Below are 55,512 nucleotides of genomic sequence, written 5' to 3'. Positions count from 1 at the left end.
GTGACGGCGGAAGACAGTGACAACGGAACCGGCGACGGCTTGAATGAAACGGAAGACGGTTTCAGCGAGACGACGACGTACTGATACCAAAAAACGACCGGGGACGCGTGTCCCGGTCGTTTTCATATGGTCACATCAGGCCTTCGGCCGGCCGAGCAGGCGTCGTGATGTCTGGATGATCGGCTTATAGTTCGGATGGATCAACTCGGTCGATTCGACGATCAGCTCGATGACGATGAGCACGATGACGAACGTGATGACCGCCCCGAGCATCGTCGTCTTGGCGAACAGAATCGAGGCGATACCGAAGAAGAATGTCATCCCGTACATGAGCAGAACGGCCTGCCGTGTCGTGAAGCCCATAGCAATTAGTTGGTGATGCATGTGGGATTTATCTGGTGACATTGGCGGACGTCCTTGAATTACACGACGCATGATAGCAAATATAGTATCAGAAATAGGTAAGCCTAATAATATTACCGGTACTATTAAAGAAAAAAGAGTAACATTTTTGAAGCCAAGTAATGAAAAAACAGCTAACATATATCCAAGAAATAACGATCCAGTATCTCCCATGAAGATTTTAGCCGGATAAAAATTATATATAAGAAAACCTAATACACTTGAAAGTAACAATAAAGTAGTGATCGTTAAATACACATTCCCTTGAATTATGGCTAATATTGCAATTGTTCCAAGCGCGATACTCGAAACACCGGCAGCTAACCCATCAAGACCGTCAATTAAGTTAATTGAATTCATAATACCTATCAACCATAAGCACGTTAACGGCACGCTCCACCAGCCTAAATATAATTGCTGATCAAAAGGCAAATTAATCAATTCAATCCGCATACCTGAATTTAAAATAATAACTGTTGCAATCATCTGGCCCATCAATTTAACGCGTGCTGTCATTTGAAAGCGGTCATCGATAAAACCGGTCAAGATGATGACAACCGCCCCAATCAGGATGGCATCATTATATCGACTCGTCGGCAGCAAAAGAGCATAACCAATGAAAAAAGCAATGAAAATAGCAAGGCCACCGATCCGTGGCATAGTTTTTAAATGTACTTTTCGGGCGTTCGGGTGATCGACCGCTCCGATCAGAAAAGCAAACCGGCGAATGAGCGGCGTGATCAAGATGGCCATCACAAAACTGACCAACATGGCAATCCATAACATGGGCCAACGTTCCTCTCTCGTAAAAATAGACTCTGGCGAATTATAGCATATTTCTCTTGAGGCGAAACGTATCAGAAATGTTACAACGAAAAAATCCCGACGACTTTATGCATCATCAGGAGTATCACTGGACAGTAGAATTCGTTGTCGTTTCTTCTATGACTTCGTATGTATATAACCCTCGTCCTATTTTTTTTATTGACGGATTAACTGTCTCTATTTTCACCATCAACTGGTAAATATTACTGATTTGGTGACGGTAGCGTAACTCTAGTTCCATTTGTATATCTCGAACGTTCATTGTTTTACGCTCTGCTAACAAATCAGTCACTTGGTGTACATAAACTTCAATAGGATAACGCTGATTAACACGTCTAGGTCGTAACCTTCTAAGTGACTCTGTGAGTGTTTCTTGTTTTTGACTACGATTAAGTTCTGAAATCAAATACTCAGCACGTCTTTGAAGTTGACGATACGATTCTTCAATTTCCATTAGTTCACGATAAATACTATCATTGACTTCTTTAAATTCCATTAATATCCCTCCTCAATTTAAAGTGTAACGTTACTGTAATATGTTTGTCATCCAAATTCAACTTCTGATAATCTAATTTTTGACCCAACACAAAAAGATGACGACTGTTCGGGGCAGTCGTCATCTCACGGAAGATGATCGTAGTCTTTACGCGCCGACGCGTTCGAGGATGCGTGCGAGCGAGAGTTCGTCGGTCGAAGCGACGATGAGGTCTGCATGACCAAGCATCGATTCTTCCCCGACGGCGACAGCAAACATGTTTGCCGCTTTGATTGCAGTCACGCCTGCGGCTGCGTCTTCAACACCGATGGCATGTTCGGGTTTCACGCCAAGGGCAGAGGCAGCCTTCAAAAACACTTCGGGATGTGGTTTCGATTCGGCGACAGTTGCTGCATCGACAATGTGATCGAAGTAATGACGGACACCAAGTGCGTCAACGACCGCAAATGCGTTTTTAGAAGCCGAGGCCATTCCGATTTTGAGACCAGCCTCTTTGACTTCATCGAGGAATGAAATGATGCCCGGCAACAAGTCGGCTGAAGAGATGTGTTGAATGAGTTCAACGTAATGTTCGTTCTTCTTCTGTGCGAGTTCCGCTTTTTCATCCGGTGTGAAATCGTCCTGTCTTCCACCGAGCGCGAGGATGCGCTCGAGCGAGTCCGTCCGACTCACGCCTTTTAGCGTCTCATTGAACTCGCGGTCAAACGGAATATCGAGCTCTTCTCCGAGTTGTTTCCAAGCGAGGTAATGGTACTCCGCGGTGTCAGTGATGACACCGTCCAAATCAAAAATGACTGCTTCAATCGTCGACATACATGCTTTCCGCCTTTCCTTCTAATGTTTCTGTCGTCAGACTACATTAAGGGAACTTGACAAGTACCCGTTGCACGATTGGTCATTGATGCAAACGGTTGCACTTGTTCGATTTCTATTATAAATGAAAAAGCCATCATCATGCAACCGCTTTCGCAAAAAAAAAAAGCAGGAGAAGCATTCGCCTCTCCCACTGCTTACAACTGGATGCCGACGACTTTCACGTTGACCGATAGCGGTGTCATCGCGAGCATCGTATCCATGTCTTGCGTGATGCGTTCTTGTACGGCTGTCACCGTCTTGACGATCGATTGACCGTAAGCGATGTAGAGCGACAAGTTGATCGTGACGCCTTCTGACGATTCGTCGACTTTGACGTGCTTCATGAGCGCACGCTCCGACAGTTTCGTATCTTCTTGCGTGAACGACACGTGTTTCGTCTCTTTGACCGCGACTGCGGCGATCATTTCGACGACGTGACGTGAGACGTTGACGTCTCCTTCTGTGCTATGCATTCCATTTTCGTATGGCATGGTGTCACTTCCTTAACTCTAGTTTCGCTTCCCTTTATAAAGTGTAGCGGAAAACGTCCGTTTAGAAAAGGGTTTACGGTTTTGCATCTTTCACATCTTGGGCACGGCGGACGTCGATCTCGACGAGCGGCTTCAATAGCTTGACGACCGGCGGGCTGATGATCAATAGGACGATCAAGAAGGCGACACCGAACAAGACGAGAAATTGGAGCCATGACGTCGGCATGAACCCGGCCGGTACGAACGCCTTCCAGGCGACGACGAGGAAGACGTGCACCAAATAAATGTAGAGACTGTACTTTCCGGCCCGAGTGATGACCGGTAGCTCGCGCCCCGGGATGATGAGTGCGAAACTGATCGCCATGAGGATCGATACCGTATAGACGATCAAGAAGGCGAACGGGCCGCTCCAGATCGCCTCCGGCACCGCCGTCTCATAGGCGAACCGGAACTTGAACAAGTTGCCGATATGATAGAACGCGCTCTCGTTCTGAAGACTCATCGAGGCGAGCAGCCCGAGCGTGAGCGTCGTGAAAACGGCAAACCCGCCGATCCGATACCGGTTCCGTTGCTCGGCCCGCTTCGGCAGTTCGAAGAAGTTCATCGTGTTCCGCGCGCTCATCCAGTTCCCGATCAAGAAGAACGGATAGAACATGATGACTTTCCGCAGGGCGAAGAAGCCGGTCGATTCAGCTTGGAAGCCGAACAAGAGCGCAAATAGGAGCGCGTACAGCAAGTATCCTTTCAACTGGGTCACATACGGGGTGATGACGTACCAGATGATGATCGCCATCAAGTACCAGAGCGCCCAATACGGCTTCAATAGAATTAGTCCCGGGTTCTCGAGCGACAAGAGCGGGATGCCCTCGGTGAAGGCAAACCATGAGCCGAGGATCACTTGCCAGATGACGTAGACGACGAACAGCTGGATGACGCGCAAATAGCGGTTCTCCCGGAAGAAGTAACCGCTCAGCATAATGAATAACGGCATGTGGAACGTGTATAAGAATAAATAGACCCATTTCGGCAAGATGTCGTCGTAAGCACCGCGCACGTCCGTCAACAAGTGACCGAACACGACGAGCAAGACGAGCACGCCTTTAATATTATCGTACCAATGATTTCGCATAATTCTTCCTCATATCTTACATATTTTTTCTAGTCGATCACATCTGATTGAGTGACCGTTTTTTCTGTTCCCACCACTTGAGCAAGCCAGCCTTGTCTTCAGCCGGAACATGCTCCATCAAGAAATCGACTTCTTCTGTCAAGCCGAAGACGACGAGTTCTGGTTCGGATTGAATCGTCTTCATCAGTCGTTCGAACTCAGTAAAGAACGCATTCAATTCGCCAGGTGCGACTGAATGGATGACATCGGCTTGTTTTTCCACGTATTCAACGAAATAGTACAGGTAGAAGACACGGACGTAATTCCGCAAGACAGGGTCTGCGAAGGCGTTCGCTTGTTTGACGAGTTTCGCCCCCTCACGTAATTGATCAAATCGGAACATGTTCCTTGCGTTGGGGGAATCAAGCTTCTTGATGGATTCAATCAAGCGTTCCACTTCTTCCTGCTCGAATCCTTCCATGAAATAACGGTTCAACGTCGTCTTCACTTCTGCATGCTGTTTATACAGACCAACGATGAGCTCAATCAACTCGTTTTGGTCGAATTGCTTGAGCTCGGTCCGCAACTCGCCCACCTTCATCTTCTTCATCCAATTCCCTCGCTTCATTTTTTGCCTCATTCATCATAGCCGATTTTTTGAACTGGTGAAATTACGTTTCCACAAAAAAATGATGACGTCACTGTCATCATTCCCCGGATTTGCCCTTCGCAAGCCGAAACGTCAAGAAATCTTCATCCGACAGCATGTTTCAAGCGTATTCAAATAGACGAGAGTGGGTACAATATAGTATAGTAGCCTTACCAAATAATCAGAATATTCTAATAAAAGGAGGTGTGGAGAATGGCTTCCGTCATTCGTAACCGTCACCACATGGTACATGACCCGAAACGTTCATTCTCTAACTTCGGATTTTGGTGGTTCACCGGCGCCTTTTCCGTCGGACTGCTCATCGTCGCCTTCGAACCGATCCGGGAACGATTCACCGCCATCCATCCGATTCTGTCCGTGCTGTCCTTTGTGTTCCTTTCGTTCTTCATCGGTGTCGCCATGAAACTCGCGCGTGACGTCTGGTGGCTCAACTACCTGCTCGAACGCACATCGAACCGATACATGTACATCGGGGCCGACACGCTCCGTAGCTGGCAGTACACGCTTGACTCCATCTGGTTATTGACCCGCACGTCACAAAAAAAGCTCGGCCGATTGTATATCCAAATCGACCGAACTGTCCGTTCTGAAGAGGCGAAGCGTCTGTTCGCCGCCTATTTGATTGATCGTGGTGTGCTCGTCGTCTACTCGAGACCATCGAAACCGAAGAAGATGGCTTAACCGAGATACGGCGCCAGCCAGGTCTGCGCTGCCTCGACTTCTTCCATACGTAGCTCGTGCCCGCCTTCGTGATAGAAGAGTTCAACGTCCGCTCCGGCACTTCGGAGCGTCGATGTGAGCTCTTCTGTTTCTGTTTTCGGGCAAATCGGGTCACGTTCTCCGGCCGAGATGAACACGTTCGTACCAGCGAGGTCCGGTAACGTGAGCGAGCGGTCCGGGACCATCGGGTGGAATAAGAGCGACACGTGGAATGCGTTTTGTCGGTACAGCGCCGAGCCGATCAAGTTGGCGCCGTTCGAATAACCGAGCGGAATCATCTTGTCCCGGTCGATGCCGTACTCTGTCGTGGCGTCATCCAAGAACGTCAAGAACCGTTCCGTCTGTTTCTTCAAGTCCTCGAGGTCGAGGACGCCTTCCGCGTGACGGCGGAAGAAGCGGGACATGCCGTTCTCGAGGACGTCCCCGCGCAGCGTCAAAATGTTCGCCTCCGGGGCGAGGATTCGAGCGAGCGGAATCAAGTCCTGTTCCGTCCCTCCTGTACCGTGCAATAAAACGAGTGTCGTCTCGGTCGTGCCTTTGATGAATTGATGAATCATGTCATGTCTCCTCTCGGGATTGTAATCGTCGGTAACGTGCGAGTGATCGCCTCGCGGTCTTGTTCGAACCAAGCCGGGAGTTTGAGTGTCGAGCCGAGGCCCTCCAAGCTCTCATCAATCAAAAAGCCAGGGGCATCGGTCGCCAGTTCGTGAAGAATCCGGCCGCCATCATGGAAGTAGACCGAACGGAAATAGTGACGCTCTTTCACTTCGGTCGGGCGTAGCCCGAGCTCGAAGATGGCATCTTGCCATGAGGCATAGTCTTCCCCATCATTGATGCGCCAGGCGATATGATGGACCGTCCCCGAACCAGGAACCCCGTTCGGTAGGATGGTCTTTTTCACATCGATGACGTTGCCGTAGTCGGCCGTCGCCTCGAGGCGAATCCATTCTGAATCTTCCCATACCGTCTCAAAGCCAAACAGCCCCGTCAACAGGCGAACCGTCGCCTCCGGGTCTTTCGACAATAACGTCGCCCCGGCAAAACCAACAATCGCCTCGCGTGACGTCACGCCCGGCACGACCCAACTTGTCTGTTTCGTACTGGTCCGGGCGACAAGCTCGACGACAAGTCCGTCCGGGTCTTCAAACAAGAGCGACGGCTCGCCGAAGCGCTCGGTCGCGACCGTACCGACGCCATGGTCGTTCAATCGTTTCTCCCAGAACAACAGACTGCCTTCCGGGACGAGATAAGCCGTGACACCGACCTGTCCGCTGCCGACGCTACCTTTGCCGATTCCAGGGATCGGGAAGAACGTGATGACCGTCCCCGGTGACCCTTGCTCGTCCCCGAAGTAGAGGTGATACGTGCCCGGGTCGTCGAAGTTGACCGTCTGTTTGACGAATCGAAGTCCGAGGACATTCCCATAAAAATCTAATGTACGTTGTGGGTCTTTCACCATCGCCGAGATGTGATGGATACCCGCTGATTGCTTCGTCATGTCATGTCCTCCTTTTTATTATCTTGATTTCAAGATAAATCATTTTTGAAGAAATGTGAAACTTTTTGCTCAACATGGCGTACGCTACTAGTAGACACCTATAAGGAGGTACATTCTATGACGTTACAAATTGATCGTGTCTCGAAGCAGTTCGGCGACTTCACGGCCGTCGACGACTTGAGCTTTCATGTCCCAAAAGGCGAGATGTTTGGCCTGCTCGGGGCGAACGGGGCTGGGAAGACGACGACGTTCCGCATGATTCTCGACATCCTAAAACCGAGTGACGGGATGATCCTCTGGGACGGCCGAAAAGTCGACCACCGCATCGTCGGCTATCTGCCGGAAGAACGGGGCCTCTATCCGAAGTCACCCGTCCGGGACCAGCTCGTCTTTCTAGCAAGCTTGAAAGGAATGCGCCAAGCCGAGGCGAAACGGGCGGTCAAGTCATGGCTCGAACGGCTCGAAATCCCGCAGTATGAGACGATGCGCGTCGAACAACTGTCCAAAGGGAACCAGCAGAAGATTCAACTCGTGGCCGCCCTGCTCCACAACCCGGAGCTGCTCATCCTCGATGAACCGTTCAGCGGGCTCGACCCGGTCAACGTCGAGATCTTGAAACGTGAAGTGCTCGCCCTCCGCGACGCCGGGACGACGATTGTCTTCTCGAGCCACCGGATGGAGCACGTCGAGGAGCTGTGCCAACACATCGGCATCTTGAAAGGCGGCCGCGCGGTCGTCAGCGGCGACGTTCCAACGATCAAGGAACGTTACGCTGAACCGGTGCTCTTTATCGAGACGGACCGACCTGACGTGCTCCAAGCCCTCCCAGTCGTCCGGGCGATCGAGCCGCATAAAGACGGCCATTTCGTTCGACTCGACTCATTTGAAGACAGTGATGTGGTGCTCGGGGCCCTCGTCTCGAACGGTGCCGCCGTCAAGACGTTCATGCGCCAACCCGTCTCATTAAACGACATCTTCATCAAGGAGGTCGGTCAACATGTTTCATAACTTCGGACCACTTTACTCGTTCACGTTACGCTCGAAGCTGCGCTCAAAGGCGTTCCTCATCTCGACGATTTTAACGATCTTGTTCATCCTCGGCTTCACGAACATCGACCGTCTGCTCGCGAACTTCGAGGATACCGACCAGGCCCAAGCCATCCTCGTCACTGAAAACAGCGAACTGACGACGCTCATGCAGTCGCTCGGTTATGAAGACATCGAATCGGCCGCGATCTCCGAGTCCGAGGCGCGTACTGGTCTCGACAACGGGGATTATGAGATTGTCGCCTTCATCGAGGGGGATTCGGCCCGCGTTCTATCGGAACGGCCAGAACCGGACTTCACGACAGTCCTCCAGACGGCGCTCCGCGAAATCCGGAACGCCGAACTGATCGAGACGTCGAACATCGATCCGGCCGTCCTCGCGGCGTTGAATGAACCTGTCACGGTCGAAGAGTCGTATCTCGGCCGCGGCGGAGAGAACTCGGACGAACTGTTCTCGTCTTTCGCGTTCGTCTACGTCATGCTCATGTTGCTCTACGTCTCAATCATCACGTACGGCTCGATGATTTCGACCGAGGTCACGACCGAGAAATCGTCACGCGTCATGGAGCTGATCATCTCGACGACGCATCCTGTGACGCACATGCTCGCCAAAATCTCGGCCATCGGGACGCTCGCGTTGCTTCAAATCGCGATTTTCCTCGGCTTCGGGTACTTCAGCGCCCGCAGCAACGAGATGGCCCAGTCGGTCATCGATAACGCCGGCAACGTCCGGGCCGTCGTTTACCTGTTGACGTTCTTCACGCTCGGCTACTTGCTCTATGCGGCCATGTTCGCCGTACTCGGCTCACTCGTCAGCCGGGTCGAAGAATCGCAACAGATGACGATGCCGGTCATCATGCTGCTTGTCGCCGGGTTCCTCGCCGCCATGTTCGGCTTGAACAACCCGGAAGCATCGATCGTCACGATTTTGTCGTACGTACCGTTCTTCACGCCGATGCTCATGTTCCTTCGTGTCATGCTCGTCGATGTGCCGGTATGGGAAGTCGCGTTGTCGATTGGCATCATGATTGCCACGATCGGTGTGATTTTGTGGGTCGGCTCGAAATTTTATCACGGCGGCGTCCTATTCTACGGCAACAACGCGATTAAACAATGGCGACAAATATTACAGAATCGACAATAACGTTTACAGCATTTTCGTTTTCGTATACTCTAAAGAATGTGCAAAATGAGGAGGAAACGAACAATGCGATCACGATTACTCGCAGCTTTAATCTTTACTTTCATGACGACGCTCACGACGTTCATCTGTTATACCGTCTTCTTGGACGCCGATGCGCTGTGGCAAATCTTGCTCGCATACGCGGGAAGCACGTTCCTCGGGACGCTCGCTTTTTGGTATCCGGTCAGCCGGCGTCCAGAGACGTCGCGGTTCGGCGGCGCGTGGATCGGCATCTTGATCACGACGACGACGCTCATCGGATTCACCGCGATCCGCTTCACCGTTCGTGGTGACGCCGCGTCCTTACTCGACTGGCAGACGATGCTCGCGAGCCTCGCCTACACGTTCGGTTACGTCGGTTGGGTGCTCACGATTCTCAACATCGTGCTCGGCTTCCTACTTGCCGGGACACGACCGAAAGTAAGATATGACTCGCGCATGGCGCGTTAATATCGACAAAAGGAGCCAAGACAATGCGTCTTGGCTCCTTTTGTATTTATCCTTTGCTCTGTCCCTTTCCAATTTGCTGATGGTATAACATCGACGCATCAAGTAGTTCATCAAGTTTAAGGGTTAGCATCATTTTTTCTCGTTTGCTTAATTTCTGTCCATAAAACATCAAATCTCTAAATTCACTATCCGCACTTCGATAACTTTTACCTAATTGCTCCCTAGAGCTTTTCATTGTTTCCACCATCTCCATATCTGTACTTCCTCCCTAACTAAATTAAAAAAACACGAACTTTTAGTCCGTGTTGTTCACTGCAATTTATACGATTTATCGACGACCCCGAACTCCGTGTATTGGAACGAGTTGTCGACGAACTGGTCCGGTACGAGCTGCTCGATATAGCGGGCGAACGGCACGATTCGATGCGTCGGTTCGTGCGAGCGTCCCAGGTCGAGCACGGCATCGACGAGCGCCTCGAGCGCATGATGTGTAGTCGGTTCCTCGTCCTCGGCGAAGATGCGATGGAGTTCTTCCTCATGCATGAGGTCGAAGATGCGCATGCGTGCCTCGAGCTGCCGCTGCATGTCCTCGGTCGACTTGCCGTGCATCGCCTCATCGTAGGCGAGCTTCATTTGCTCAAGTTCTGGGACCGTCCCTTTCATGAGCACTTTGAGCGACTCGCCCGTCCAAATATGGCGGGCCAAATAGTTCGCGTCAATCTTGAGCGCCTCGGCGAGCGCCTCTATGTAAGGCATCGTCGGGTAGACTTCACTCAGTTCGGTCCGGCGAATAAAGTACGGGGCGACGCCAATGCGGTCGGCGAGTGCCTCGACCGAGATGCCGGCCCGCTCACGTAATATTCGAATCCGATCCCCATAACCCCGGTACGGTGCGTTTTTTCCATCCATGTCTCTCTCCCCCTCTCTTTTTAGTATAGTTCCCGAATCCATAAAAAAATACTCGGAAGCATACGCCTCCGAGTAAAATGTTCAACTTATTTTTTCGTCAATTCGACGACTTCTGTAGAACCGGCTGTGACCGTGTCGCCTTCAGCAACGAGTTTGTTCACGCCGAAGCTGTCGTGGTTCGTGATGATCACCGGTGTGATCGTCGACGGCGCGTTCGCTTTGATGAAGTCGAGGTCGAACGTGACGAGCGTGTCGCCAGCTTTGACGGCTTGACCTTCTGTCACGTGCGTTTCGAAGCCTTCACCTTTAAGATTGACCGTGTCAAGACCGATGTGAATCAAGTACTCCGCACCGTTGTCAGCGTTGATCCCAATCGCGTGTTTTGTCGGGAAGACAGTCGCGATTGTACCGTTGACCGGCGAGACGACTTTGCCGTCTGTCGGTTCGACGGCAATGCCGTCACCCATCATTTTTTGCGAGAACACTTGGTCAGGAACGTTCGTGATGTCAATGACCTTCCCTGTAAGCGGTGAAACCGCGTTAAGTTGTTCTTCTTTACCACCAAATAGTTTTTTAAAGAATCCCATAGCTTAATCCCTCCAACATGTTCTGTTAATCAAAGTCTTAGTTTTTATACCCGAAAAGCTTCCTCTTCAATCCCTACCCTATAAACGGTATAGTTGTAATAAGGTAGTGCGAATTCGTTTACACATCGTAAGAATACGAGTGTGCAATCGCTTTTGCAAGCCCTTTTTACACTTTATAAAAATTTCACATGATGGAGGCGCTTACAATGACGACTTTCACAAAATTGTCATATGAACGGCCCGACTTGGACGCTTTGAACAGCCGATTGTCGGACTATTCAGTCGAATTGCAACAAGCGAGCACACTCGAAGAAGCGAACGAATTGATTCGCCAAATCAACCAGGAACGGAACGCGTTCGAGACGCAAAGTCAACTCGTCGCAATCCGCCACTCGATCGATACGCGTGATGCGTTCTACGAGGCCGAGCAGACATTTTTTGACGATGCGTTACCGGTTTACGAGAAAGAGGTCCAAGCGTATTATCGCGTCTTGACCGAGCACGACCTGCGCAGCCAACTTGAACAGGAATGGGGCAGCCAATTGTTCGAACTCGCCGAGCGTGCACTCAAAACGTTCGAGGAGTCGCTCATCCCGAAACTGCAGGAAGAAAACCGATTGGCGACCGCCTATCAGAAAGTCATGTCAGCGGCCCAAATCGAATTCGACGGCAAGACGCTCAACTTGTCCCAGTTCGGCCCGTATCTTCAGTCCCCTGACCGTTCGGTACGAAAAGCGGCATCCGAGGCCCGTTATACATATCTCGCCGACAACGGGGACGAACTCGACCGCATCTACGGCGAACTCGTCCGCGTCCGGACCGACATCGCGCACGCGCTCGGCTTCCCGTCGTTCGTCGAGCTCGGTTACGCCCGTATGCAACGCGTCGGCTATGACGAGTCGAACGTCGACAACTTCCGCAAACAAGTGCGCGACGTCATCGTCCCGCTCGCGACGACGTTAAAAGAGAAGCAAGCGAAGCGGATCGATGTCGATTCGCTCACGTACTACGACGAGTCGTTCGTCTTCCCAGACGGCAACGCGACGCCACAGGGCGACGAGGCGTTCATCATCGAAGGCGGCAACACGATGTATCGTGAACTCTCAAAAGAGACGGACGAGTTCTTCCAGTTCATGCAACAGCGTGGTGCCCTCGACTTGACGGCGAAACCGGGCAAGGCCGGCGGCGGTTACTGCACGTATCTCCCGTCAGAAGGTCTCCCGTTCATCTTCTCGAACTTCAACGGGACGGCCGGCGATATCGACGTGCTCACGCACGAGGTCGGTCACGCCTTCCAAGTGTATGAGAGCCGTCATTTGACGACGCCGGAATACGCGTTCCCGACATACGAGGCGTGTGAGATCCACTCGATGTCGATGGAGTTCTTCTGCTGGCCATGGATGGAACTGTTCTTCGGCGACCAAGTCGACAAATACAAGTTCAATCACTTGGCAGGAAGCATCACGTTCCTCCCGTACGGCGTCCTCGTCGACGAGTTCCAGCACGTCGTCTACCGCAACCCTGACATGACGGTCGCTGAGCGTCGCCAGGCATGGCGTGACCTTGAGAAGGTGTACTTGCCGCACCGTGACTATGAGACGAACGACTACCTCGAGACAGGCGCTTGGTGGCACCAACAAGGACACATCTTCCAGAGCCCGTTCTACTATATCGACTACACGCTCGCGCAAGTGTGCGCCTTCCAGTTCTGGGTGCGCATGCATGAGGACCGTGAGGCGGCGTGGAGCGATTACCTCACGCTCTGCCAAGCCGGCGGCAGCCGCTCGTTCCTCGAGCTCGTCGAATTGGCCGGTCTCAAGTCGCCGTTCGAGGACGGCGTGTTGAAACAGACGGTCGGACAGATTGAAGACTATCTATTGAAACACCCGCTCGCGCACTAAAACGAACCCACTCACGTCAGCGTGAGTGGGTTTTCTCGTTCCAGCCCGAGCATGGCGCCGACGTATTGCGAGGCCGTCATGAAGGCGATAAAAGCGCAAAGTTCACTGATCTCGGCATCCGTGAAGACGTCTTGGAGCACACGAATCGACGAGGCCGGCGTGTCGCCTTTCAGTTGTAAAAACACATCGGCGAACCCGACGGCGAGTGCCGTCCGTTCGTCGAACATATGCGGTTCAGGCTTTCCTTTCGCCTGGCAGTAGTCACAGCCGTTTTGTTGGGCGAGCGTCCGTCGTACCTGTTCTTTCAACTCGGCGGACAGTCTCCCCTCGCCCGTTAACATGTCTCCGAGCGCTGACCACTGTCGCATCACGCCCTCGTCATGCGCGAGCAATCGTTCGAACGGTGTCTTTCCGATGACAGCTGGTTGGATTCGACTCATCTCAACACCTCCTGTATATAAGTATAGAAGGTGCCCATGACGTTTCCCATTTCATTCATAACGGAATCCAGGTACAATACATGCCATATAATACGAAAAAAAGGAGAATTCATTTCATGCTAAAAATCGACGATATCGACCGTCTCCTCTTACATGAACTAACAAACGACAGCCGCCTCTCGATGAGCGAACTCGGGCGCCGCATCAATTTATCGGCTCCGTCCGTCGGCGAACGCGTCCGCCGGCTCGAGTCATTTGGCGTCATCAAAGGTTACACGATTGATATCGATCATGAATTGCTTGGTCGACCGATTCAATGTCTCATCGAGGCGACCGTGAAGAACGGGAACTATGAGGCGTTCACTCAGTTTTTGGGTCAGCAGTCGAACGTGTCGTTCTGTTATCGCATCTCCGGGAGCGCCTGCTATATGCTGAAGATGCAATTCGCGACGTTCGCCGAGGCCGAGCAGTTCATCGATGCGGCCATCCCTTACGCCCAGACCGTTACACATTTCATCTTCTCCGAGGTCAAGACGCAACAACAGGTGAGCCCGTGAGCCCACCTGTGTCTTCAAATCACATCTAATGGTTCTTTTTGGCTCGGTGGCGGGAACGCCTCGTCGAGCGCATTGAAGTCGTCCTCGGTCAAGTTGAGGAGCAACGCCGCGCCGTTCTCTTCGACGTGCGCTTTCTGACCCGCTTTCGGGATGGCGATGACGTTTCCGCTCCGCACCGTCCACGCAAGCAAGATTTGGGCCGGCGTCGCACTGTACGCCTCGGCAATCCGGTTCACCGTCTCGTCGTTGAAGACTTTCTCTTTCACGTCGCTGCCTTCCGCGAGCGGGGCGTAAGCCATCATCGGGATTCCTTGCTCCTGTAAAAATGGCAACAAATCGTATTCGACGCCGCGGCTGCCGAGATGATAGAGCACTTGGTTGACGGCGCAATGTTTCCCCTTCGGCAAGGCGAGCAGTTCTTTCATGTCGTCGACATCAAAGTTCGAGACACCCCACGCTCGGATCTTACCGTCCGCCTTCAACTGTTCGAGCCCGTCGACCGTCTCCTCGAGCGGGATGTTCCCGCGCCAATGCAGGAGATATAAGTCGAGGTAGTCCGTACCGAGCCGTTCGAGCGTCGCGTCACAAGCTTGGACGAGTTTGTCGCCCCCGGCGTTATGCGGATACACTTTCGAGACGAGGAACACGTCTTCCCGCCGGTCTTGAATCGCTTCACCGACGAGCGACTCCGATTTCCCTTCCCCGTACATCTCCGCCGTATCGATGACGTGCAACCCGCAGTCGAGTCCCGTCCGGAGTGCCTCGATCTCGGCTTCCCGTTTCGATTCGTCTTCTCCCATGCGCCATGTGCCTTGCCCGAGGGCCCTCATTTCACGCCCGTCTGGCAATTCAGCCACGTGTTGTTTCAGTGCCGCCAAAATTAATGTATGTGGAATGCGGTTCATGCCATCTCCTCCTTCGTCCATTGTTCATGTAACGGCCCAGTCGTCCCAAAGACGGGATCGGTCGCCGGTTTGTCGACTCGTTCGATCCGTTGCACACTGTCCGGCCGTTCTTCCGGTTTCCCTGTTAACGTGTCATAATCGCGCCCTTCCGGATAGGCACCGACGATGGCGAAGTCTTCACTCGCCTCGAGACGACGATGTCCCGTCCCGGCCGGCAAAATCAAGACGTCTCCTGCTTGAAGCGAGACGAGGTCTCCGGTCGCACCGCCAAGTTGGACGGTCGCCCGGCCCGACTTCACGCCGAGCACTTCATGCGTGTTGCTATGGTAATGGTGATAATCGAACACCCCGTTGACCCAACTGTTGCCCCAACCGTTATGTTCGAACGTCGCTTGCATCCCGTCCGTCTCATCGAACACGCCGCGATACAACAACACCGGGAAATCCGGATTGTTTGGGATCGAGCCGTCGTCTTCAAATCGATATGTCAACACATCCATATTGTTCCCTCCTTGTCTCTGTCTTTGTACCCGACATGAGGCAACAAAAAACGGCTGCTCGGCATGAGCAACCATTTCGTCAAGAGATGACATCTTCCCCCGTCTGTTCAATATGCCCTTCTCCCCAGTCACACATCGCATCCAAAATCGGTTGGAGCGACCAACCGTAGTCGGACAGGGAATAGACGACTTTCGGTGGGACTTGTTCATACACCGTGCGGATGATGACACCGTTCTCGATGCCGATGCATCTCGATTTGACGCATGACCAGGACGAGCTTCCGACGCCAATCCGGCTCGGTTTCCGTGTCGGTCGCAATCAGCTGATTAAACTACTCGAAGTGTATCGTGGAATCGGTGTCAACCACTTGTTCTTCGCCTTGTTCGACGGGCACGTCCGGCCGATGAGGTCATCACGGAGCTAGGAGAATATGTGCTTCCCCATTTCCCACCGCTCTCGTAACTGAAGCACATCAAAAAGACGACTTTCCATTGTGGAAGTCGTCTTTTTGAGTTACAGCCAATGGCTCGACCGCGTGTAACGCATCTTCATAAATCTACAAAAAAAACCAGACTCAGTTAAAATCCCCTTCATCCTTTTCCCCATAAAGCAGTTGCTCCCTCGTTCGCCTTTTCTGTTGTGCCTCGAATATTTCTTTGTAAAGCGCAATCACGGCATCGAACGAGCTTTCGACGTCGATTCGTTGTTCCAACAGTTGATCAACATAGAATCCGTGACGCAAATCTTCAAGGTAGAGCTCCGCTGCTTGATCGAACATCATCTCAAACTGCTCTTTTGCGTCTCGAATCTCATCATGTGGTTCCCTATCCGTCAAAAGCCGCTGGTCGAAAGGGTCTGTCGATTGAATGAGCTCGTCCCACGCTTCAGGCGACAGTCTGGCTTTCCAATAATCATAGCCCGATTCAAAGCGTTGCAACGGTTGACCGGATGGAAACGATTTTTCGGCATATGCTTCGTACAGTTTCTTCCAATGTTCGAAAAACCAATTGATCATCGCCATGTCCCAGTCCATGAATATCTCTGATTTGTCATGTTCGACATATTGGACCCTTCCGCCTTTATACGTCACCTCATAACGAATCGTCCCTTGAATGGACTCGTCGCGATAAAACATGTCATCGCGATACTCCATATCATCTAAATCAAGGTTTGCTGGCTTCTGATACGCTTCGAGTGCACTCGCAAGCGATTGGACAGCTCCTGTCGTCAGATTGGTGAACGTCACTTCAATTCGCTCGATGGTTCGGGGTGTCTCGATGATTCCTTCGTTGTAACAGACGGCCAAGACGAGCGGTCGTAGGCTCTCCGTCGAATCGGGAATCGCCATCCATTCATGCAGTAGCGGGTCATGGTAATACCCCGCTTCGATTAACGCTTCTGTGTTGTGGGCATCATTTTCAATGATTGAATACAACAGAACGTCAAGTGGTTGAACTTCACCGTATGGGATTATTCCATAGAAGTTTTCCTCGATCTCGTCACCCGTCCGGAAGTCCCGACCGCTCCACCACTCCACGACAAAACGCCATCGCTCGACGAGCCACCACACCCACTCACCGCCGTTCATACCGGTTTACCATTCATTCCGTTCATAGGCGACCCACTCGTCTTTATCGTACGAAACGGACTGAGTGGTCCCGTCTTGGTAGCGGACCTGATAGGTGAAGATGCCATGTAACGTGTCTCGGTGAAGCAAAGAACAAGCCGATTCATTCATAAACAGCATGAAATCGATGAAGTTCACCGCTTCCTCAGACCCTGCCTCTTGAAACCATAGCTCAATCGATTCAATGACTCGTGCTTCCATCTATAGTCCGCCTCACCGTTGCTTGTACTAACGCATACAAAAACCAACCCGCTTTCACAGGTTGGTCCGTTCGCTCAGTTCACTTTATTCTCGAGCTGTTGCAACTTCGTCGAATAGTACTCGATGATGTCGCGGCGCCGGATGATACCGATGAAATATTTCCCGTCATCGACGACCGGCACGAAGTTTTGATCGGTGATCGCATCGACGAGCTCCTCGATTTGCGCCGTGATGGCGACCGGCTTATACCGTACGCGTTGCTTGATATCTTTCAGGCGTGTCCGGAGCACTTTTTCGTAGTCTTCTTCCCCGCGAAGCTGTTCGGCGAGTGCCCAGAGCAAATCCCCTTCTGTCATCGTCCCGGCGTAAAAGCCGTTCTCGGATACGAGCGGCACCGAGGTGAAGCGATGATGTTTCATCTTCTCGAGCGCTTGACGCACCGTCGATTCCGGGTCTAAATATTTGACGTCTTCTTTCGGATATAAAAAGAAAGCGATATTCATGTACAATCTCTCCTCAATCTAAAAATCCACCTCTCCATTGTACCATGTATTAAGGTCTAGTCAGCACAAATTGACCATCTAAATGTCATCCGTTCTAGCAAAAGGAGGCTTATTTCTTTTTTCTTGTGAAGTGTTTCCAGACGAGCTGTTCGAATTGTGCTAGAACACAAAAACAGGCACGGTCCCGAGCGGCTTTTCCATAGCCATCCTTGACCGTGTGACGAACACCAACGACTCTATGTCAAAACCTCGACATACAGCAAACTTGTTCAATCTCAACTCGAACAAAGTGCTTCATTTTAGCTATACCCGTGTACAAGTCGTTCTAGCCTCAAAATCCGTAACAAACGTGCTACAGATGAGCATCAAAAAAAGCCTAGGAACGTCCTAGGCTTGTCACACACTCAAATAAATCCGAGCAACGTCTTGTTGAACTTGTCCATCTCGTCGAGGACGGTACCGTGACCGCTCTCCTCGAACCGTTCGATACGAGCGTTCGGGATCCCTTTTTCCATTTCGAGCGCGAACTCGAACGGACAAATCTTGTCATGGACGCCATGGATGATAAGCGTCTCGACATTGACTTTCGGCAAGTCCTCGCGCAAATCCTCATCACGGAGTGCTTTCGCCGAAGCAATCGTCCCGTGACTCGACGCGACGAGCGACAGATGATGGAACCAGTTTTGCATCGGTTTCGAATGTTCTTTCTCGAAGAAAATCTCACCGAACCCTTCGAGCATCTTCGGACGGTCTTTCAGCGTATCCTCAATCAACGCGTCGACCTCGGCTTGCGTCATCCCGTACGGATAGTCCGGACGTTGCGTGAACACTGGTGCCGCTGCGCCTGAGAGGACGAGTTTCTTCAACCCATCATCCGGGAAATCGACGGCGTAACGGATGGCGATGGCCCCGCCCATCGAGAAGCCGACGAGCGTGAAATCTTTGATGCCAAGCCCGTCAACGACCATGTGCACGTCCGACGCCATCGTTGCATAGTCATAACCTGTCGCCGGTGCATCGGACTTGCCGTAGCCACGATAGTCGATCCCGACGTAGCGATAGCCTGCTTCGAGCAATGCATTCTTTTGATACTCGAACATGTTGTTGTTTGCCGGCCAGCCGTGCAAGAAGACGACGGCATCGCCTGTCCCGACGTCTTCCACGTAAATACTCGTTCCGTCATGTGCGGTAATATAATTCCCCATTGGTCAAAACCCCCAGTTGAATTGTTGAGCGGCGTGCGTGTTTGCCCACAACCCACTTTTTCCCGTTTGACCGAAGTGGAAACCTGTCAACTGTCGCGCCAGAGCGATTCGGCTTTCAAGACATGCTCAATCGCCGCCGCCCCCTCGAGTAATACGGACGTCCGCCACGACTCATCTTCCGGATAAAACATGGCCATGAATTCTTTTCGAATGCCGTTGCGGGCTTCCGGGTCTTTCGTTCCTTCAAAGTAGAGCCGGTTCTCGAGAATAATTGTCAAGAACTCGCGAATCGTCGCTTTCGTCGACGTCCCGAATGTCCCGAACTCGAACAACGCCGAGACGAGTTGTTTGTCCGGATAGTGCGTGTCCCGTACGTAATAGAAGTGGTTCGTCGAGTCCCCGAGGACATCGGTCGGGTCATACGTCTGGATGTTCTTCAACCCGTAAGTCCGCTTCAACGCGTCGACGTCACGCCCGTCGCGCTCACTGATGACCATCGTCACTTCGTTCGTCGGACCGAGCGCCGTATGCCAATCCATGTGGACGACGCGGTCATAGCGATCGAGCAGGTCATGTTGAATCTCCTTCAAAAAGATGGCGGACGGCTCATCCGACTCACCGCCATAATAGACGCCTTTCGGGAACTGATATTGTCCCATCCCTTTCGCCTCGGTCATCGCCTCGAAGCCGTCGAGCTTGATACCAGAACCGAGGAACGAGTAGATATGTTCGCGCGATTCATGGTAGTCATCGATGACGCCATCCGGGACGAACAAGTGCCGCATGACTTCATACTCTTTATTGACGTTACGCGGGAGTGATTCTCGGTCGATGACGTAGTTCCGGTTCAAGTCGACGTTATGTTCATTGACGCGGCGGAAGTGCTTCATCCCCCACGGATTGACCGCATGAATGAGACAAATTCCCGTCGACTCATGCCGAAGGTTTTCGAGCTGCGTCTCGACGAACTGATGCGTCACGGCGGCACCGGCATACCCTTCGATGCCGTGCTCGCCGATTGTCATGAGGAGCACCGCCTCGCGTGACCCCGCCGGCTCACCGATGATCAAGTCGATCGTGTCCTCGCCGATCGAGTGGGACATCACGCGGGCCGTCGGATAATAGGTTTTAACGTTGTCGAGTAAGGCGAGAAACTTCTCGCGCGACTCTTCGTATGATGATGAAAAATAATGACTCATGGTGATTCCCTCCATTCTTGTCTTCTGTACCCCATTCCCATTCCAGACCAGACTAAAAACGCCTCCATGGCGGAGACGTTTTCTAAATTTAGTGGGCCCCGGCTTTCGTCCCACGGTTTTGACGCCGGAACTCGAACAAGTAGACGAGCGGAGCGAGCAGAAGGGCGCCGAACACCCAATACGCGCCCGGACTCTCGAACAACACATTGAACGCCCGGAAGAACCAGGCGACGAGCGAGAAGCCGACGACGAGTTCGGCCGTCCAAATGACACTACGACGAACAGCGAGCGTGAGCGTGTTCGTTTTTTGGAAGAGGGCCGCGAGAAAGGCGATCAAAAAGGCCGGGAAGCTACTGAGCCAAAGCATCCTGTTCATCGTGGACTCGGCAAAATACGTGTTGCCGAGTGATACCGTGATCACATAATGCGCAACGAGCACCAATAAGACGACAATCCAACCCATGAGGACGTCACGTTCCCATTTTTTCATCATTCTCCCTCCGTTCCACACAAAAGAGCTACCCTTATATTTACCCGTTTTGCGAACACTTCGGACAATTCTGCGTCAAAAAAGACGCGTCCCATAAGGAACACGCCAGATTATTTGTCCATCAAGTGACGGGCCCATTCGGTCGCCCGCTCGAGCTCTCCGTCTTTAAGTGGTCCTTCTTTATCAAGGACGATGAACGATTCTTTCAGCACCGGCTCCGCTCCTTTTTCGAGCAGTAACTGCTCCATGCGGGTCGAGGCGTGACCGAACCATTTGACGATTTTCCCGACGAAAAAGCCTTGATCTTCTTCGGCCATACTCGTATCGAAGGCTGCAGCTCGTGTACCACGCAGCGCATGGTCCGATAAGCCATCGAGAAACGTCTTCACGTCCTCGGTCTCGCGCCCTCCGTGAGTCGGCGAACCAACGATGAACAAATCAAGGTTGGCGAGGTCGCCGTATCCGACGTGGCTGATCTGCATGATGTCGACGCGGTGTAAGTCGCCGAACCCGTCCTTGATGGCATATGCGACTTTTTCGGTACACCCCGTACATCGAGTCAAAGATGATGAGGATTTTCATGTTTGTCCCTTCTCTCTCCAAGACTGGGTAACCCCTACATGAATCTGTTCCCTATTTCCATACTTGATTATCAACTTACCAACTTTCTTCTGTTAACACTTTCGTGAACTCGTCCAGGTGCTCCAAATCACTAGCCTCGGCGTGCGTGCTTCTAAACCGATTGATTTGGTCGATGAGAAACGTCTTATCTCCTCCATAGATGGGGACAATCACTTTCAACAATTGAACATGAACGTCATTGTAAACGGCTAGATGCAGTTCATGCCACATCAAAATGAAACGTTGAAAAACCATGTCTCGTTCCGCCTCTGGGATTTCCTCAATGGCTGACACCATCAAATCAGTGACTTCGTCCCGCACAGCGAACAACAAGTGAAGAAATATATCACATCTCATGATTGTCGGAGTGACTGTATCAAGAAATGAAATACTATTGAATAAGCGTGATACAGGATTTTCATTTGACTGAATCACATCTATTTTACGAAACAGATAACGTTTCAAGGTCTTCATTTCTTGTTGATTAATCGTGCCGTTTGAAAACTTTTCGGAAATTTCTCGCTCACAGACTTGAACGAATGTTTCTGGGTTGCTTGATGGCGGTCCGAGGTCGTGTGCCAAACGATGGTGAATATCCGGGTCATGCGCTAGCTTTATCATCACATCGATGAGGTCGGCTTTCTTCAGCTTGCCGAGTTCTTTTGCTAAATCAAATGGTGCCCCCGGTGTAAGCCGATTGCGTAACCAATAATAAACTGCGACTTCATGTTTACACGTTCCTTGATCATAAGGGCAATCGCATGACGATTGAATCATCCACTCGTTCGCACATGTAACCTCCACTCGATAAACGCTACTGCCATATATATCAAACCAGTACGTATTTCGAGTCTGTGACACTAATTTGAGGTTCCCACTCATATAATAACCGTAGCCACGGTCCTCGATTCGCCGTGATACATATCTTTTAAACTCAAATAAATTCATCTTGTCCCCCTAAATCGATACATAACAAAAAATACGAGGCCGAGTCCGACGAATCCATATGCCACCTTATCCAAATGGTCACGCATGCTGAACGGGGCGTCATGCCGATACTCGGCCCGCTTCCACCCAAACCCATCCTCAACCGCGAGCACGTCTTCCTTCACTTCCCCTTTCACTTTCCGATACGTTGTCCCAATCGGATACATGTTCGAGGCGTCACCGTAGAAGCTGCCATCCATATCGTCGGCCAACGTCTTCACCTCGCCGACGACGTCACCCAAGTCAGCATCCAATACCGCGACGTCCATCACTTCATACACCCGTCCGTCCAACACGACGAACGCATACGCCCAAGATAAGGCTTGGGCTGACATTGAAACCGATAGGAACAGCAGCAACAATCCGATGACGCGTCTCATCGAATCGCCCACACGAACGTCGCCGAGTCACTCAAGTCGATCTCATCCGGCTCAAGTTCCGGCATCGCCGCCTCCGAGAAGAGCACCTCGTCATGGAGCGTGAGACGTGTCGGGGAGTAAAGATGCAGCTCGCCCCATGTGTAATCGATTTGAAGCAAATCGCCGAGCGTCGCCCCGGCACCTTTCGCCAACAGTTCGGCTCGATGGCGCGCGTTCGCCGCCGCACTCGCGAGCAGTTCGTCTTGAATCGTATCCGCATCTTTAATTGTGAACGAAATGGACAGTTTCGGTTCGGCTAGCGAGTTGCTGACATGTTCGATGACCGCTGACAGTTGTTTCGTATCGAGCGGAAACTCGAGCTTCGTCTTCTGCTGACAGACATAGCCTCGGAACCGCGATTTATAATTGCCTTGTTTGTCCCGATAGCTCTCATAGTCGGTGTCAATCGAGAAGTCGGTCGTCTTTAAATCCGTTTTCGCAAAGCCGGCCTGTTCAATCGCTTTTTGCAGCCGCGTGACGGCGAGTGCCGCCCCGTTCATCGTCTCCTCATAGCGGACGGCTCTTGACGTCAAATCCATTCTCACGACAATCAAATCAGGCTTGGCCGATACTTTCCCTGTGCCTTTGACAGTGATGGTGCGGTCCATATGATTTCCTCCTTCATTGTTGGCGATTCAAAAACGGCACACTGCTTTTAGTTCACGAAAATGCGCAATAACGCATAATTTCGATATTTACGATTTCTCCGCTCTGTGTTCGAAGCGTATAAAAGTTCTTTTTCCACAAGTTGATGAAGTGCTTTTCGAACCGTGTTCGGTGAATAGCCTGTCATTTCGACACCTTTCGCCACCGTCAAGATTGGTTGTTCAAAGCTCGTAATCCATAGTTTACGTTCCGCTTCGTTTTCAATTAGCTGTTCACCTTCTGACAGCAAGCGATTGGCTTTATTCAATTGATCCAACAACTTTGTCGCCATTCGTTCTGAAGCATCAACGAAAAACAGTAACCATTTCCCCCAATCCGACTGGTCTCCACGAACACCGTTGAGCAAATCGTAGTAGCGGGCTTTTTCTTTCTCAAGTTCTTCACTCACAAAAAAGATGGGGTGCGTAATCACTTTTTGCTGCAGGAGATAAAGCACAGTTAGAATCCGCCCTAAACGCCCGTTCCCGTCCAAAAATGGATGGATGGATTCAAATTGAGCATGCATAATTCCTGTTTTAAGAAGTGGAGCCGCTTGTTCATTAATGACATATCCGTCTGACTTTAAGTGGTTCTGCGGTAGCAATCGTCCGTAAGAATCAGTATTGATAAATTTTTCTAAGTTCTCCATGTATTCGTTAATCAAATGAGCCTCTACCGGAATATAAGAAGCATCTTCTAATCGATTTGTCGGCCCGATAAAATTTTGAATTTTACGGAACTCACCGGATGAACTGACTTCGCCTCGACTTCCTTTCATCAAAATCTCATGTAACTGCTTGATCAATCGTGTCGTCACCGGATAACCATTTTCGACAGATTCATACCCAAACTGCAAGGCCCTCATATAGTTCTGAATTTCGATAATATCGGAATCGTCACTTTTCTTCAGCGAAGACTCCATCATATCCGTGAACGTCACTTGTGATCCTTCGATTTTCGTTGATTCAACGGATTCTTGAAGCGATAAGAGTTGCATTAATTGCTTACTTGCTTTCGAATGCGTCAATTCAACATCGAGTTTTCCAAGTAGCGTATTCACATGCGCCAGACGTTCAAGTAATTTGATGGCTTGTGTGATTTCTATTTTGACAGGTAATTTGGTTAATCCTTGTATCGCCATGACATTCATCCTTTAAGTCATATTCATTATAATATTGACTTAATAATAATTTATCAGCTTTTAAAAATCAAATAGACATGAAATATGACTTATTTAAATTTAGTCGTCATGAACTCCTCTATGTCATCAAGTGTTTCAGCGCCACGTAGCGACGGATAGGCATCTCGACTGAAGGCGAGACCTTCGTTCGTGTTCAAGAACATGTACCGCTCACCGTCCGGAAATCCGTAATCACTCACATCCATCACTTGAAGCGTGGCCCCGTTTTGTGACCAGATGTGGGAAGCATCATGCCGTCTCGGCATAAAAATCCCTTCCATCCCAAGGCGAAGTTCAGAGATGACGTCCGCATCCGACTGAAGCACTTCAGAACCGACACCGGCAACGGTAAGTACTTTCATCTCACTCCCAGGCTCAACCTCACCCCGATAGACGTCTGTCACGCTAATCGTCACAATCGACTGATATTCCGCTTGTCCGTTGAAGTCGAGCTCGATGTGGTCAATCTGTTGCACGACGCCCCGTACCACCGCAGGTTCCCATTTCGAGAACAGCTCGTCTTCACTCATCTCGGCAAGGTTTGCCGACGACATCCTGACATCGATGTCCCCTTCATCGATATAAGCGACCGACATATTGCTCGAGCTGTCCGACAGCGGAATCAATTCTTTATAACCGTCCCATGTCACGACAAAGAGTGTGACAGCGGCTGCTGCGATGAGACCGCCCATCCAACGCCAATGTCTTCGTTTCTTTACCTCGACTTCCATCGATTCCTCGACAAAACGGTCATCGACGTCCCCCATCAAACGTGTGAGCCGATCTCCGTTCATAGCGCCACCCCTTCCGCTTCGAGCGCTTGCTTCAAGTCATTACGGGTCCGCAGCAGCACCATCTTGACCTTGCTCTCGCTCACCTGGCGCATCGTCGCGATGTCTTTGATTGATTGAAAGTGAAAGTAACGTCCCATGAAAATCTGCCGAGTCTCTTGCGGCAACTGGGCCAAAAAGTCGTTCAACAACTCGATGACTTCTGAATCGGTCGCGACGGAGGATACGAGACAGTGCTCGAGCTCACTGACGATGAACGGGACTTGCCCCGCTCCGCGCTTCTTGGCGTTCGCCTTCTCATACTTATGGAGCGAGACGTTACGAACAAGCTTCGCCAAATAGGCGGCGAGTCGTGCTGGACGTGTCGGCGGAATCGCTTGCCACACTTTCATGTACGTGTCATTGACGCACTCGTCCGCGTCCTCTCGGCTGTTTAAAATGTTATAGGAAATCGTATGACAATAACCGCCGTACTTTTGGGCCGTCTCCTCAATCGCCCGCTCGGAACGTTGCCAGTACAAATCGATAATCGCTTGATCGTCCAATCGAATCCCCCTTTCGATGTACTTACATCTTTATAGACCGGAAATGAAGTCCATCGGTCACAACTTCTGTAAAAGTTTTTTTGAGCGGCTCTTCACGGCCGGACTCCCTGTCTCGAGTCGCGAATCGAGCAATGCTTTCAGCTCGTCACGGAATCGTGGATGCACGGCGCTCAAGTCGAAGATCGCCTGCAGAGCGTTGACGATGACGATGGCGCTCGTCCCCGTGTCAATCCAATCGGTGAGCACGTGAACGATGCCGGACGCCTCTTCCTCTGTCAACGTCATCCGTGGCATGAGTTGGGCCAAGTGCCACCTCACTTCTTGTTGGGTGACAATCTGTAACTGCTCGAACAAGGACGCCTGATGAGCTCGAAGCAGCTTTGGATGACGGCGTGTCACTTTCTCCATCGCGTCCGCACTCCGCATCCGAACGACGGGACGGTCATCGGTCAAGCCGGTCATCAATTCGTTGAATCGGTCCGGGTCGTTCCCGACGTAGGCGACGACCTCATCGACGTGGCCGACCGAGCGCAAATCCCTACCACTCAATACTTCTCGGATGTCCATGCTCCCACCTCTTTTATCATTCTCATTTTACAGAAAAAGGGACTCAGTAGACACTGAATCCCGTTACATCTATTTTTGAGCGACTGTGCGCCAATCATCAATTGTTCTCTTGCTTCAACCGGTCGATGATATTATCCGACTTCACTTTCGAAATCGCGTACAGCATCGAAGAACCAACGATGAGGAAGATTACGACCGTGACGAACAAGATATCTCCCCACGGCAACGTGAACGCTGCTTCGAACGTGTTGATTTGCGCTCGGTAAATGAGGTACATGATGAGAATACTGATCGGCACCCCATACGCCAGTGCTTTCATGCCGTAGAAGATGCTCTCATAGTACACCATCTTGTTGAACCCTTTCGGTGTCATCCCGACCGACCGTAGCATCGCGAATTCACGGCGTCGGAGTGAGACGCTCGTCGAGATTGTGTTGAAGATGTTCGCCACCGAGATGAGCGAGATCAAGACGATGAATCCATAGACGAAAATCGATAACAGTAACAAGACTTGCTCTTGTTGTTCACGCTGCTCCGACACGTTGAAAATGTATTGGTCCATGTTTTGTTCCGCCTCAATCACTTGTTGCGTCGCGTCAGGATTACTCGTGTTCAAGGCAATCGATGGACTTGATTGCTTCATCAATTGACCGATCGCATCCTCTTCAAACGTCCCTTCCCGAACGATTACATCAAGCCATCCAAGTGAACTCGTCATCACACCGGTCGGGGCGACGTCGGTCATGGCTCCGATTTTGATTGTTTTGAGTGGTGCCGTGCCGTCCGTTGCGTTTTCGTTTTGGAGTTCGAGCGTATCACCGACCTCTGTCTCAATCGTTTTCGAGTTCACAAATTTCTTCTTGTCCACGTCTTGATACGAGATTTCATCAATCAAGACGGCACCGGGCATTTCTCCGTCTTCAAAATTGCTGGCGGCTGCGCCGATTTGTTTCAAGTACGCATCGAAACTTTCATCATCTAATTGATAAAGGGAGACATAATACATGAATTTCCCATCACCGAAGTTGAATGCCAAGTCTTCGTTCTCGATGACCGCGCTCGGTAACCGTGCTTCGTCGACCATCGTCTGGACGGTCGTGTTCTCGAAGTACGTCCCGCTCGTCACATGGTCCAACGTCTCATAGCGACGTAAGTCATCTTTACTGAGATTCGACCCGTTCACGAGAATATCGAACTCATACGTGCCTTGTGACATCTCGAGTGACTGTTCGAGTCGATCTGTGAAGTAACTGACGACTAAAAAGAGCACGATACTGATGACGAGCGAGAACACCGTCGCCAAATACCGTTTCCGGTTGCGTTTTGTGTTTTTCAGCCCAATCTCCGCTTCCAATCCGAAGATTCGTCGCACGAGTTTCGACGTCTTCACGTTCTTCGACGTCAGTCGCACGTCCTGGGTCTGACGAATCGCGTCAATCGCAGAAATCTTCGAAGCGCGGCGTGCCGGCAGATAACACGAGATGAAAATCGTCACGCTCGAAATGAGCACCGTCAACAGGAGCGTGATTGGTGTGACGACGACTTCAAACTTCTCCGTCACATTGAGCGCTTTCTCAGCAAAGGCATTGATGAACAAGAACGTGACTCCGATTCCGGTCACCCCGGCGATGATACCGATTGGGATGCTAATCCCTCCGATAATCAATCCTTCAAAGAAGACCGAGTTTCGTTTTTGCCGTTTCGTCGCCCCGACACTCGCGAGCATCCCGAGATAACGGGAGCGCTCAGATACGCTGATGGCGAACGCGTTATAGATGAGCGAAATCGAGCCGATGACGATGACTGTCATGATGATCCCGACGAAACCATACAACGTCTTACGCAATCCGCCGTCGTCTGTCACTCCGTAATAGCGAAGCAACGATGAGTTATAGGCGACCCCTTCAATTTTCTGTTCGTTCATCACTCGTTCCGTATCCGAGTAAATCGAGTTATCGACATCGTTCAAGGCGACGTACGTATCGACGGTCGCACCGTTCAACGTCTTGTCGTCGATATATCCGACGACCGTGTAGCCTGGCGACCACGTCGGCTCCCAGGCCGGTCGTGTCATCGTGCCGACGACGGTCAACGTCACCGTATCTTCGACCTTCAACTGTTCAAGAATTGTCTCCCCTTCGCGGATCAATCCATCGTTTTGGGTCAACACCCGACCGGACGACTCGTCCACGCGCTCACCGACATCAAGCGTCAATTGATCACCGATGTTGTACGTGACTTGCGCATTTTGACGGATGGCCTCGGAAATGACGACTTCGCCTTCTTTGTTCGGCAAACGCCCGTCCGTCAAGTCGATGGGAAAGTTTTTCAGCCCCGACGTGTTATAGTTCCGGACGTATAAGTACGGTTTATACGCATTCTGCGATTCCTTTAATTCCGCATAGCCGTCACTTGATAGGATGACGTCCTTCGTCGATGCATCATTTCGAATCGCCTCGACCTGCTCCTCATTCGTGTTGATGTATTGGACGTGCCATTCCCCATTGTCCGCGATGTCTTGACGGATCATCAAGTCCAGAAACGATGAACCCAGTGTCGTCACGGCCGTGATCATCGCAACCGAGATGATGACCCCGATGATAGTGACGAGCGAGCGCCGCTTGTTCTCGCGCAAGTGGCGAAGCGTCATTTTATTGATGATGTTCATGAGCGGACGACCTCGTTCTTCGCAATCTTCCCATCCTCAATCGAGATGATGCGGTCGGCCTGCAAGGCGATTCGTTCGTCATGCGTGATGATGATCAGCGTCTGATTGAACTTCTTGTTGAACAGTTTCAGGAGGCTCATGATCTCTTCACTGTTTTGACTGTCTAAGTTCCCCGTTGGCTCATCGGCCAAGATGATGGCCGGGTTGCTGATGAGCGCCCGACCGATGGAGACCCGTTGCTGCTGTCCGCCAGACAGTTGGTTCGGCAGATGCGTCAACCGGTTCGAAAGTCCAAGGATGCCGATGATGCGCTCCAAATGGGCGGCGTCGACTTTTTGTTCGTCCAACAACATGGGCAACGTAATGTTCTCCTCGACCGTCAAGATCGGGATCAAGTTGTAAAATTGATAAATCAAACCGATTTGACGACGCCGGAAGATGGCGAGCTGCGTCTCGTCCAATTTATAAATATCCGTGTTGTCGATCAACACCTGTCCACTCGTCGGGACATCGACGCCGCCGAGCAAATGTAACAACGTCGACTTTCCCGAGCCCGACGGTCCGACGATACAGACGAACTCGCCTTTTTTGACCGTGAACGACACGTCATCGAGCGCCCGGACTTCCATCTCGTCTTTCCCGTATACTTTTGATAAATTTTGCACTTCTAATATATTCATGGTTGCACCCTCCAGTACTTGATCTACTTTGAGTGTACCGAGCGAGTGTGACACGTCCGTGACTCGAAAGTGACTGTTTCGTCACTTAGACGATTGCTTTGTAGAATCGAACTTGAAATGCGGTCCCAGCTCCGCGTTCACTACGTACGGTCAGTTCACCTTGTTGGCTTGTGATGATGCTGTGGGCCATGGCGAGCCCGATGCCGACGCTGTCGTCACTCGCATTCATACCCTTATAAAAACGTTGGAAAATATACGGGATGTCTTGCTTGGGGATGCCGCTCCCCGTGTCGCGAATGACGATTTCCGTGTACAGTGTGTTCTCGCTGTAATCGATGAACAGCTCGCCTTGTTCCGGTGAATGTTCGACGCAATTCTTTAAGATGTTGATGAGCGCCTCGGTCGTCCACTTCAAGTCGCCTTCGAACATGACATCATCCTCACCCGCGATCTGAAGCCGTTGCATTTTAATATCAATCGGCACGAGCATCGGTTCCGTCACGGCTTGAACGAGTGCGGGGACGGACACCGGTTCCCGTTTGAACTGAATCGTCCCGGCATCGATTTTAGACAGCTTGAGCAGTGACGAGACGAGCCACTCCATCCGCTCGAGCTGCACCTGTACGTTATGCGTGAACTCTTGCCGCTTGTCATCTGACAGCCGTGGGTCACTGAGCAAATCCGCCATGACGGTCATCGAGGTGAGCGGGGTCTTCAGCTGATGGGAAATGTCGGAGATAGCATCCGTCAGCTTCTGCTTGTCCTCTTCGAGATGCGTCCCTTGCTCGGACAGCATCTTCGTCACTTTATAGATTTGGCTCTTCAATAGACTGAGCTCGCCTTCACGATTGTCGCGGACATCGAGTTTATAGTTACCGTTGCTGATTTCTTGCAGGTAGCTCGACAGCTGATCGATCTCCCGATAGCGCCACGCCGTGAACCGATATGTCACGATCAAGAACGCAACCGACAAAAGGAGGACGAGAATGACGGCCTCCATCGATAGGAACAAAGCTGCGACGATAGAAGCCACTCCAATCAGCAGCAACAGACTGACTAAATAGATACGGATTTCTCGATTGCGCAACATATCAGCGTTCCACCTTATAGCCAATCCCGCGAACCGTCTTAATCAACGTCGGCCGCTGCGGGTCATCTTCGAGCTTCTCGCGTAACCGTTTGATGTAGACGGTCAACGTATTGTCATTCACGAAGTCCCCGCCCATGTCCCAAATCTGGTCGAGCAGCTGGGCGCGGGACAACACTTGGCCCGTATGTTTCCCGAAGATGAGCAGTAAACGATACTCGAGCGCTGTCAACAGGATCTCGCTTCCATCTTTTTTGACTTTCGCGTCTTGCGTGTTGATTTCGACCGACCCGATTGTCAAAACGGGCGAGCTGGCTTGTTTATGGTAGCGGCGCAACACCGAGTGAATCCGCGAGATGAGTTCACGGATCCGGAACGGTTTCGTGATATAGTCGTCCGCTCCCATATCGAGTCCCATGACGACGTTCACTTCATCATCGAACGCCGTCAAAAAAATCACTGGCGTATCCTGTTGTTGCTTCACGAGCCGACATAAGTCATAGCCGCTCCCGTCCGGCAACGACAAGTCGAATAGACACAGGTCGATCGTATGTAACTGTTGTTCAATCAAACGTGTCGCGTCGGTCGCGTTCTGGCACAACGTCGTCGTGAATTGTTCTTGTTCGAGCGAATATTGGAGACCGGAGGCGATTGTCCGGTCGTCTTCAACGATTAAAATGTGCATCTGATTCCCTCCTGACTCTTCTCTTCATAATATATCAGTCTTTTTCAAGTGAGGAGACAAAACAAAAATCCCGAACGAGACATCTCGTTCGGGATGGCCAGACGTCGGTCACGCTCAGATTAGGATGTTGTCACACGAAGGCACTGTGGTCGTTCGAATCCGTCTGCACCTAAAAACCGTAGCGCATCAATCGTTAACGCGTCGAGCTTGATGGATTGAACGCTCGGCTCCGTCTGTTCATCGACCCACACTTTCCAAACCTCGACTTCATCCGCCGTCTTCAAGTGATCGGTTATATACTCGACGAGCTGTTCGGCTCTCGCATCGGAATATCGCCAGCGCAACTCCACGACGTGCGGTTTTGAAGAATAAGCCTCGACGTTCGCCACGTCATAGTATAGGTCTCGCTTAATTTCGATTTCATCAAGCTGCTCTTCTGACTCGACGTTCATCAAAATCTTTTCATCACGGTCAAGGTCTTCGTCGTCTGTAAGCATGTCAGGCAACACGACGCCTTTTTTGATGGCCTCGTTGATCGATAAGAACTCGATATACGGATTTTCGACTTCTTTCAGTGGGTGATTGCTCGTAATAAATTGGAATTCACTCATATTGAAACGCTCCTCCTGTTTTAATAATGGGTCGTTATCGTTTCATCGCACGGATAGAGATGAAGAGCCCAATCCAATAGCCGATAATCGAACCGATGACGATTCCATACATGGACGGAAAATTGAATAATAATGAGATAATTAGCCCGCCAGCCGTTCCAAATACAAGTCCAAGACCGACCGCTGATTCGCGCCACTCGTTCATGTTCATCCCTCCCATCCCTTCTTACGAACCAAGTGGATCAAAAGTTTCGATTCATTATCGCCACATAAAAAAGGGACCCAGTATACACTGAATCCCCGTAAAACATTATTCGACTGTCGACGCCGCCTCGGCAAGCGCCGCTTCTTCTCTATGATAGTTCTCGACGAACGCATCAAGGTGTGCCCGCACTTCGTCTGTCGATTTCGTGTCCATGAGCTTCACACGGAGGTCGCTCGCCCCGCGGAACCCTTTCACGTAAATCTTGAAGAAGCGGTGCAAGTTTGAAATCGAACGTGGCACTTCTTCTTGGAACTTATCTTGCAAATCGAGTTGGAGACGAAGCAAATCGAGGTACTCTTCCATCGAATGCTCACGCGGCTCTTTCTCGAACGCGAACGGGTTCTTGAAAATCCCGCGGCCGATCATGACGCCGTCGACGCCATATTTCTCGACGAGTTCTAACCCCATCTGACGGTCGAGGATATCGCCGTTGATCGTGATGAGCGTATCCGGTGCAATCTCATCGCGCAGTTTGACGATATCCGGAATCATCTCCCAGTGCGCGTCGACTTTACTCATCTCGTTACGTGTGCGCAAGTGAATCGACAAGTTGGCGATGTCTTGCTTCAAGAGATGCGTCAACCAGTCGCGCCACTCATCGAGTTTCGCGAAACCGAGACGCGTCTTGACGCTGACCGGGATGCCGCCGGCTTTCGCCGCTTGGATGAGTTCCGCTGCGACGTCAGGGCGGAGGATGAGTCCGCTCCCTTTCCCACGCTTGGCTACGTTCGGAACCGGGCAACCCATATTGATGTCGAGGCCTTTATAGCCCATCTCGGCCATGCCGATGCTCATCTCGCGGAAGTAGTCCGGATTGTCTCCCCAAATGTGGGCGACCATAGGCTGCTCGTCCTCGGTGAACGTCAAGCGTCCACGCAGGCTGCCTTTCCCTTCCGGATGACAGTAGCTGTCCGAGTTGGCGAACTCGGTAAAGAACACGTCCGGGCGTCCCGCATGGGCGACGACGTGGCGGAAGACGACATCGGTCACGTCTTCCATCGGGGCAAGTATAAAGAATGGACGCGGAAGGTCGCGCCAGAAGTTTTCGTTCATAAAATCATTCCCTTTCGTAGTCAATCCAATAAAATCACTTTATCTATCTTATTATGGACGCGGGAATGTATCAACTGACAATACTTCAAGAATCTATGCGCTATTCATTTTCGATGAGTTTAAAGAAGTGTGAAAACCCGTCCTGCAGCAAATACTCCAGTATACGATTCGTATGAACAGACTCGACGACTTGAACATTCAATAACGTTTGGAGCACCATCCCATCAATTGCCGCCATCGTCCATGCGGCGACCGCTCTCGTCGAAGGTCCGCTTTCAACGCCGTACGCTCTCACAAAGATGGCTTCGACGCGATTGATCCAATCCTCATATTTTTCCTTAAACTTATTTTGTAACTCCACATTCCCGAGCATCGCCTCATGGGCCAAATAAAACTGCAAACGGCTTTCCGCATCTTTTTTGAGTCGGTCTTGCATCCCATCGAAGATTTCTTGAATGATTTCGCGGGCCTCTTTCTTGTCTTCAATCGAGATGGTCGCGATTCGTCGAATCTCACCTAATCCTTCGTCCATCACGTCATACAGAATGGCCTCTTTCGAACTGTAATAATGATAGATCGCGCCCGTGCTAAACCCTGCTTTTTTTGCGATTCCCCGAAGCGTCGTACCTTGAATCCCGTTTTCGATAATCGTCGCTCGCGCCGCTTCTAATATCTTTTGTTTTCCTTCGTTCATCATATGCTCCGACGCTCCTCACGTAATAATGGCTAATTATATCATAATGATTTATCCGAATTATGACATGTCACCGTGACGTGCCAAATCACATTGACAACGCTTTCATTAATTTGTTACACTTTTCACATAAACATAACGAACGTTCGGTATGTTTGGTGACATCATCTTTTCATCGTTGCTTCATCACTATCCTTTAGAAATGAAAGGAGCGTTATCGATGTTCTTCTTTGAGTCTATCCCTTGGTACAATGTCGTGATGTGGTTCGTCGTATTCGGTCTATTGATCGGGTTGAATGAAATCGTCCGATCTAGCAAAAAAGCGAGTATCTTCATGTTCATGGCCGTACCGATCGCCTTGACCCCGATTTGGTTTTTCACCGCCGATCCTGAAATCACCTCGTGGTTCCATTGGGTGAAAGTGTATTCAGCATTAGCCGGAAGTTTGATTTACATGGTCATCCGCTTCACGGATTATCATAAGAAACATCCATGGTATTTGATGCTCGTCCCAGGTATTTTGGCACTCAACATCGCCGAGGCCGTCGTTCGAGAGTTCCAAGTCGGTATCATGGGATTTGAAGGTATGGTCGATGGGATGTACTATATCTCGGGCGGTTGGAACTACGTGAACGCCGTCGCGGGAATCTTGAACTTGGTCCTCATCTGTGGCTGGGTCGGTATTTTTGCCACATCTGGTAAGAAAAAAGACATGCTCTGGCCGGACCAAACGAAACTTTGGATTGTCGCTTACGGCATTTGGAACATCGCTTACGTCTATTCATGCGCACCAGGTAACGCTTTTTATTCAGGCTTCGCCTTGAACATCGCCGCGACGGTTCCCGCCTTGCTTTGGGCAAAAGGCACATGGATGCAAAACCGGGCGCAGACGCTCACATTTTGGATGATGTGGGTCATGACATTCCCTTACTTCTTTGCTGTCGGTAGTACGTTCAATGTGAGTGTGTCCTACAATCCGGCAGCGAACTGGACGATCGCCCTGATCAGTTTGGCACTGAACGTCGTCCTCGCTGTCTGGCAAGTGACACGGATTGTCAAATACAAACTCAATCCGTTGAAAGATGAGTTGTGGAAAGACACGAACGAATATAAAGAAATCAACGCGATGCGTGAAGACGCTGTTTCTGAACAGGAAACTGCGGCCAGTAGAGTGCTGTAAATATGAGACGGGCTGCGTGACAGTCCGTCTTTTTTATTTTTTCAGGACAATCGTCAAACCAATCAGAATGGTAATACAGAAAGTATTTTGGAAGGATGGATAAAGATGATCGTTTGGATCAACGGCGCTTTCGGATCAGGAAAAACGACAGCCGCCAAACAATTGCAACAACGGTTACCGAACGCGTTTTTATATGACCCGGAACAAGTCGGCTTTTTCATTCGCGACAATCTGCCCAAAGACATGCGACTTGCCGATTTCCAACATCATCCGGAATGGCGGGCATTCAATGTTGAGATGTTGGCGAAGATTGCCCGTTCATACGATGGCGTAATCATCGTCCCGATGACGCTCGTGGACCATCTCTACTACGATGAAATCATTGGAGCCCTACAACGTGACGGGATTCGGGTCGACCATTATATTCTCCACGCCGATAAGCGGACACTTGTAAGACGATTGAATAAGCGCTTCGAATGGTTCAATTCGTGGGGCAAGGCACAAATCGACCGCTGCCTCCACGCCTTTCGTCACGACATCACACATGATAAAATCGAGATCGATGACCTTACAGTCGAACAGACCGTCGAGGAAATCGCCGAGCGGAGCGGATTGACCCTACTAGCCTCACAACGCAGTCTCTTCGTACGCGTGTTCCGGTCATGACGAAGCAAGAACCCTCCCATCTACCGATTGAAGGGTTCTTGCTTGAAGGGTCTTTAGTCTTTCATCATGAACGCGGCCCATTCATATTCAATAGTATGCTCGCGCCAAAATTCAATCCGCTCCATATAGTGCTTCATGCGTGCTTCGACGATTGGTTGACACACCCGTACACCGTGACGATGAACGAGTGCTGTCAACTCATAGATCGGAAACCCTAGCGCGTGTCCTCGTGTATGAACGACGCTACAGGCTTGCCCGATGGCATGGCACAAGGCCTGATCTTCAAGTGAATCAAGTTCTTTCGCCACCGCATGGGCCTGTAAAATCGATTGTTTTGCGACGGGCATCTTCACGTTACCCGCAGCCCACTCTCTAGACAGCTGGACCGCATTTTTCAGTCTCGTTTCATCCGGATAACGTTCAGATAGCGTTTGAACGGTTGCATCGGCCAATTCGAACGCCCATAACGCCAGCGTGCGCCGGTTCTGCTCTTGAATCAACGCATTCAAATCGGTTAGAAGCGCACTTTCTTTCGCAAATAGAAGTTGATTGCCTCGCTTCAGTCTCATTTCTACTTCGGCCATCCAATCCATCAGCGCCCTCCCTCAAGTGTTGCTTCCACATCTTGAATGAACTGTTCGACTTCCCGTTCAATCAATTCAGCCAACTGCTCCAGCTCATCAAAATTCGGTGCCGATGTCAACGTCCGCTCGATGACGGCATCTCGGTTTTGGTCATCATGGAAACCCGACATTGCTTGAAACGTGGTCGCGTACTGTTCCGTTAACACTCGATTGCGAGCGGACAACCATATTTCAAAATGTCCGGTCACATGGAGATACACCACAGCGATTTTAAGCCCGTTCCCTTTTAAGTGCGATGTGTTTACCGATACGTAGGACATATCCATATAGCCCGGATAGAAACCACTCACCTCGTATTCGCTCTTGGCGAAACGAGATCGCAACCGTCCCATGAACTCAAGGATGCTTCGATAAGCAAGCGGTACGTCGCCTTGTTGGACGGTAGATGTGTACGCTCGAATCAACTCATTCAATGATTTCAAATCGAGTTTCCTTCTTCAGAAATCAAGTTTATAACCAGTCCCCATCTCCATATGGCGGTCAATCGTTATCCTATTCCCTTGTTCACGCTGAATGATGACAACACCTCTTTATCACGACTTAGTTTCTAAACAAATGTACAAAAAACCTCCGAAGTTTACATCCGAAGGTTCATCTGCATTCATCTTATTCCACTTTTTCTAACCACGCCACCGTCTCCACATGGCTCGAGAGGACAGAATGAATGTCATTTGAAGTTGCCCGTTCTCGGAAACATATCCACTACGTTTTTGGCACTGTCAGTAGACGGGAACATATCCACCAATCGTACCATTTACGAAAAGGGCACTCTTACTAGAGCGCCCTCAATCATAAACATTGATGTCATTAATAGTCTTTTTTCTTTACTGGAATCCAGATTTCGCTTCGATACTTTGGATTTCCAGTGTCTGGACTCTCATTCCATAAAATTTCAGGACCTTCAACCGCCTCGTATCCTGAAGATGGAAACCACTCTGAGTATATCCTACCCCACACATTTTGAAGTGTTTCCGGAAATGGTCCAATCGATTCAAATACAGCCCAGGTACTAGCATCAATTTTTAATACATCAAAATCTGCAGTTTCATTACTTGATGTTGCTACCCCGATGTAATGATCTAATTCTCCTTTCTCTTCCATTCTACCTTCTGAAAAATTAGTGGAAGCACTAATAATACCTGTAGGTTCTACATTTGAAATTGCTTTTAATTGATTAATAACATCCATGGTTAAAAGTTCAGTCATTTTTGCAATCTCTGGATTGACACCTTCAAAAATAATTGGAACTCTCTTCTTAAATCCTACTAACTTAAAAGGTCCTTTCTCAACAATACGATAGTTCATTTCGCATCCTCCTTTAATTGATAATTGAAAGGTCATTCGAGGATAAGCTTTTAATTGTGTATTCTCACACCTTGCCTCAGAAGGGAGAAAGCCATGCAGAGAATGAAAAGCACGGGAAAATGAATCAGCCGAATTATAGCCATATTTGACGGCTACATCAATTATTCTCAAATCCCTATCTTTCAAATCAAGTGCAGCCAACGTCAGTCTTCTTCTCCGAATATATTCTGATAAACTTATTCCTGCTAAAAAAGAAAACATTCGCTTGAAATGATACTCCGAACAATATGCGATTTTAGATACTTCACTATAATCAATCTCCTCTGTTAAGTGCTCTTCAATATACTCCAATGCATTATTCATACTTCTTAAAGAATCCATCAAACAACCTCCTTTCATCATCAATATTATCAGGGGATGCATTTACCCGTCCGACAATCTGTGCACAGTATTGTCGATTCCCTTTCATGTAATTAGTATCGTTAAACTGAATTTATCTTTGGGATGTTTACCACAGGAATCCTTTACTTTTCTTCAGTGTGTCTTTCTTGCTGCAAAAATCCCTTTGCCTCGCTAAGGCGTAAATCCCAATATTTTTGCAAAAGGTAAATGATTTTCTCATCTTCAACTTTGGCTTCCTTCAGAGCCGCAGTTGCCTTTTCAATCCCAATGACTCTTTCTTCAAAGGCAGCTTCATCTAGCCATGCATTGCTATCTTCTCTTATTCGTTCCAACAGTTCACTTCCAAATCCCGAAAGGGAATCTCTAATTGAACGTGCCATATCTATTCCTCCTCTAAATTCTAATTTATTGCACTATTGATAGACAAATTGGAATTTGTCAGTTACTTGTATTCACTCGGAACAGGAATATTAAATCTCTCGCACAATAGTTTTACATCATGCATATCATTTTCATCATACTCATAGCCCAGATGAAATAATACTTGATTTTCAGCATCAATACATCTAACCATTTTATCGCCTATTTTCCCAATGCCACTAAACACTTTTGGTGGATATGCTTCTCCTTCAAAAACAATGTATCCTTTTTCGTTGAAATTAAATATATGAAGATCAATTACCCTACCTTTAGTATCCTTCCAAACCGTGTGAGATGTGGTGGTATATGCTTCTGTAACTTCCGCAAAGCCTTTTTCTTTTATTATTTCAATAAACTTTTTACTATTACTTTCTTCCACAAATAAATCAATATCATTGTGTGCTCTTGTTTCTTCTTCTAATAGTGCATCTACTCCCCAACCGCCATCAATCCATATGTTAATTCCATTTTCTTCAGCGTATGTTATTATCTCAATGGCATCAGTTTTACTTACCATGTAATCCCTCCGTTCAAATTAAATCTATAAGTGATAAATCTCAAAGCTATTTCTCCTTAATATAATGTCTATTGTTCCAATCAAAGCTAAAGATGAAGCTTGCCTTCTTTAGCTCGCAATAATTAGAGCTAAATCGAGGTTCCAGCACCCCCTAGATTTAAGTTCCCTTTTGTGCCGTGGTAGAAAGGCCCCAAGTCTAGGAATTTTTCATGAATTGCTCTAACCCTGCTTTGGTTGTTAACATTTCAAGATTATTAAATATTTCCTCTTCGCTCCAGTTCCACCATTGTAGCTTTAGCAAGAATTCAATCTTTTCGTCACTAAAGCGTTTTTTGATAAACTTAGCTGGATTCCCACCATATATTGTATATGGCTCAACACTTTTCACTACTGTTGAATTAGCGGCAATAATCGCACCATCACCAATTTTAATACCCGGCATAATGGTAACATTTTGACCTATCCATACATCATTGCCAATCACTGTATCTCCCTTAAAAGGAAGTTGTTCAATTGTAGGAGTCACCTTTTCCCATCCATGGCCAAAGATATTAAAGGGATAGGTTGTAATTCCATCCATTCTATGATTTGCACCATTCATAATAAACTTAACACCCTCTGCAATTGCACAGAACTTTCCTATTATAAGTTTATCCCCTAGAAATTCGTAATGGTGCTCTATATTATCATAAAATTTCTCCGGTGTTTTTTTATTATCGCTATAATAGGTATTTTCCCCAATCTCCACATTGGGTCTTTTAGGTAGATTGCTTATAAAACAAATCGTCTTTATATTTTCATTTGGATAAAGTTTTTTCTTATCTGGTCCTATCATAAAATATTAGCTCCTTTAATCTTTAATTACTTCATTACCTTAATTCGTTTCTTATTTGCTCTTTCCATTTATTAATATTAACGATTGCATTTTGCTCCCGACCTAAATATATATCTTCAATTGTCATAGGCCAAAGTCTTAGTTCACGCTTTCTTGCGTTGCTTGGTAAAGGGTTTGTTATTTTGCTTAATGACTTTACTATTTCTCGATTTTTCTTAAGAATATATGGTGTATCCCAATCATTATCAAAAGCGTTAATAAAAAGATTTACTAAATTTGTATATCCTTCTTCAGTAAAATTCGAAGGATGCTGGATCATATAGCACGAAACAAGCCAAAAATGTAACTCATATAGCTTTGGATCATTATGCTCCCATACAAGAGGGAACCCGAATAGCTCATGGCATGAAAAACCATCGGTCTCTTTAGCTCCACATTCTATACATCTCCCAGATTTCATGACTGTGTTATTATCAACCACCTATAACCAACCTCCCTTATTTAAATTATTTTAATATTCATTAATGTAATGTTTGCCAAAGAAAAAAAGTCTTTTTACTTTAACAACGAAGCCGCCAGCCAGAGAAGACTATTCTGACCAGCGACTACCTTAAGTTTAATGTTTCAGATTTATTTTCTTATCACTAATTTCATAAATCACATCAGCCACATTATCAAGCAACCGTTTGTCATGGGTGATAAACACTATAGTTCCAGCATACTCCTTCATTAAAATTTCCAAAGCCTCTAAGCTTGGTATGTCAAGGAAGTTGCTTGGTTCATCCATTAGTAGGATGTTATATCTGCCCATAAGCATTTTAGCTAGCAACAATTTTATAATTTCTCCGCCGCTTAAAACAGATAAACTTTTCCCAATATCGTTTTGTTTAAACCCCATCGATGCTAGCACTGAACGAATTTCTGAAACATTGTAATCACTATCTTCCTGCATAAACTCCAATACTTTCTTATTACTGTCGTACTTGTAACCATTTTGTGCAAAGTAGCCTATTTTTGCCTTAGGTGAAATAGAAATTCCATCTTCATGGTTTAAGATCATTTTGATTAAAGTTGTTTTTCCTGTTCCATTACCACCAGTTAATGCCACTTTTGCGCCAAGCGGAATTTGAAAAGATACATTTTCAAACAATACTTTATCTCCAAATATTTTATTAATTTCCTTACCGACAATAGGATATGGATTGTGGAGCTCCAATGCTTTACTTTGCCTGAAACGAATCCTACGAATATCTTCTGGAGCTTCTACACTTCCTAAGGCCGCAATCCTATGTTCTAGGGATTTAGCGGCATTATGCATCTTTTTTTCCTTACTTCCTATTGATTTTTGATGAGCTAAACGCCCTCCGCCTTCAGTACTTTTTTTCTTTGAAGCACCTTTTGCCTTCTGTCCTATTTTACGAGCCTGTTTTCGCTTTTCCTCTGCAGCCCTTTCCAATCGGGCACGTTCCGCAACAAATTGTTCGTATTCTGCAGCTTGGCTCCTGCGTTCTTCTTCTTTCTGGCGAAGATAATCAGAATAGTTTCCCCAATACTCAGTGATTTTGCCATCTTTCAGTTCCCATATTTTATCTACTACCTCATCAAGAAAATAACGGTCATGGCTAATAACTAACAGTGCACCTGTAAAATATTTTAACTGTCCAATTAGAAAATCAATTCCTTCACGGTCTAAATGACTCGTAGGTTCATCCGCTAAAATACCATGAACCTGTGCTGATAAAGCCTGTGCTATTTTAAGCCTTGTTTCTTCACCACCGCTCATGGTCTGTATATCTAATTGTTCAACACCAAGCTTTCCTACAAGTGCAAAATCTTTTTCTTTCTGCAAAGTTACTTCGTCCAACTGAGGGATATAGGCAAGTTCACCCAGACGATTTAATTTACATCCTGGGGGAGTTAATTCTCCTAAAAGTACCTTGAGTAGAGTGCTTTTCCCTGCACCATTTGCTCCTACTAAACCAATACGGTCATAGTCATATACTTCTAATTCATCTATATCTAAAACATCGCGTCCTTTGAATTCCACACGAATGTCTTTTGCTTTTAATATCAATTCCATAACATTATCCTCCTGTCTATAATCGCATGTTTTCATTTGCTTGTACGCAGGGAAAACCCTGCGATTTAAGCAGGAAGAATTACATGAAAATAAGATACATAAATATCCCTCCAATATTGTTTATTTTAAATCTAATTTTCTAACCTCAGTTATCATGGGGCAAACTATAGCAATGCCAATAATTAAAATACCTGATAGTAAAAACCAATGATTTACACCGATCCTATCAGCAAAGAACCCAGAAAGAATTAACCCAATTGGCATTGCAAGTGACATGATACTTCCGGTCAAAGAAAATACACGTCCTAAATATTCAGGCTTAATTTTCTCCTGAAAAAGAGCTGTTTGCACACCGCTATAAAACGGCACCGAAAGCCCCATTATTGCACAGCAAACTACAAATATAACAAATCCACTTGGAGGAAGTATTCCTGAAACGGCTAAACTGGCCCCCATTATAAAAAACGAACCTGTTATTAGTAGTACACGCTTTTTGAAACTTCCTAATCTCCCCAATAGTAAGCCTCCTACTAGCATTCCAGATGCAAAAGCGATTTCGGTAATAGAAATATGCACAGGTGTTCCATTAAAGTATTCCATGCTTATTAAAGGAAATAGTGCATTAATTGGCATATAAACAAAAGTATATATTGTTCCTAAGAGTAATAAGGCAAATAATCCTTTGTTTTGTCTCAGTACGACAATTCCTTCTTTCATTTCTCTTATGAAATTTGGTTTCAAGCTTTGCACTTGATCGCCCAGCTTAGGAATCCGTACAATTGCCACCGTAATAGACGCAATCACAGCACCTAATACATCGATGGCAATAATAGCATTTAATTCCCAAACAGAATATAACAATGCTGCAACCGCTGGACTAACAATATAGCTTATAGACTGCAAAGACTGACTATAGCCTGCGCATTTCGTAAGCTGCTCTTCTGGTACTAAAAGTGGCGTAACTGCATTGAGTGCTGGGGTATGAAAAGCTGTTCCAACGCTGCGGATAAACAATACTACCATAACCATCCAGACAGGTAACTCCATATACAATGCAACAATAGCCAGCACTGCCCCAGCTGCTGCGATAATTAAATCAGCACCAATCATTATCTTCTTCCTATCATGACGATCCACTAATACACCTATGGCAGGTCCAAAGACAGCATAGGGTAAAAAACCTACTAGTGAAGCCATAGACAAGACCATCGCAGATCCTGTTTTTTCTGTAAGGTAAAAAATAATCGCCATTTGCAGGATAGCACTAGTGATTAAAGAAACTGCCTGCCCTGCCCATATTGTAATAAACTTAAGTTTCCAATTGTTGTATTTTTCCATTTATATTTTCTCCTGCATAATTATTTTGCTTGAATTTCTATTTTGAATAGCATTCTAGGCAATAAAAAATGCAGGCCTAAATCCACAATGTGGCTTTTGGTCTGCATACATACAATTTGGAAACATTCATATTAAAGACACAGTTAAATAAAGGTATAGTTAAATAACCTATATTCTGACCGCAACTAATGAATGCTCAATATCGTATAAATAAGCACAACAAAAAAGCCTATCATAAGGGATAGATTCTGCCTTTTTTATTGCCAGCTTATCTTAAACGCATTGAGGCTGTCATAGTTTCGGTTCCTCCTACATCTTTATTTATATCAATTTATAAAATAACACAACAAGATGATATGTTCAATATAAAAATTATGGAATGAGTCTCATACTTCCAATTCGATGCCAGATTTAAAGGTTATGATAAAGTGGTCTTCATAGACTGTAACGCTCTGGATTATCTTTCTCACAAGCTTATCGTCGTACTCTGGTATGTCAACACTTAATTAGACAACTTTTTAAAGGTTTGATAATTTGTATTCTTGTGGCGATAAGTAACCGAGCGACCCGTGAATACGAATCTTATTGTACCAATTAACGTAATCAAACAGTTCAAGGTCCAGTTCTTTCTGATGTTCAAAAACACGGCCATTAATCAATTCTGTTTTAATCGTTTTAAAGGTAGCTTCTGCTACAGCGTTGTCGTATGGAGTGCCTTTATTGCTTAAAGAGCGTTTGATACCAAAGGTATCTAGTGCTTTGTCGATGAGATGATTTTTAAATTCACTTCCCCGGTCTGTGTGGAATAATTTAAGACGAGTTAAATTGTACGGAACCGTTGAAAAAGCGCGTTGAACTAACTCCGCGGTCTTATTTGGACCAGAGCTGTACCCAATAATCTCACGATTATATAAGTCTACCAGAACACAAATATAGTGCCATTTTTGTCTTACGCGCACATAAGTTAAGTCACTGACAATAACAGTCAATTCCTTCTCTTAATTGAATCTTCGATTCAGTACATTAACTGTTTCAGACTCATTAACGGTCGATTTACTTGGTTTGAATTGAGCAATCGTATATTTAGAGAGTAGACCTTGTTCTTTCATGATTCGACTAATTCGACGACGTGAGACTTGCCAGCCCAGCTTTTGGAGTTCGACTTTTATTTTTCGCTGACCATAAATGTTATGACTAGCTTTAAACACCTGAACAATTAACTGTGTTAGCTCTTCTTCTTGATGATCACGTTGTTTCGCTTCGTAATAGTAGGTGCTTCTTGAGATTTGCAGGACTTCGCACATTGCTGATACCGAGTATTTGTGAAGGTTATTCCGAATCACATCTACTTTCGTCCCATTATCAGCGCTGCTTGTTTTAAAATATCGTTCTCCATCATAAGACGTTGATTTTCTTTACGGAGCTTTATTAATTCTGTTTCTTCAGGCGTACGATTATCTTTTTCTTGAAATGAACCAGATGATTGGTGTTGACGAACCCATCTGTCCAAGGCCGAAGGCGTCAGATCATATTCTCTAACAATATCTGCCCGAGGCTTTCCAGCTAAATGCAGTTGAACAACTTGTTCTTTAAAGTCTTTAGAAAACGATCTTCTCTCTCTTTTAGTCATGATGTTTTTCCTCCGTTGTGATTTGACTTAAGTGTATAAGACCTTATAATTATTGTCCAACTTAGTGTAGCCTATCCAGTTTTGGATAAGTTCCCACATAATAAAAATCCGTGATTATCCTTCCGTTTCAAAACCGGACCTCAAACCACGGAAAGCCTTTATTTACTTATCTTATTACACTCTTACTTCTCAACCCTTGACATCAATACTACCGTCTCAACGTGCGCCGTATGCGGGAACATGTCGACCGGTGTGACTTCGACTAATTTGTAGCCACGGTCCGCAAGATAACGCATATCGCGCGCTTGCGTCGCGACGTTACACGACACGTAGACGATGCGCTTCGGTGCCATCTCGACCATCGTCTCGAGGAACGACTCGGCACAACCTTTACGCGGCGGGTCGACGACGATGACGTCAGGATTGATGCCATCCTTCTTCCACTGCGGCAACACATCTTCTGCCGCTCCACACGCGTATGTCACGTTGTCGATTTCGTTGACGAGCGCGTTCTGTTTCGCGTCCTCAATCGCTTCCGGTACGACTTCGACGCCGTACACGTGCGCCGCTTTCCGGGCGAGGAACAGACTGATCGTCCCGATGCCACAATAGGCGTCGACGACTTGTTCGGTCCCAGTCAGTTGCGCGTATTCGAGCGCCTTGCCGTACAACTTCTCCGTCTGGACCGGGTTGACTTGAAAGAACGAGTGCGGAGAAATCGTGAACGTCAGTCCACCGATCTTGTCCTCAATCGTCTCATGGCCATACAACAATTTGTTTGTCGAACCCAAGATGACGTTCGTCTTGTCCGGGTTGATGTTTTGCATGATCGACGTCACGTCCGGCAGACGTTTCAAGATGTCGGCGACAATCTCGTTCACGCCTTTTATTTTCGTCGTCTTCGTGATCAGGACGATCATCAATTCACCCGAATGGTAGCCGTAACGGGCCATGACGTGGCGGATGACGCCGCGCCCGGTCTTCTCATCGTACGCCGGCACACCGTGCGCCGCGAGCACGTCACGGACGACTTGGACGACCTCATCGTTGCGCTCGTCTTGGATGAGACATTCCTTCATCTCGACGATGTCGTGCGAACGTGGACGATAAAAACCGGCGACGAGGCGGCCGGCCTCGTCTTTGAACGGCACTTGCGCCTTGTTGCGGTAACGCCATGGTTCCGGCATACCGATCGTCTCGTGGACAGGCACATCGAATTGGCCAAGTCGCTTCAACGAATCGACGACACGGTCCCGTTTTTGGCGGAGCTGGCCGTCGTAGCTGAAGTGTTGGAGCTGACAGCCCCCGCACTGATAGAAAATCGGGCACGGTGGCTCGACGCGGTCCGCGCTCGCTTGTTTCACATCGATCAAGCGGGCGAACCCGTACTGTTTATTCGTCTTCGTCACGACGATCTCCACAGTCTCTCCCGGAAGTGCGTTCGGGACGAACAACGTGTAACCGTCGACCCGTGCCACGCCCGCGCCTTCGTGCGTGAGGTCGTGGATGTGGACGTCGAGACGGTCATTTTTTTGGACTGGTAACATGAGTCTCTCCTTTCCCGATTCAAAAAATAGTGTGTATTGGTTCATACCCGTTCCAAGTGAACGAAAAGCTCGGCGTGTGCGCCACGCCGAGCCGACTCATTCTGCTTTCTCGTTTGATACGTTGAACAGCTGTTTGATCATCTGTTCGCGTTCATACTGGGCGTTCAAGTCTTCCATCTCACGGATGCGCGCGTTCGGCGCGAGCACCGTCAAGTGACGGAACAAGTTCCGCATCTCGCCCGTGCATTCGCCGCCGTACTCGCCGTCGATGTTGAGACTCATCGGTTCCCTCGTCGTCTTCATCTTGACGCGTCCCGTCTTGACGTGCTCGACGAGCGGACTCGACAAGTGTTCGCCGCGGAGCAATAAACGGACGACGTGGATGAACTCGAACAAGTTACACTTGCGCAAGATGAACAAGTCGAACAGTCCGTCGTTCAATGACGCGTGCGGTGAGATTTTCTCAAAGCCACCGACCGAGTTCGAATTCGACGTGAGGAAAATCATGACCTCGCCGCTGAACGTGCCCTCGTCGTGTTCGAGCTCGATATACGTCGGCTTGATGAGTGGGAGCTTTTCCATCCCTTTGACGTAATAGGCGAGCTGGCCGAGCGCCGTCTTCAGTTTCGACGGCACTTCATACGACAGCTCCGTCATGATGCCTCCGCCGGCGATATTGATGAAGTAATGGATGTCGCCTTTTTCCCCTTCAATCTCACCGAGGTCGACCGGCATCTCGAACCCGTCACAGATGACGTCGAGGGCGCCGACGACGTTGAGCGGGATTCGCATCGCCCGGGCGAAGTCGTTCGTCGTTCCGACCGGGATGAGTCCGATCGTCGGACGCGTGTCGAGCGGAGCGAGTCCCGAGATGACCTCGTTCAGCGTCCCGTCCCCACCGGCCGCGATAATCAAGTCGAACTCGGCCTCTGCGGCCCGAACGGCCTCGAGCGTCGCGTCGCCGATCGCTTTCGTCGCGTACGTCGACGTCTCATAACCCGCATCCTCGAGGCGGTTCAAAATGTACGGGAGTTCCCGTTTGATCACTTCTTTTCCAGATGTCGGGTTATAGATGACCCGTGCGCGTTTTCGCATATCGTCACCATCAATCTGCTAATTTTTTAATTCTAAATTCTCCAATTCATTACTTGTTAACCAGTTGCCTTCAATACTTTGACAACAAACCGAAAAATATCTATTAATTTCTTTTTACCACGCTTATGGGTTAAAACACGATATATCCATTCAATTTTAAGCAATCTAAAAAGCTTAGGCGCTCGGCGGACTTCACCAGAAAGAACATCGAATGTGCCTCCTACACCCATATAGATGCCTTTATCTACATGATCAATTAAAGAAGCAATCCATTGTTCTTGTAATGGCATACCTAACCCTACCAAAACTACATCAGGTTGAGTACGTATGCATAAGTCTCTAATTTGATTCTTTTCCTCATCCGTAACAAAGCCATGGAAACTTCCACTCCAATTGATGTTCGGATATTTTTTACTCATCCTCTTCTTGAATTCGGATTGAATGTGAGGTTCTGCCCCATAACTAATAATGCTGTATCCTTTTACATTTGCTTCCGCTAGCATCATCTCAGCCAATTCTATGCCGGGAATGACATGGTCAATCGGTTGGTGAAATCTTTTAGAAGCCCATTGGATTCCAACACCATCAGGAATGAGATATTCCGCTTTATGAAGAATTTTTTTATACTCTGGATTGCGCTCCGCCTCCATAATAATTTCTGGATTTGCGGTAATAAAAAATGCTTTTTTATCATTTGATAATATATTTCGCAATGCGTCTAACCATTCATCTCGGCTACCATCTAAAAATGAATAGTTAAATATTTTAATCTCTTTGAATTTCATAAAATCATCAGCGTTTGGCGATCTCTTCGTGGAACAAGCCATCGAGGAGTGCCGGGTTCGCCATCCCTTTCGTCTGCTTCATGATCTGCCCGATGATAAAGCCTTTAGCACGGTCTTTCCCGTTCTTAAAGTCTTCAATCATCTGCGGATGCGCTTCGAACAAGTCGAGGATGTAGCCGCGGAGCAAGTTCTCGTCCGAGATTTGGGCGAGACCGTTCGCTTCGACGTACGCCTTCGGCTCGGCGCCTTCTTCGATCATGGCTGTGAACACGCGTTTGGCGATCTTCGAAGAAATTGTACCTTCTCCAATCAAACGAATCAACTCCGCGAGCGAGCTCGGCGTCAATTTCATCGTCTCGATCGTATCGTCCGATTTGTTCAAGTGACCGAGCACTTCGCCCATGAGCCAGTTCGCGGCCGCTTTCGGTTCGGCACCGGCCGCAGTCGTCGCTTCGAAGAAGTCCGAGAACTCCCGCGTCGACGTGAGCGCCTTGGCGTCATAAGCCGACAAGCCGTAGTTGTTCATATAACGTTCGCGACGTGCGACCGGAAGTTCCGGAAGCGTGGCGCGGATGCGTTCTTTCCATTCCTCATCGATCTCGAGACGGACGAGGTCCGGCTCTGGGAAGTAGCGGTAATCGGCCGCCCCTTCTTTGACACGCATGAGGATCGTCTTCTTCGCTGCCTCATCAAAACGGAGCGTCTCTTGACGCATGACGCCGCCCGTGATGAGGAGTTTGCGGTGACGCTCTTCCTCATACTCGAGCGCCTTCAAGACGTTCGAGAACGAGTTCAAGTTTTTGAGCTCCGTCTTCGTGCCGAACGGCTCTTGACCGAACGGACGGACCGAGATGTTACAGTCGCAACGAAGCGACCCTTCTTCCATCTTGACGTCCGAGACGCCCGCGAACGAGAGTACTTCTTTCAAGCGCTCGAGGTAAGCAACAGCATCTTTCGGTGAGCGCATGTCAGCCTCACTGACGATCTCGATGAGGGGTGACCCGGTCCGGTTGAAGTCGACGACCGAGTGTTTCTCGCCCGTGTGGTTCATCTTCCCGGCATCTTCCTCGAGATGGACGCGTTCGATGCGGAACCGTTTCATCTCACCGTCGACTTCGACATCGACGTGACCGTTGAAACCGATCGGTTGGTCGAACTGCGAGATTTGGTACGCTTTCGGCGTATCCGGATAGAAATAGTTCTTGCGGTCGAATTTCGTATCGGTCGCGATTTCGCAGTTGAGTGCCATCGCGGCCTTGATGGCGAGATTGACCGCCTCTTCGTTCAATTTAGGCAAGACGCCCGGGTGTCCGAGACAAATCGGACACGTCTGTGTATTCGTTTCGGCACCGTATGTGCGCGAGCAGCCACACCAAATCTTCGACTTCGTGCTCAGCTCGGCGTGCACCTCGATCCCGATGATCGTTTCAAAGTTCATCGTACGTCCTCCTTAGAGCTGTGGCATCTTGAAACCGCCGTTTGCTTGTTCAAAAGCATGGGCCACGCGGTAGAGTGTTGGTTCACTGAAATGGTTCCCGATGATCTGTAAACCGACCGGGAGACCTTCTGACAAGCCAGCCGGTACCGAGATGGCCGGGATGCCCGCCAAGTTGACCGGAATCGTCATAATATCGTTGGCATACATCGTGAGCGGATCTTCGAGCTGGTCACCGAGTTTGAACGCGACCGTCGGCGCAGTCGGTCCGATGATTGCATCGTAGTCGGCGAACACGTTCGCGAAGTCTTGCTTCATGAGCGTGCGGACCTGCTGTGACTTTTTGTAAAACGCATCGTAATAACCCGAGCTGAGTGCGTATGTCCCGAGCATGATGCGGCGTTTCACTTCTTCCCCGAAACCTTGTTCGCGCGAGTACGTGAACACTTCTTCGAGCGCATCGGCCTCGGCGCGGCGCCCGTAACGGATGCCGTCAAACCGGGCGAGGTTCGAAGACGCTTCCGATGACGCGAGCAAGTAGTATGTCGGGAGCGCATATTTCACCGTCGGGAGCGAGACCGTCTCGACCGTCGCACCGAGCGACTTGAGCGTCTCGACCGCTTGTTCAATCTGTTTACGGACACCGTCTGACACGCCTTCGGCCATGAACTCTTGTGGAAGTGCGAGCTTCATGCCTTTGATATCACCGTGAAGCGATTTCGTGTAATCCGGTACGTCGACCGTCGCTGACGTCGAGTCCATGTCGCAATGACCGGCAATCGCGTTCAACAAGTAGGCGTTATCTTCGACCGTACGTGTGAGCGGACCGATTTGGTCGAGCGACGAGGCGAACGCGACGAGACCGTAACGTGAGACGAGACCGTACGTCGGTTTCATCCCGACGACGCCACAATAGGCCGCCGGTTGACGAATCGAGCCACCCGTATCCGAGCCGAGGCTGAATAAGACTTGGCCGGCCGCGACCGTTGCCGCTGAACCGCCTGACGAACCGCCTGGTACGCGGTCTGTGTCCCACGGGTTGCGGACGACTTTGAACGCCGAGTTCTCGTTCGATGAACCCATCGCGAACTCGTCCATGTTGAGTTTCCCGATTGTGACGGCACCGGCGTCATGGAGACGCTCGACGACCGTCGCGTCATGGGCCGGGACAAAGTTCTCGAGGAACTTCGAGGCACAAGTCGTGCGTGTCCCTTTCGTGACGATGTTGTCTTTGACGCCGATCGGCAAACCGAAGAGCGGGTTGTCCAAGGTCTTGGCGAGCTCGTCCATCCGTTTCGCCTGTTCGAACGCGTCTTCGTTGAGCGTCAAGAAGGCACCGATTTTCTCGTCGGTCGCCTCGATGCGGTCAAATGATTCTTTGACGAGGTCGGATACCGTGACTTCGCCTTCTTTTATAAGCGTATGCAGCTTGGCTACACCGTGATCAAATAAACTCATGAAGGGCCTCCTTATTCAAAGACCGCTGGGACACGGACTTGGCCGTTCTCCCAATCAGGTGCCATCCGTTCGACTTCCTCGCGTGGAAGTGAAGGACGAACCTCGTCTTTGCGTAGTACGTTTTTCAAATCTAGGGCATGGGTCGTCGGGATGACGCCCGTCGTATCGAGTTCATCGAGTTGCTCGGCGAACTCGAGGATTTTTGTCAATTGCTCCGTGAAGTGCGTCACTTCATCTTCTGTGATCGCAAGTCGGGCGAGTCCGGCGACGTGCCGAACTTCAGCTTCTGTGATTCGAGCCAAAGGTTCCACCTCCAACAGTTTTCAATACATCGTCCATTATCATACCACTTTTTTAAAAGACAAAAAAGAAAATCCCATCTCGCCAATCTTGATGTCTTTTTTGAAAAGTTAGGGAATGTCCCTGTAATATTGACTCGTTTCCAAAAACGCCTATTCGGTCCGTCCCTCAATCTCATTATGCTTAGAAAGAAGCATTCTTTTTTTCGAGGAGGATCCCTATGTCAATCCGTAACAAACTGATCGTCGCCTTCACCGTCTTGCTCGTGTTGTTGCTCGGGGTGAGCGGCTACTCATTCTATGCGTTGAACGCGTCCAAGGCCGCCCAGCAAGATATGAACGTCTCGTGGGTGCCGGGGATGGACCAAATTCATCAAGTCGATAAACAGCTGCTTGAGATTCGCCAACAGATGATGCGTCACGCCTTGGTCGAAGACGAGGTGACGAAGCAAAACGTCGAAACGAACCTCGACACGGGCATCACGATTCTCGAGCAACAGATGAGCGGTTATGAGTCGACCATCATCACGAAAGCCGACCAGGAGCTGTTCGATCAAGCGACGGACCAATGGACGACATTTAAAACGAATATCGAAGAGCTCGTCCGCATCTCGAACGCGGACGGTCAACGCAGCCGATGCCTATATTCGGGACACGGCGACACCGGCCGCCGATGCCTTCTCGAACACGCTCGGTCTGCTCGTCAACTTGAACCGCGACGCGATTCGGTCTGACACGGAATCCGGTGCGGCGCTGTTCGAGCAAGTTCAGTTCACGCTCATGGTCATCATGGCCGCGGCGGTCGTCTTTACAGTATTGATGATGGTATTCATCTTCCGCTCAATCTTCGAACCGCTCAACGAGTTCAAACTGAAGATGCGCGAACTCGCCACGAGTCAAGGCGATTTGACGACCGCCATCCCGGTGAAGCGACGCGACGAGTTCTCGGGACTTGCCCGCGACTTCAACCAATTCCTCGCCAACCTCCGTCAACTGATCCTTCAAGTGAACGGTGTGTCACGCGGGGTGACCGAACAATCCGCTCACATGTACGACGAATTGAAAGCGCTTGATACGTATATGACGACGACCGCCGCGACGACAGAGGACTTGACAGCCGGCATGCAACAGACGGCCGCGAGTGCACAAGAGATGAACGCGTCGGCTTCCGACATGGAACGGACGCTCCACCATATCGTGACGATGGCCGCCGAGCGAAAAGCCGAGGCCGCACAAATCGATGCCCGTGCCGTCGCCCTGCGTGACCATGCCGTCGAGGCGAAAGCGTCCGCACTCAGTGTCCTGTCATCGACACGTGTCAATTTGGAGAAAGCGATGCAGGATGCCAAAGCCGTCCGGGAAATCGCGACACTCACGAATGACATCCTCGACATCGCCGCCCAGACGAATCTCCTGTCCTTGAACGCCTCGATCGAAGCCGCTCGGGCCGGTGAAGCGGGACGCGGGTTCGCCGTCGTCGCCGATGAGATTCGAAAACTGGCGGAGACGAGCCGGACGACCGTCGAACGGATTCAAGCCATCTCGACGACCGTGCTCCACTCCGTCGACCATTTAAATGACACGTCGAGCGAGATGCTCGGTTTCCTCGATACGAACGTGTTGAAAGACTATGACCAGCTTGAGGAAGCGGCCGAGCATTACAGTGAGGACGCCGGCCGATTCGAGACGACCGCATCAGAATTCGCCGATGCCGCCGTCGAACTCGAACAGTTGACGTCGAATATGATCGGGGTCATCCAAGATGTCGCCGTCACAGTCAACAACGGGGCGCTCGGCACGCAAGAAATCGCCGAGAAAGTGACGATGTCCGTCGACCGGTTCAGTGAGTTGAACCGGGCCACCGAGATGTCCCAACAAAAAATGGATGAGTTGAACGAATTGATCGGTCAATTCAAAGTATGAAAAAAGGAAGCGTCCTCGCATGAGGATGCTTCCTTTTGATTAGGCGGCCGCTTGCCGCAATTCTTTTTTCCGTTCCAATTCGAAGCGCTTCGTCTCGGCGACGACGACACCCGACAAGAACTAGAGACCAATCAAGTTCGGGATCGCCATCAGTCCGTTGAAGACGTCCGAGATCGCCCAAATCAGATTCAAGTTCGTCGTCATCGCACCAAGTCCAGCGACGAGGATATACATCATCCGATACGGAACGATCGCTTTCTCCCCGAGCAGATAATAGACCGACCGTTCGCCGTAATAACACCAGCCGATGACCGTATCAATCAATACTTGTGTCATTGAGACGAGCGCTTGTCGTCCCGGGAAATCGGTCTTCGCCGCAGCAGCTGCGATTGGTGCCGAACCGAGACCCGCCTCGTTCGAGAACACGCCTCGGGCGACCCCGTAACGGATGGCCTCCGCACTGAACGTGCTCGAGAAGATGATCGCGAACGCGGATGGGATCAATTCGAAGTTCATGACGAGGATAACGAGTCCGCCCCCGACATAACCGATAATCATGACCGGCACGAATACGCCGACGACTTTCCCGATTGATTTGACGCCACCGAGGATGACGAATCCTGTAAGTACCATGAGCACGATACCCGTCACGAGCATCGGAATTCCGAATGACGTATTGAGCGCCATACTGATCGAGTTCGTCTGGACGCCGTTACCGATACCGAACGCGGCAATCGCAGCGAACAAGGCGAACGTCATCCCGAGTCACTTCTTCTTCAAGCCGTGCTCCAAGTAATACATCGGTCCGCCGGCAATCTCGCCCCGCTCATCGACGACACGATATTTGACAGCAAGAATCGCCTCGGCGTACTTCGTCGCCATCCCGATAAAACCGGAGAGCCACATCCAGACGATGGCCCCCGGTCCCGACCGTGGCCGCGAGCGCCGTCATGAGCGCCTGAAAGTGCGAGATGTCCCCGCGATGCTTTTTCTGTTTCTCCGCTTCCGCTCCCGTCTTCGGTTTCGGAAGGAACGCTTCTTTCAGCCCGAAACCGAGCCGCGTCACTTGGATAAAGCCGAGCCGGAACGTCAAATAAACACCCGTCCCAATTAATAAAATCAATAGATTTGGGCCCCAGACGAGATTCGATAGACTCGTCAGGACCGCTTCAAACTTTTCCATGCTGATGCCCCCTATGTGAATCCGGTGTTCACCGTTCCTTCATATTTTTCAGAACATTCTCAACTTCGTCAAGTTGACGAGGCATCTATCTGGTCCGTTATCGTGTAATATTTTTGTAATATACCTCTTTGACGCTTCGTATTGCCTTGCTTCTAGATTTAGTATTTGAAATAAATTTGTAATGACCATCCCATAAAAAAACGGCCTCCCCTCAAGGAAGCCGTCGCCATTTATGATGTGAGCGCCGCGACGACTTCGTCGACGTGCCCGTTCACTTTCACACTGCGCCATTCCTGTTCGATATAACCGTCCTCATTGATGAGGAACGTCGAGCGGACGATGCCGTAGTACTCTTTCCCGTAGTTCTTCTTCAACTGCCAGACGCCATACAGTTCCGATACCTCATGCGTGTCGTCGACGAGCAAATCGAACGGAAGCTCGTGTTTGGCGATGAAGTTTTGGTGCTTCTTCTGGCTATCGGCCGAGATGCCGAGGACAACGG

Annotated in this window: 63 protein-coding genes and 4 pseudogenes (2 of these 67 running past the window's edge); 12 read left to right on the top strand and 55 right to left on the bottom strand. The window is 49.3% G+C overall.

Annotated elements, in window-relative coordinates:
* A protein-coding gene (locus KNP02_RS02500) for an LCP family protein (RefSeq protein ID WP_029594991.1) crosses the window boundary here: on the top strand, window positions 1-84 show its 3' portion. It extends 939 nt beyond the left edge of the window; only the last 84 of its 1,023 coding nucleotides appear in the window; its start codon lies beyond the left edge, outside the window; the stop codon is at window positions 82-84.
* A 51-nt stretch (window positions 85-135) separates the two neighbouring features.
* Here the strand turns inward: KNP02_RS02500 and KNP02_RS02495 are convergent, their stop codons facing one another.
* The 6 genes from KNP02_RS02495 to KNP02_RS02470 all read right to left on the bottom strand — a co-directional run bounded on the left by KNP02_RS02495 (window position 136) and on the right by KNP02_RS02470 (window position 4,787).
* Window positions 136-1,188, bottom strand: coding sequence for a glycosyltransferase family 4 protein (locus KNP02_RS02495; protein WP_214707144.1), 1,053 nt, complete (start codon window positions 1,186-1,188; stop codon window positions 136-138).
* Between the two features lie 124 nt (window positions 1,189-1,312).
* Window positions 1,313-1,723 (bottom strand): Rok-like winged helix domain-containing protein, encoded by a 411-nt coding sequence (locus KNP02_RS02490; RefSeq protein ID WP_214707142.1) that lies wholly within the window; start codon window positions 1,721-1,723, stop codon window positions 1,313-1,315.
* A gap of 147 nt (window positions 1,724-1,870) precedes the next feature.
* Window positions 1,871-2,536 (bottom strand): beta-phosphoglucomutase, encoded by a 666-nt coding sequence (gene pgmB / locus KNP02_RS02485; RefSeq protein WP_214707140.1) that lies wholly within the window; start codon window positions 2,534-2,536, stop codon window positions 1,871-1,873.
* A gap of 197 nt (window positions 2,537-2,733) precedes the next feature.
* A complete protein-coding gene (locus KNP02_RS02480) occupies window positions 2,734-3,069 on the bottom strand; it encodes an Asp23/Gls24 family envelope stress response protein (protein ID WP_034778659.1) in 336 nt (111 codons plus the stop codon).
* Window positions 3,070-3,142: 73 nt separating this feature from the next.
* On the bottom strand, window positions 3,143-4,198 hold the full coding sequence (locus KNP02_RS02475) for an acyltransferase family protein (RefSeq protein ID WP_214707138.1): 1,056 nt from the start codon (window positions 4,196-4,198) through the stop codon (window positions 3,143-3,145).
* A gap of 37 nt (window positions 4,199-4,235) precedes the next feature.
* Window positions 4,236-4,787: a hypothetical protein gene (locus KNP02_RS02470; protein WP_214707136.1), complete on the bottom strand. Its 552-nt coding sequence runs from the start codon at window positions 4,785-4,787 to the stop codon at window positions 4,236-4,238.
* A 252-nt stretch (window positions 4,788-5,039) separates the two neighbouring features.
* On the opposite strand from KNP02_RS02470, the gene KNP02_RS02465 reads away from it, so the two are divergent.
* On the top strand, window positions 5,040-5,528 hold the full coding sequence (locus KNP02_RS02465) for a hypothetical protein (RefSeq protein WP_034778666.1): 489 nt from the start codon (window positions 5,040-5,042) through the stop codon (window positions 5,526-5,528).
* On the opposite strand, the gene KNP02_RS02460 is transcribed toward KNP02_RS02465, so the two are convergent.
* Window positions 5,525-6,124, bottom strand: a complete 600-nt coding sequence (locus tag KNP02_RS02460; protein WP_214707134.1) for an alpha/beta hydrolase — start codon at window positions 6,122-6,124, stop codon at window positions 5,525-5,527. The genes KNP02_RS02465 and KNP02_RS02460 overlap by 4 nt on opposite strands.
* On the bottom strand, window positions 6,121-7,065 hold the full coding sequence (locus KNP02_RS02455; RefSeq protein WP_214707125.1) for a VOC family protein: 945 nt from the start codon (window positions 7,063-7,065) through the stop codon (window positions 6,121-6,123). The genes KNP02_RS02460 and KNP02_RS02455 overlap by 4 nt, the downstream gene beginning before the upstream one ends.
* A 117-nt stretch (window positions 7,066-7,182) precedes the next feature.
* Between KNP02_RS02455 and KNP02_RS02450 the strand changes: the two genes are divergently transcribed.
* The 3 genes from KNP02_RS02450 to KNP02_RS02440 all read left to right on the top strand — a co-directional run bounded on the left by KNP02_RS02450 (window position 7,183) and on the right by KNP02_RS02440 (window position 9,745).
* The gene (locus KNP02_RS02450) at window positions 7,183-8,073 is read left to right on the top strand and encodes an ABC transporter ATP-binding protein (protein ID WP_214707118.1); all 891 of its coding nucleotides are present in this window, start codon (window positions 7,183-7,185) and stop codon (window positions 8,071-8,073) included.
* Window positions 8,063-9,256 (top strand): ABC transporter permease, encoded by a 1,194-nt coding sequence (locus KNP02_RS02445; protein WP_214707116.1) that lies wholly within the window; start codon window positions 8,063-8,065, stop codon window positions 9,254-9,256. The genes KNP02_RS02450 and KNP02_RS02445 overlap by 11 nt, the downstream gene beginning before the upstream one ends.
* Before the next feature lie 63 nt (window positions 9,257-9,319).
* Window positions 9,320-9,745 (top strand): hypothetical protein, encoded by a 426-nt coding sequence (locus KNP02_RS02440; RefSeq protein WP_214707114.1) that lies wholly within the window; start codon window positions 9,320-9,322, stop codon window positions 9,743-9,745.
* Window positions 9,746-9,791: 46 nt separating this feature from the next.
* On the opposite strand, the gene KNP02_RS02435 is transcribed toward KNP02_RS02440, so the two are convergent.
* The 3 genes from KNP02_RS02435 to KNP02_RS02425 form a co-directional block, all read right to left on the bottom strand.
* Window positions 9,792-9,998, bottom strand: coding sequence for a hypothetical protein (locus KNP02_RS02435; protein ID WP_214707112.1), 207 nt, complete (start codon window positions 9,996-9,998; stop codon window positions 9,792-9,794).
* 56 nt (window positions 9,999-10,054) lie between these two features.
* Complete coding sequence (locus KNP02_RS02430; protein ID WP_214707104.1) at window positions 10,055-10,654, bottom strand: helix-turn-helix domain-containing protein; 600 nt, start codon at window positions 10,652-10,654, stop codon at window positions 10,055-10,057.
* Window positions 10,655-10,740: 86 nt separating this feature from the next.
* Window positions 10,741-11,241 carry a PTS sugar transporter subunit IIA gene (locus KNP02_RS02425; protein WP_021066526.1) on the bottom strand — a complete coding sequence of 167 codons (501 nt, stop codon included), beginning with the start codon at window positions 11,239-11,241 and terminating at the stop codon, window positions 10,741-10,743.
* 206 nt (window positions 11,242-11,447) lie between these two features.
* On the opposite strand from KNP02_RS02425, the gene KNP02_RS02420 reads away from it, so the two are divergent.
* Entirely contained in the window at window positions 11,448-13,142 is a 1,695-nt protein-coding gene (locus KNP02_RS02420) for a M3 family oligoendopeptidase (protein ID WP_214707102.1), read from the top strand.
* An 11-nt stretch (window positions 13,143-13,153) separates the two neighbouring features.
* Here KNP02_RS02420 and KNP02_RS02415 read toward each other — a convergent pair whose 3' ends face one another.
* A complete protein-coding gene (locus tag KNP02_RS02415) occupies window positions 13,154-13,582 on the bottom strand; it encodes a carboxymuconolactone decarboxylase family protein (protein WP_214707099.1) in 429 nt (142 codons plus the stop codon).
* 116 nt (window positions 13,583-13,698) lie between these two features.
* Here KNP02_RS02415 and KNP02_RS02410 point away from each other — a divergent pair, with 116 nt between their 5' ends.
* The gene (locus tag KNP02_RS02410; protein ID WP_131472905.1) at window positions 13,699-14,139 is read left to right on the top strand and encodes an Lrp/AsnC family transcriptional regulator; all 441 of its coding nucleotides are present in this window, start codon (window positions 13,699-13,701) and stop codon (window positions 14,137-14,139) included.
* A gap of 14 nt (window positions 14,140-14,153) precedes the next feature.
* Here the strand turns inward: KNP02_RS02410 and KNP02_RS02405 are convergent, their stop codons facing one another.
* The 3 genes and pseudogenes from KNP02_RS02405 to KNP02_RS02395 form a co-directional block, all read right to left on the bottom strand.
* On the bottom strand, window positions 14,154-15,044 hold the full coding sequence (locus KNP02_RS02405) for an aldo/keto reductase (RefSeq protein WP_138859013.1): 891 nt from the start codon (window positions 15,042-15,044) through the stop codon (window positions 14,154-14,156).
* Window positions 15,041-15,544, bottom strand: a complete 504-nt coding sequence (locus KNP02_RS02400; RefSeq protein WP_034778690.1) for a cupin domain-containing protein — start codon at window positions 15,542-15,544, stop codon at window positions 15,041-15,043. The genes KNP02_RS02405 and KNP02_RS02400 overlap by 4 nt, the downstream gene beginning before the upstream one ends.
* 79 nt (window positions 15,545-15,623) lie before the next feature.
* A pseudogene (locus KNP02_RS02395) lies at window positions 15,624-15,782 on the bottom strand (winged helix-turn-helix transcriptional regulator); the annotation flags it as partial.
* On the opposite strand from KNP02_RS02395, the pseudogene KNP02_RS02390 reads away from it, so the two are divergent.
* A pseudogene (locus KNP02_RS02390) lies at window positions 15,775-16,007 on the top strand (LLM class flavin-dependent oxidoreductase); the annotation flags it as partial. The pseudogenes KNP02_RS02395 and KNP02_RS02390 overlap by 8 nt on opposite strands.
* Before the next feature lie 112 nt (window positions 16,008-16,119).
* Here the strand turns inward: KNP02_RS02390 and KNP02_RS02385 are convergent.
* From KNP02_RS02385 to KNP02_RS02280, 22 genes are all read right to left on the bottom strand, one after another.
* Entirely contained in the window at window positions 16,120-17,133 is a 1,014-nt protein-coding gene (locus KNP02_RS02385; protein ID WP_214707095.1) for a hypothetical protein, read from the bottom strand.
* A 6-nt stretch (window positions 17,134-17,139) separates the two neighbouring features.
* Window positions 17,140-17,373 carry a hypothetical protein gene (locus tag KNP02_RS02380; protein WP_214707092.1) on the bottom strand — a complete coding sequence of 78 codons (234 nt, stop codon included), beginning with the start codon at window positions 17,371-17,373 and terminating at the stop codon, window positions 17,140-17,142.
* Window positions 17,374-17,447: 74 nt separating this feature from the next.
* Window positions 17,448-17,876 (bottom strand): CBS domain-containing protein, encoded by a 429-nt coding sequence (locus tag KNP02_RS02375; RefSeq protein ID WP_021066516.1) that lies wholly within the window; start codon window positions 17,874-17,876, stop codon window positions 17,448-17,450.
* A gap of 404 nt (window positions 17,877-18,280) precedes the next feature.
* The gene (locus tag KNP02_RS02370; RefSeq protein ID WP_131472910.1) at window positions 18,281-19,081 is read right to left on the bottom strand and encodes an alpha/beta fold hydrolase; all 801 of its coding nucleotides are present in this window, start codon (window positions 19,079-19,081) and stop codon (window positions 18,281-18,283) included.
* A gap of 86 nt (window positions 19,082-19,167) precedes the next feature.
* On the bottom strand, window positions 19,168-20,280 hold the full coding sequence (locus KNP02_RS02365; protein ID WP_214707089.1) for a M14 family metallopeptidase: 1,113 nt from the start codon (window positions 20,278-20,280) through the stop codon (window positions 19,168-19,170).
* Between the two features lie 88 nt (window positions 20,281-20,368).
* Window positions 20,369-20,770: a hypothetical protein gene (locus KNP02_RS02360; RefSeq protein ID WP_214707082.1), complete on the bottom strand. Its 402-nt coding sequence runs from the start codon at window positions 20,768-20,770 to the stop codon at window positions 20,369-20,371.
* Window positions 20,771-20,880: 110 nt separating this feature from the next.
* On the bottom strand, window positions 20,881-21,333 hold the full coding sequence (locus tag KNP02_RS02355) for a flavodoxin family protein (RefSeq protein ID WP_251129108.1): 453 nt from the start codon (window positions 21,331-21,333) through the stop codon (window positions 20,881-20,883).
* Between the two features lie 94 nt (window positions 21,334-21,427).
* Complete coding sequence (locus tag KNP02_RS02350) at window positions 21,428-22,339, bottom strand: SWIM zinc finger family protein (protein WP_214751417.1); 912 nt, start codon at window positions 22,337-22,339, stop codon at window positions 21,428-21,430.
* Window positions 22,336-22,758, bottom strand: a complete 423-nt coding sequence (locus KNP02_RS02345) for a hypothetical protein (protein ID WP_214707072.1) — start codon at window positions 22,756-22,758, stop codon at window positions 22,336-22,338. Before KNP02_RS02345 ends, KNP02_RS02350 begins: the two co-directional genes overlap by 4 nt.
* Entirely contained in the window at window positions 22,755-23,405 is a 651-nt protein-coding gene (locus KNP02_RS02340) for an SIMPL domain-containing protein (RefSeq protein WP_214707069.1), read from the bottom strand. Before KNP02_RS02340 ends, KNP02_RS02345 begins: the two co-directional genes overlap by 4 nt.
* A 47-nt stretch (window positions 23,406-23,452) precedes the next feature.
* Complete coding sequence (locus KNP02_RS02335) at window positions 23,453-24,583, bottom strand: Fic family protein (RefSeq protein ID WP_214707067.1); 1,131 nt, start codon at window positions 24,581-24,583, stop codon at window positions 23,453-23,455.
* 89 nt (window positions 24,584-24,672) lie between these two features.
* Window positions 24,673-25,416, bottom strand: coding sequence for a hypothetical protein (locus KNP02_RS02330; protein WP_214707053.1), 744 nt, complete (start codon window positions 25,414-25,416; stop codon window positions 24,673-24,675).
* Window positions 25,413-25,958 (bottom strand): RNA polymerase sigma factor, encoded by a 546-nt coding sequence (locus KNP02_RS02325; RefSeq protein WP_214707051.1) that lies wholly within the window; start codon window positions 25,956-25,958, stop codon window positions 25,413-25,415. Before KNP02_RS02325 ends, KNP02_RS02330 begins: the two co-directional genes overlap by 4 nt.
* A 57-nt stretch (window positions 25,959-26,015) precedes the next feature.
* Entirely contained in the window at window positions 26,016-26,525 is a 510-nt protein-coding gene (locus KNP02_RS02320) for a hypothetical protein (protein WP_214707049.1), read from the bottom strand.
* A 97-nt stretch (window positions 26,526-26,622) separates the two neighbouring features.
* Entirely contained in the window at window positions 26,623-29,193 is a 2,571-nt protein-coding gene (locus KNP02_RS02315; RefSeq protein WP_214707041.1) for an ABC transporter permease, read from the bottom strand.
* On the bottom strand, window positions 29,190-29,873 hold the full coding sequence (locus KNP02_RS02310) for an ABC transporter ATP-binding protein (RefSeq protein WP_029594966.1): 684 nt from the start codon (window positions 29,871-29,873) through the stop codon (window positions 29,190-29,192). The genes KNP02_RS02315 and KNP02_RS02310 overlap by 4 nt, the downstream gene beginning before the upstream one ends.
* Window positions 29,874-29,958: 85 nt before the next feature.
* Complete coding sequence (locus KNP02_RS02305; RefSeq protein ID WP_214707039.1) at window positions 29,959-30,963, bottom strand: sensor histidine kinase; 1,005 nt, start codon at window positions 30,961-30,963, stop codon at window positions 29,959-29,961.
* A gap of 1 nt (window position 30,964) precedes the next feature.
* Complete coding sequence (locus tag KNP02_RS02300; protein WP_214707037.1) at window positions 30,965-31,645, bottom strand: response regulator transcription factor; 681 nt, start codon at window positions 31,643-31,645, stop codon at window positions 30,965-30,967.
* Between the two features lie 119 nt (window positions 31,646-31,764).
* Window positions 31,765-32,256 (bottom strand): hypothetical protein, encoded by a 492-nt coding sequence (locus tag KNP02_RS02295; protein WP_214707035.1) that lies wholly within the window; start codon window positions 32,254-32,256, stop codon window positions 31,765-31,767.
* A gap of 34 nt (window positions 32,257-32,290) precedes the next feature.
* A complete protein-coding gene (locus tag KNP02_RS02290; protein WP_214707034.1) occupies window positions 32,291-32,461 on the bottom strand; it encodes a hypothetical protein in 171 nt (56 codons plus the stop codon).
* 105 nt (window positions 32,462-32,566) lie between these two features.
* On the bottom strand, window positions 32,567-33,574 hold the full coding sequence (locus tag KNP02_RS02285) for a tRNA dihydrouridine synthase (protein ID WP_128123324.1): 1,008 nt from the start codon (window positions 33,572-33,574) through the stop codon (window positions 32,567-32,569).
* A 100-nt stretch (window positions 33,575-33,674) separates the two neighbouring features.
* Window positions 33,675-34,271 (bottom strand): TetR/AcrR family transcriptional regulator, encoded by a 597-nt coding sequence (locus KNP02_RS02280; RefSeq protein ID WP_128123323.1) that lies wholly within the window; start codon window positions 34,269-34,271, stop codon window positions 33,675-33,677.
* 217 nt (window positions 34,272-34,488) lie between these two features.
* Between KNP02_RS02280 and KNP02_RS02275 the strand changes: the two genes are divergently transcribed.
* Complete coding sequence (locus KNP02_RS02275; protein WP_128123322.1) at window positions 34,489-35,448, top strand: DUF5692 family protein; 960 nt, start codon at window positions 34,489-34,491, stop codon at window positions 35,446-35,448.
* A gap of 105 nt (window positions 35,449-35,553) precedes the next feature.
* Complete coding sequence (locus KNP02_RS02270; protein ID WP_128123321.1) at window positions 35,554-36,114, top strand: AAA family ATPase; 561 nt, start codon at window positions 35,554-35,556, stop codon at window positions 36,112-36,114.
* A gap of 53 nt (window positions 36,115-36,167) precedes the next feature.
* On the opposite strand, the gene KNP02_RS02265 is transcribed toward KNP02_RS02270, so the two are convergent.
* The 16 genes and pseudogenes from KNP02_RS02265 to gatC all read right to left on the bottom strand — a co-directional run bounded on the left by KNP02_RS02265 (window position 36,168) and on the right by gatC (window position 51,907).
* The gene (locus tag KNP02_RS02265) at window positions 36,168-36,707 is read right to left on the bottom strand and encodes a putative immunity protein (protein ID WP_128123320.1); all 540 of its coding nucleotides are present in this window, start codon (window positions 36,705-36,707) and stop codon (window positions 36,168-36,170) included.
* Complete coding sequence (locus KNP02_RS02260; RefSeq protein ID WP_128123319.1) at window positions 36,707-37,180, bottom strand: DUF7000 family protein; 474 nt, start codon at window positions 37,178-37,180, stop codon at window positions 36,707-36,709. The genes KNP02_RS02265 and KNP02_RS02260 overlap by 1 nt, the downstream gene beginning before the upstream one ends.
* Window positions 37,181-37,565: 385 nt before the next feature.
* Window positions 37,566-38,444, bottom strand: coding sequence for an AraC family transcriptional regulator (locus tag KNP02_RS02255; RefSeq protein ID WP_041844908.1), 879 nt, complete (start codon window positions 38,442-38,444; stop codon window positions 37,566-37,568).
* A 143-nt stretch (window positions 38,445-38,587) separates the two neighbouring features.
* Window positions 38,588-38,845: a hypothetical protein gene (locus KNP02_RS02250; RefSeq protein ID WP_052514478.1), complete on the bottom strand. Its 258-nt coding sequence runs from the start codon at window positions 38,843-38,845 to the stop codon at window positions 38,588-38,590.
* Window positions 38,846-38,907: 62 nt separating this feature from the next.
* Window positions 38,908-39,402, bottom strand: a complete 495-nt coding sequence (locus KNP02_RS02245) for a nucleotidyltransferase domain-containing protein (RefSeq protein WP_123779059.1) — start codon at window positions 39,400-39,402, stop codon at window positions 38,908-38,910.
* A 196-nt stretch (window positions 39,403-39,598) separates the two neighbouring features.
* The gene (locus KNP02_RS02240; protein ID WP_128123318.1) at window positions 39,599-40,237 is read right to left on the bottom strand and encodes a Vat family streptogramin A O-acetyltransferase; all 639 of its coding nucleotides are present in this window, start codon (window positions 40,235-40,237) and stop codon (window positions 39,599-39,601) included.
* Window positions 40,238-40,271: 34 nt separating this feature from the next.
* Window positions 40,272-40,718, bottom strand: coding sequence for a DUF5946 family protein (locus KNP02_RS02235; RefSeq protein ID WP_123779057.1), 447 nt, complete (start codon window positions 40,716-40,718; stop codon window positions 40,272-40,274).
* 135 nt (window positions 40,719-40,853) lie between these two features.
* The gene (msr(D), locus tag KNP02_RS02230; RefSeq protein WP_128123317.1) at window positions 40,854-42,317 is read right to left on the bottom strand and encodes an ABC-F type ribosomal protection protein Msr(D); all 1,464 of its coding nucleotides are present in this window, start codon (window positions 42,315-42,317) and stop codon (window positions 40,854-40,856) included.
* A gap of 120 nt (window positions 42,318-42,437) precedes the next feature.
* Window positions 42,438-43,655 carry a macrolide efflux MFS transporter Mef(A) gene (mef(A), locus tag KNP02_RS02225; protein ID WP_128123316.1) on the bottom strand — a complete coding sequence of 406 codons (1,218 nt, stop codon included), beginning with the start codon at window positions 43,653-43,655 and terminating at the stop codon, window positions 42,438-42,440.
* A gap of 518 nt (window positions 43,656-44,173) precedes the next feature.
* Window positions 44,174-45,285 (bottom strand): annotated as a pseudogene (locus KNP02_RS02215) (IS3 family transposase).
* 182 nt (window positions 45,286-45,467) lie between these two features.
* Entirely contained in the window at window positions 45,468-46,832 is a 1,365-nt protein-coding gene (rlmD, locus tag KNP02_RS02210; protein WP_214707032.1) for a 23S rRNA (uracil(1939)-C(5))-methyltransferase RlmD, read from the bottom strand.
* Window positions 46,833-46,928: 96 nt separating this feature from the next.
* Window positions 46,929-47,927, bottom strand: coding sequence for a diacylglycerol kinase (locus KNP02_RS02205; protein ID WP_214707030.1), 999 nt, complete (start codon window positions 47,925-47,927; stop codon window positions 46,929-46,931).
* 56 nt (window positions 47,928-47,983) lie between these two features.
* The gene (locus tag KNP02_RS02200) at window positions 47,984-48,712 is read right to left on the bottom strand and encodes a WecB/TagA/CpsF family glycosyltransferase (protein ID WP_214707028.1); all 729 of its coding nucleotides are present in this window, start codon (window positions 48,710-48,712) and stop codon (window positions 47,984-47,986) included.
* A 7-nt stretch (window positions 48,713-48,719) separates the two neighbouring features.
* Window positions 48,720-50,150, bottom strand: coding sequence for an Asp-tRNA(Asn)/Glu-tRNA(Gln) amidotransferase subunit GatB (gatB, locus tag KNP02_RS02195; protein WP_214707020.1), 1,431 nt, complete (start codon window positions 50,148-50,150; stop codon window positions 48,720-48,722).
* A gap of 12 nt (window positions 50,151-50,162) precedes the next feature.
* Complete coding sequence (gatA, locus tag KNP02_RS02190) at window positions 50,163-51,605, bottom strand: Asp-tRNA(Asn)/Glu-tRNA(Gln) amidotransferase subunit GatA (protein ID WP_214707018.1); 1,443 nt, start codon at window positions 51,603-51,605, stop codon at window positions 50,163-50,165.
* 11 nt (window positions 51,606-51,616) lie between these two features.
* Window positions 51,617-51,907: an Asp-tRNA(Asn)/Glu-tRNA(Gln) amidotransferase subunit GatC gene (gatC, locus tag KNP02_RS02185; RefSeq protein WP_021066487.1), complete on the bottom strand. Its 291-nt coding sequence runs from the start codon at window positions 51,905-51,907 to the stop codon at window positions 51,617-51,619.
* Between the two features lie 218 nt (window positions 51,908-52,125).
* Here gatC and KNP02_RS14800 point away from each other — a divergent pair, with 218 nt between their 5' ends.
* Both KNP02_RS14800 and KNP02_RS14795 read left to right on the top strand, forming a co-directional pair.
* Window positions 52,126-52,638 (top strand): MCP four helix bundle domain-containing protein, encoded by a 513-nt coding sequence (locus tag KNP02_RS14800; protein ID WP_251129107.1) that lies wholly within the window; start codon window positions 52,126-52,128, stop codon window positions 52,636-52,638.
* 46 nt (window positions 52,639-52,684) lie between these two features.
* A complete protein-coding gene (locus KNP02_RS14795; protein ID WP_371819427.1) occupies window positions 52,685-53,827 on the top strand; it encodes a methyl-accepting chemotaxis protein in 1,143 nt (380 codons plus the stop codon).
* Between the two features lie 39 nt (window positions 53,828-53,866).
* On the opposite strand, the pseudogene KNP02_RS02175 reads toward KNP02_RS14795, so the two are convergent.
* A pseudogene (locus KNP02_RS02175) lies at window positions 53,867-55,010 on the bottom strand (alanine/glycine:cation symporter family protein).
* A gap of 230 nt (window positions 55,011-55,240) precedes the next feature.
* A protein-coding gene (gene bcp, locus KNP02_RS02170; protein ID WP_034778758.1) for a thioredoxin-dependent thiol peroxidase crosses the window boundary here: on the bottom strand, window positions 55,241-55,512 show its 3' portion. It continues 166 nt past the right edge of the window; only the last 272 of its 438 coding nucleotides appear in the window; its start codon lies beyond the right edge, outside the window; the stop codon is at window positions 55,241-55,243.

Source organism: Exiguobacterium sp. s40 (assembly GCF_018617905.1).
Taxonomy (GTDB): domain Bacteria; phylum Bacillota; class Bacilli; order Exiguobacteriales; family Exiguobacteriaceae; genus Exiguobacterium; species Exiguobacterium mexicanum_A.
This window is presented reverse-complemented; position numbering and strand designations above follow the sequence as displayed.

What these genes read in the sequence shown, in the direction of transcription:
- KNP02_RS02495 (WP_214707144.1), bottom strand. Translation starts at nt 1,188, where the DNA reads ATGTTATGGATTGCCATGTTGGTCAGTTTTGTGATGGCCATCTTGATC.
- KNP02_RS02490 (WP_214707142.1), bottom strand. Translation starts at nt 1,723, where the DNA reads ATGGAATTTAAAGAAGTCAATGATAGTATTTATCGTGAACTAATGGAA.
- pgmB (WP_214707140.1), bottom strand. Translation starts at nt 2,536, where the DNA reads ATGTCGACGATTGAAGCAGTCATTTTTGATTTGGACGGTGTCATCACT.
- KNP02_RS02480 (WP_034778659.1), bottom strand. Translation starts at nt 3,069, where the DNA reads ATGCCATACGAAAATGGAATGCATAGCACAGAAGGAGACGTCAACGTC.
- KNP02_RS02475 (WP_214707138.1), bottom strand. Translation starts at nt 4,198, where the DNA reads ATGCGAAATCATTGGTACGATAATATTAAAGGCGTGCTCGTCTTGCTC.
- KNP02_RS02470 (WP_214707136.1), bottom strand. Translation starts at nt 4,787, where the DNA reads ATGAAGAAGATGAAGGTGGGCGAGTTGCGGACCGAGCTCAAGCAATTC.
- KNP02_RS02465 (WP_034778666.1), top strand. Translation starts at nt 5,040, where the DNA reads ATGGCTTCCGTCATTCGTAACCGTCACCACATGGTACATGACCCGAAA.
- KNP02_RS02460 (WP_214707134.1), bottom strand. Translation starts at nt 6,124, where the DNA reads ATGATTCATCAATTCATCAAAGGCACGACCGAGACGACACTCGTTTTA.
- KNP02_RS02455 (WP_214707125.1), bottom strand. Translation starts at nt 7,065, where the DNA reads ATGACGAAGCAATCAGCGGGTATCCATCACATCTCGGCGATGGTGAAA.
- KNP02_RS02450 (WP_214707118.1), top strand. Translation starts at nt 7,183, where the DNA reads ATGACGTTACAAATTGATCGTGTCTCGAAGCAGTTCGGCGACTTCACG.
- KNP02_RS02445 (WP_214707116.1), top strand. Translation starts at nt 8,063, where the DNA reads ATGTTTCATAACTTCGGACCACTTTACTCGTTCACGTTACGCTCGAAG.
- KNP02_RS02440 (WP_214707114.1), top strand. Translation starts at nt 9,320, where the DNA reads ATGCGATCACGATTACTCGCAGCTTTAATCTTTACTTTCATGACGACG.
- KNP02_RS02435 (WP_214707112.1), bottom strand. Translation starts at nt 9,998, where the DNA reads ATGGAGATGGTGGAAACAATGAAAAGCTCTAGGGAGCAATTAGGTAAA.
- KNP02_RS02430 (WP_214707104.1), bottom strand. Translation starts at nt 10,654, where the DNA reads ATGGATGGAAAAAACGCACCGTACCGGGGTTATGGGGATCGGATTCGA.
- KNP02_RS02425 (WP_021066526.1), bottom strand. Translation starts at nt 11,241, where the DNA reads ATGGGATTCTTTAAAAAACTATTTGGTGGTAAAGAAGAACAACTTAAC.
- KNP02_RS02420 (WP_214707102.1), top strand. Translation starts at nt 11,448, where the DNA reads ATGACGACTTTCACAAAATTGTCATATGAACGGCCCGACTTGGACGCT.
- KNP02_RS02415 (WP_214707099.1), bottom strand. Translation starts at nt 13,582, where the DNA reads ATGAGTCGAATCCAACCAGCTGTCATCGGAAAGACACCGTTCGAACGA.
- KNP02_RS02410 (WP_131472905.1), top strand. Translation starts at nt 13,699, where the DNA reads ATGCTAAAAATCGACGATATCGACCGTCTCCTCTTACATGAACTAACA.
- KNP02_RS02405 (WP_138859013.1), bottom strand. Translation starts at nt 15,044, where the DNA reads ATGAACCGCATTCCACATACATTAATTTTGGCGGCACTGAAACAACAC.
- KNP02_RS02400 (WP_034778690.1), bottom strand. Translation starts at nt 15,544, where the DNA reads ATGGATGTGTTGACATATCGATTTGAAGACGACGGCTCGATCCCAAAC.
- KNP02_RS02385 (WP_214707095.1), bottom strand. Translation starts at nt 17,133, where the DNA reads ATGAACGGCGGTGAGTGGGTGTGGTGGCTCGTCGAGCGATGGCGTTTT.
- KNP02_RS02380 (WP_214707092.1), bottom strand. Translation starts at nt 17,373, where the DNA reads ATGGAAGCACGAGTCATTGAATCGATTGAGCTATGGTTTCAAGAGGCA.
- KNP02_RS02375 (WP_021066516.1), bottom strand. Translation starts at nt 17,876, where the DNA reads ATGAATATCGCTTTCTTTTTATATCCGAAAGAAGACGTCAAATATTTA.
- KNP02_RS02370 (WP_131472910.1), bottom strand. Translation starts at nt 19,081, where the DNA reads ATGGGGAATTATATTACCGCACATGACGGAACGAGTATTTACGTGGAA.
- KNP02_RS02365 (WP_214707089.1), bottom strand. Translation starts at nt 20,280, where the DNA reads ATGAGTCATTATTTTTCATCATCATACGAAGAGTCGCGCGAGAAGTTT.
- KNP02_RS02360 (WP_214707082.1), bottom strand. Translation starts at nt 20,770, where the DNA reads ATGAAAAAATGGGAACGTGACGTCCTCATGGGTTGGATTGTCGTCTTA.
- KNP02_RS02350 (WP_214751417.1), bottom strand. Translation starts at nt 22,339, where the DNA reads ATGAATTTATTTGAGTTTAAAAGATATGTATCACGGCGAATCGAGGAC.
- KNP02_RS02345 (WP_214707072.1), bottom strand. Translation starts at nt 22,758, where the DNA reads ATGAGACGCGTCATCGGATTGTTGCTGCTGTTCCTATCGGTTTCAATG.
- KNP02_RS02340 (WP_214707069.1), bottom strand. Translation starts at nt 23,405, where the DNA reads ATGGACCGCACCATCACTGTCAAAGGCACAGGGAAAGTATCGGCCAAG.
- KNP02_RS02335 (WP_214707067.1), bottom strand. Translation starts at nt 24,583, where the DNA reads ATGGCGATACAAGGATTAACCAAATTACCTGTCAAAATAGAAATCACA.
- KNP02_RS02330 (WP_214707053.1), bottom strand. Translation starts at nt 25,416, where the DNA reads ATGAACGGAGATCGGCTCACACGTTTGATGGGGGACGTCGATGACCGT.
- KNP02_RS02320 (WP_214707049.1), bottom strand. Translation starts at nt 26,525, where the DNA reads ATGGACATCCGAGAAGTATTGAGTGGTAGGGATTTGCGCTCGGTCGGC.
- KNP02_RS02315 (WP_214707041.1), bottom strand. Translation starts at nt 29,193, where the DNA reads ATGAACATCATCAATAAAATGACGCTTCGCCACTTGCGCGAGAACAAG.
- KNP02_RS02310 (WP_029594966.1), bottom strand. Translation starts at nt 29,873, where the DNA reads ATGAATATATTAGAAGTGCAAAATTTATCAAAAGTATACGGGAAAGAC.
- KNP02_RS02305 (WP_214707039.1), bottom strand. Translation starts at nt 30,963, where the DNA reads ATGTTGCGCAATCGAGAAATCCGTATCTATTTAGTCAGTCTGTTGCTG.
- KNP02_RS02300 (WP_214707037.1), bottom strand. Translation starts at nt 31,645, where the DNA reads ATGCACATTTTAATCGTTGAAGACGACCGGACAATCGCCTCCGGTCTC.
- KNP02_RS02295 (WP_214707035.1), bottom strand. Translation starts at nt 32,256, where the DNA reads ATGAGTGAATTCCAATTTATTACGAGCAATCACCCACTGAAAGAAGTC.
- KNP02_RS02290 (WP_214707034.1), bottom strand. Translation starts at nt 32,461, where the DNA reads ATGAACGAGTGGCGCGAATCAGCGGTCGGTCTTGGACTTGTATTTGGA.
- KNP02_RS02285 (WP_128123324.1), bottom strand. Translation starts at nt 33,574, where the DNA reads ATGAACGAAAACTTCTGGCGCGACCTTCCGCGTCCATTCTTTATACTT.
- KNP02_RS02280 (WP_128123323.1), bottom strand. Translation starts at nt 34,271, where the DNA reads ATGATGAACGAAGGAAAACAAAAGATATTAGAAGCGGCGCGAGCGACG.
- KNP02_RS02275 (WP_128123322.1), top strand. Translation starts at nt 34,489, where the DNA reads ATGTTCTTCTTTGAGTCTATCCCTTGGTACAATGTCGTGATGTGGTTC.
- KNP02_RS02270 (WP_128123321.1), top strand. Translation starts at nt 35,554, where the DNA reads ATGATCGTTTGGATCAACGGCGCTTTCGGATCAGGAAAAACGACAGCC.
- KNP02_RS02265 (WP_128123320.1), bottom strand. Translation starts at nt 36,707, where the DNA reads ATGGATTGGATGGCCGAAGTAGAAATGAGACTGAAGCGAGGCAATCAA.
- KNP02_RS02255 (WP_041844908.1), bottom strand. Translation starts at nt 38,444, where the DNA reads ATGGATTCTTTAAGAAGTATGAATAATGCATTGGAGTATATTGAAGAG.
- KNP02_RS02250 (WP_052514478.1), bottom strand. Translation starts at nt 38,845, where the DNA reads ATGGCACGTTCAATTAGAGATTCCCTTTCGGGATTTGGAAGTGAACTG.
- KNP02_RS02245 (WP_123779059.1), bottom strand. Translation starts at nt 39,402, where the DNA reads ATGGTAAGTAAAACTGATGCCATTGAGATAATAACATACGCTGAAGAA.
- KNP02_RS02240 (WP_128123318.1), bottom strand. Translation starts at nt 40,237, where the DNA reads ATGATAGGACCAGATAAGAAAAAACTTTATCCAAATGAAAATATAAAG.
- rlmD (WP_214707032.1), bottom strand. Translation starts at nt 46,832, where the DNA reads ATGTTACCAGTCCAAAAAAATGACCGTCTCGACGTCCACATCCACGAC.
- KNP02_RS02205 (WP_214707030.1), bottom strand. Translation starts at nt 47,927, where the DNA reads ATGCGAAAACGCGCACGGGTCATCTATAACCCGACATCTGGAAAAGAA.
- KNP02_RS02200 (WP_214707028.1), bottom strand. Translation starts at nt 48,712, where the DNA reads ATGAAATTCAAAGAGATTAAAATATTTAACTATTCATTTTTAGATGGT.
- gatB (WP_214707020.1), bottom strand. Translation starts at nt 50,150, where the DNA reads ATGAACTTTGAAACGATCATCGGGATCGAGGTGCACGCCGAGCTGAGC.
- gatA (WP_214707018.1), bottom strand. Translation starts at nt 51,605, where the DNA reads ATGAGTTTATTTGATCACGGTGTAGCCAAGCTGCATACGCTTATAAAA.
- KNP02_RS14800 (WP_251129107.1), top strand. Translation starts at nt 52,126, where the DNA reads ATGTCAATCCGTAACAAACTGATCGTCGCCTTCACCGTCTTGCTCGTG.
- KNP02_RS14795 (WP_371819427.1), top strand. Translation starts at nt 52,685, where the DNA reads ATGGTCATCATGGCCGCGGCGGTCGTCTTTACAGTATTGATGATGGTA.